The organism is Streptomonospora mangrovi, from assembly GCF_027604915.1.
GTDB classification, from domain to species: Bacteria; Actinomycetota; Actinomycetes; order Streptosporangiales; family Streptosporangiaceae; genus Streptomonospora; species Streptomonospora mangrovi.
On the sequence record NZ_JAJAQC010000001.1, the window covers coordinates 1 to 57,671 of the forward strand.

General features: G+C 75.2%; 42 protein-coding genes (1 of these 42 running past the window's edge). 23 read left to right on the forward strand and 19 right to left on the reverse strand.

Features of this window, described 5'->3' with window-relative positions:
* The first annotated feature begins 259 nt into the window (after window positions 1-259).
* From LG943_RS00005 to LG943_RS00030, 6 genes are all read left to right on the forward strand, one after another.
* Window positions 260-1,261 carry a DMT family transporter gene (locus LG943_RS00005; protein WP_408648512.1) on the forward strand — a complete coding sequence of 334 codons (1,002 nt, stop codon included), beginning with the start codon at window positions 260-262 and terminating at the stop codon, window positions 1,259-1,261.
* A gap of 113 nt (window positions 1,262-1,374) precedes the next feature.
* On the forward strand, window positions 1,375-2,616 hold the full coding sequence (locus LG943_RS00010) for a sensor histidine kinase (protein WP_270070030.1): 1,242 nt from the start codon (window positions 1,375-1,377) through the stop codon (window positions 2,614-2,616).
* Window positions 2,613-3,278, forward strand: a complete 666-nt coding sequence (locus LG943_RS00015; RefSeq protein WP_270070031.1) for a response regulator — start codon at window positions 2,613-2,615, stop codon at window positions 3,276-3,278. Before LG943_RS00010 ends, LG943_RS00015 begins: the two co-directional genes overlap by 4 nt.
* Window positions 3,279-3,505: 227 nt before the next feature.
* On the forward strand, window positions 3,506-4,753 hold the full coding sequence (locus LG943_RS00020) for a cytochrome ubiquinol oxidase subunit I (RefSeq protein ID WP_270070032.1): 1,248 nt from the start codon (window positions 3,506-3,508) through the stop codon (window positions 4,751-4,753).
* A 72-nt stretch (window positions 4,754-4,825) separates the two neighbouring features.
* Window positions 4,826-5,917 (forward strand): cytochrome d ubiquinol oxidase subunit II, encoded by a 1,092-nt coding sequence (locus LG943_RS00025; RefSeq protein ID WP_270070033.1) that lies wholly within the window; start codon window positions 4,826-4,828, stop codon window positions 5,915-5,917.
* Window positions 5,918-6,591: 674 nt separating this feature from the next.
* Window positions 6,592-7,599, forward strand: coding sequence for an FkbM family methyltransferase (locus LG943_RS00030; protein WP_270070034.1), 1,008 nt, complete (start codon window positions 6,592-6,594; stop codon window positions 7,597-7,599).
* Between the two features lie 341 nt (window positions 7,600-7,940).
* On the opposite strand, the gene LG943_RS00035 is transcribed toward LG943_RS00030, so the two are convergent.
* The 7 genes from LG943_RS00035 to LG943_RS00065 form a co-directional block, all read right to left on the reverse strand.
* On the reverse strand, window positions 7,941-8,246 hold the full coding sequence (locus LG943_RS00035) for a Dabb family protein (RefSeq protein WP_270070035.1): 306 nt from the start codon (window positions 8,244-8,246) through the stop codon (window positions 7,941-7,943).
* Between the two features lie 58 nt (window positions 8,247-8,304).
* Window positions 8,305-9,105 (reverse strand): class I SAM-dependent methyltransferase, encoded by an 801-nt coding sequence (locus LG943_RS00040; RefSeq protein ID WP_270070036.1) that lies wholly within the window; start codon window positions 9,103-9,105, stop codon window positions 8,305-8,307.
* Window positions 9,106-9,258: 153 nt separating this feature from the next.
* Window positions 9,259-9,528: a DUF6406 domain-containing protein gene (locus LG943_RS00045; RefSeq protein WP_270070175.1), complete on the reverse strand. Its 270-nt coding sequence runs from the start codon at window positions 9,526-9,528 to the stop codon at window positions 9,259-9,261.
* A gap of 269 nt (window positions 9,529-9,797) precedes the next feature.
* The gene (secA2, locus tag LG943_RS00050) at window positions 9,798-12,110 is read right to left on the reverse strand and encodes an accessory Sec system translocase SecA2 (protein WP_270070037.1); all 2,313 of its coding nucleotides are present in this window, start codon (window positions 12,108-12,110) and stop codon (window positions 9,798-9,800) included.
* Between the two features lie 90 nt (window positions 12,111-12,200).
* Window positions 12,201-12,800 carry a GTP-binding protein gene (locus LG943_RS00055; protein ID WP_270070038.1) on the reverse strand — a complete coding sequence of 200 codons (600 nt, stop codon included), beginning with the start codon at window positions 12,798-12,800 and terminating at the stop codon, window positions 12,201-12,203.
* A gap of 199 nt (window positions 12,801-12,999) precedes the next feature.
* Window positions 13,000-14,535, reverse strand: coding sequence for a uracil-xanthine permease family protein (locus tag LG943_RS00060; protein ID WP_270070039.1), 1,536 nt, complete (start codon window positions 14,533-14,535; stop codon window positions 13,000-13,002).
* A gap of 254 nt (window positions 14,536-14,789) precedes the next feature.
* A complete protein-coding gene (locus tag LG943_RS00065; protein ID WP_270070040.1) occupies window positions 14,790-16,583 on the reverse strand; it encodes a helix-turn-helix domain-containing protein in 1,794 nt (597 codons plus the stop codon).
* 629 nt (window positions 16,584-17,212) lie between these two features.
* Between LG943_RS00065 and hisS the strand changes: the two genes are divergently transcribed.
* The 4 genes from hisS (at window position 17,213) to LG943_RS00085 (ending at window position 25,221) form a co-directional block, all read left to right on the forward strand.
* Window positions 17,213-18,550, forward strand: coding sequence for a histidine--tRNA ligase (gene hisS / locus LG943_RS00070; RefSeq protein ID WP_270070041.1), 1,338 nt, complete (start codon window positions 17,213-17,215; stop codon window positions 18,548-18,550).
* Window positions 18,551-18,708: 158 nt separating this feature from the next.
* Window positions 18,709-21,156, forward strand: a complete 2,448-nt coding sequence (locus LG943_RS00075; protein WP_270070042.1) for a LuxR C-terminal-related transcriptional regulator — start codon at window positions 18,709-18,711, stop codon at window positions 21,154-21,156.
* Between the two features lie 182 nt (window positions 21,157-21,338).
* A complete protein-coding gene (locus tag LG943_RS00080) occupies window positions 21,339-23,783 on the forward strand; it encodes a LuxR C-terminal-related transcriptional regulator (RefSeq protein WP_270070043.1) in 2,445 nt (814 codons plus the stop codon).
* 595 nt (window positions 23,784-24,378) lie between these two features.
* Window positions 24,379-25,221 carry an AMP-binding protein gene (locus LG943_RS00085; RefSeq protein ID WP_270070044.1) on the forward strand — a complete coding sequence of 281 codons (843 nt, stop codon included), beginning with the start codon at window positions 24,379-24,381 and terminating at the stop codon, window positions 25,219-25,221.
* A gap of 56 nt (window positions 25,222-25,277) precedes the next feature.
* Here the strand turns inward: LG943_RS00085 and LG943_RS00090 are convergent, their stop codons facing one another.
* Window positions 25,278-26,210, reverse strand: coding sequence for an alpha/beta hydrolase (locus LG943_RS00090; protein ID WP_270070045.1), 933 nt, complete (start codon window positions 26,208-26,210; stop codon window positions 25,278-25,280).
* A gap of 72 nt (window positions 26,211-26,282) precedes the next feature.
* Complete coding sequence (locus LG943_RS00095) at window positions 26,283-26,837, reverse strand: ATP-binding protein (protein ID WP_270070046.1); 555 nt, start codon at window positions 26,835-26,837, stop codon at window positions 26,283-26,285.
* A gap of 417 nt (window positions 26,838-27,254) precedes the next feature.
* On the opposite strand from LG943_RS00095, the gene LG943_RS00100 reads away from it, so the two are divergent.
* From LG943_RS00100 to LG943_RS00120, 5 genes are all read left to right on the forward strand, one after another.
* On the forward strand, window positions 27,255-28,220 hold the full coding sequence (locus tag LG943_RS00100) for an ATP-binding protein (RefSeq protein ID WP_270070047.1): 966 nt from the start codon (window positions 27,255-27,257) through the stop codon (window positions 28,218-28,220).
* Between the two features lie 594 nt (window positions 28,221-28,814).
* Complete coding sequence (locus tag LG943_RS00105) at window positions 28,815-30,404, forward strand: ABC transporter substrate-binding protein (protein WP_408648513.1); 1,590 nt, start codon at window positions 28,815-28,817, stop codon at window positions 30,402-30,404.
* Between the two features lie 79 nt (window positions 30,405-30,483).
* Window positions 30,484-31,434 (forward strand): ABC transporter permease, encoded by a 951-nt coding sequence (locus LG943_RS00110; RefSeq protein WP_270070048.1) that lies wholly within the window; start codon window positions 30,484-30,486, stop codon window positions 31,432-31,434.
* The gene (locus LG943_RS00115; RefSeq protein ID WP_270070049.1) at window positions 31,431-32,330 is read left to right on the forward strand and encodes an ABC transporter permease; all 900 of its coding nucleotides are present in this window, start codon (window positions 31,431-31,433) and stop codon (window positions 32,328-32,330) included. Before LG943_RS00110 ends, LG943_RS00115 begins: the two co-directional genes overlap by 4 nt.
* Window positions 32,327-34,030, forward strand: a complete 1,704-nt coding sequence (locus LG943_RS00120; protein ID WP_270070050.1) for an ABC transporter ATP-binding protein — start codon at window positions 32,327-32,329, stop codon at window positions 34,028-34,030. Before LG943_RS00115 ends, LG943_RS00120 begins: the two co-directional genes overlap by 4 nt.
* A gap of 164 nt (window positions 34,031-34,194) precedes the next feature.
* Here the strand turns inward: LG943_RS00120 and LG943_RS00125 are convergent, their stop codons facing one another.
* The 7 genes from LG943_RS00125 to dxr all read right to left on the reverse strand — a co-directional run bounded on the left by LG943_RS00125 (window position 34,195) and on the right by dxr (window position 44,693).
* A complete protein-coding gene (locus LG943_RS00125; RefSeq protein ID WP_270070051.1) occupies window positions 34,195-35,394 on the reverse strand; it encodes an acetate/propionate family kinase in 1,200 nt (399 codons plus the stop codon).
* Window positions 35,391-37,481 (reverse strand): phosphate acetyltransferase, encoded by a 2,091-nt coding sequence (gene pta, locus LG943_RS00130; RefSeq protein ID WP_270070052.1) that lies wholly within the window; start codon window positions 37,479-37,481, stop codon window positions 35,391-35,393. Before pta ends, LG943_RS00125 begins: the two co-directional genes overlap by 4 nt.
* Before the next feature lie 147 nt (window positions 37,482-37,628).
* Window positions 37,629-38,471, reverse strand: a complete 843-nt coding sequence (locus LG943_RS00135; protein WP_270070053.1) for a GNAT family N-acetyltransferase — start codon at window positions 38,469-38,471, stop codon at window positions 37,629-37,631.
* Window positions 38,472-38,657: 186 nt separating this feature from the next.
* A complete protein-coding gene (locus LG943_RS00140) occupies window positions 38,658-40,232 on the reverse strand; it encodes an alpha/beta hydrolase (RefSeq protein ID WP_270070177.1) in 1,575 nt (524 codons plus the stop codon).
* Window positions 40,233-40,489: 257 nt separating this feature from the next.
* Window positions 40,490-41,647, reverse strand: a complete 1,158-nt coding sequence (gene ispG, locus LG943_RS00145) for a flavodoxin-dependent (E)-4-hydroxy-3-methylbut-2-enyl-diphosphate synthase (protein WP_270070054.1) — start codon at window positions 41,645-41,647, stop codon at window positions 40,490-40,492.
* Between the two features lie 454 nt (window positions 41,648-42,101).
* On the reverse strand, window positions 42,102-43,460 hold the full coding sequence (locus LG943_RS00150; protein ID WP_270070055.1) for a M50 family metallopeptidase: 1,359 nt from the start codon (window positions 43,458-43,460) through the stop codon (window positions 42,102-42,104).
* A gap of 30 nt (window positions 43,461-43,490) precedes the next feature.
* Complete coding sequence (gene dxr, locus LG943_RS00155) at window positions 43,491-44,693, reverse strand: 1-deoxy-D-xylulose-5-phosphate reductoisomerase (RefSeq protein WP_270070178.1); 1,203 nt, start codon at window positions 44,691-44,693, stop codon at window positions 43,491-43,493.
* A 236-nt stretch (window positions 44,694-44,929) separates the two neighbouring features.
* On the opposite strand from dxr, the gene LG943_RS00160 reads away from it, so the two are divergent.
* The 3 genes from LG943_RS00160 to LG943_RS00170 all read left to right on the forward strand — a co-directional run bounded on the left by LG943_RS00160 (window position 44,930) and on the right by LG943_RS00170 (window position 49,013).
* The gene (locus LG943_RS00160; RefSeq protein WP_270070056.1) at window positions 44,930-45,991 is read left to right on the forward strand and encodes a trypsin-like serine peptidase; all 1,062 of its coding nucleotides are present in this window, start codon (window positions 44,930-44,932) and stop codon (window positions 45,989-45,991) included.
* Between the two features lie 241 nt (window positions 45,992-46,232).
* Window positions 46,233-47,861: a D-alanyl-D-alanine carboxypeptidase/D-alanyl-D-alanine endopeptidase gene (gene dacB, locus LG943_RS00165; RefSeq protein ID WP_270070057.1), complete on the forward strand. Its 1,629-nt coding sequence runs from the start codon at window positions 46,233-46,235 to the stop codon at window positions 47,859-47,861.
* Window positions 47,862-48,041: 180 nt separating this feature from the next.
* A complete protein-coding gene (locus tag LG943_RS00170; RefSeq protein WP_270070058.1) occupies window positions 48,042-49,013 on the forward strand; it encodes a 3-methyladenine DNA glycosylase in 972 nt (323 codons plus the stop codon).
* Window positions 49,014-49,049: 36 nt separating this feature from the next.
* Here LG943_RS00170 and LG943_RS00175 read toward each other — a convergent pair whose 3' ends face one another.
* Window positions 49,050-50,660 carry a serine hydrolase domain-containing protein gene (locus tag LG943_RS00175; protein WP_270070059.1) on the reverse strand — a complete coding sequence of 537 codons (1,611 nt, stop codon included), beginning with the start codon at window positions 50,658-50,660 and terminating at the stop codon, window positions 49,050-49,052.
* Window positions 50,661-50,836: 176 nt separating this feature from the next.
* Between LG943_RS00175 and LG943_RS00180 the strand changes: the two genes are divergently transcribed.
* Complete coding sequence (locus tag LG943_RS00180) at window positions 50,837-51,694, forward strand: hypothetical protein (protein ID WP_270070060.1); 858 nt, start codon at window positions 50,837-50,839, stop codon at window positions 51,692-51,694.
* Between the two features lie 46 nt (window positions 51,695-51,740).
* Here LG943_RS00180 and LG943_RS00185 read toward each other — a convergent pair whose 3' ends face one another.
* A complete protein-coding gene (locus LG943_RS00185; protein ID WP_270070061.1) occupies window positions 51,741-53,156 on the reverse strand; it encodes a GH1 family beta-glucosidase in 1,416 nt (471 codons plus the stop codon).
* A gap of 420 nt (window positions 53,157-53,576) precedes the next feature.
* Here LG943_RS00185 and LG943_RS00190 point away from each other — a divergent pair, with 420 nt between their 5' ends.
* The 4 genes from LG943_RS00190 to LG943_RS00205 all read left to right on the forward strand — a co-directional run bounded on the left by LG943_RS00190 (window position 53,577) and on the right by LG943_RS00205 (window position 56,659).
* Window positions 53,577-54,326 (forward strand): hypothetical protein, encoded by a 750-nt coding sequence (locus LG943_RS00190; RefSeq protein ID WP_270070062.1) that lies wholly within the window; start codon window positions 53,577-53,579, stop codon window positions 54,324-54,326.
* A gap of 230 nt (window positions 54,327-54,556) precedes the next feature.
* Entirely contained in the window at window positions 54,557-55,186 is a 630-nt protein-coding gene (locus tag LG943_RS00195; RefSeq protein WP_270070063.1) for a phospholipase, read from the forward strand.
* 197 nt (window positions 55,187-55,383) lie between these two features.
* A complete protein-coding gene (locus tag LG943_RS00200; protein WP_270070064.1) occupies window positions 55,384-56,184 on the forward strand; it encodes a carbon-nitrogen hydrolase family protein in 801 nt (266 codons plus the stop codon).
* Between the two features lie 295 nt (window positions 56,185-56,479).
* Window positions 56,480-56,659 carry a hypothetical protein gene (locus tag LG943_RS00205; protein ID WP_408648514.1) on the forward strand — a complete coding sequence of 60 codons (180 nt, stop codon included), beginning with the start codon at window positions 56,480-56,482 and terminating at the stop codon, window positions 56,657-56,659.
* Between the two features lie 395 nt (window positions 56,660-57,054).
* Here the strand turns inward: LG943_RS00205 and LG943_RS00210 are convergent, their stop codons facing one another.
* Window positions 57,055-57,671 carry the 3' end of a CoA-acylating methylmalonate-semialdehyde dehydrogenase gene (locus tag LG943_RS00210; RefSeq protein ID WP_270070065.1) on the reverse strand. Its footprint extends 886 nt past the window's final position, so the window shows 617 of its 1,503 coding nt (coding positions 887-1,503); its start codon lies beyond the right edge, outside the window; it ends in the stop codon at window positions 57,055-57,057.

Genomic DNA, 57,671 nt, shown 5'->3' on the forward strand with positions numbered 1-57,671 from the left:
GCTCAAGCAGAACAGGGCGGTCGCGACCAGGTACGACAAGAGGGCCGCGGTCTATGACGGAACCGTCCAACTCGCCTCCATCCGCATCTGGCTGCGCGACCTCACCCGTTCAAAAAACACTGCCTAGCGGGGCGTCCGCGCCCGCCTCGCGGCGGGTGCGCGCGGACCGCGCCGCCCCCGGCGGTGCGGTTGCCGATCCGTGACGTCCCACGCCGACACCCCTGCCTTGTGCCTTCTGTCGACGTTGGAGTACGCCGTCGTGTCCGAATCCGAATCCGCCGCGCGCCCGTCCGCCGCGGCGTCCCCCTCCTCCGCTGCCGCCTCTTCACCGCTTTCCTCGCCCTCCTCCGCCCGGCGCGGGTTCGCGCTGCTGACCGCCGCCGGGGTGCTGTGGGGCACCGGCGGCCTGGCCGGGCACCTGCTCCAGGCCGACGGTGTGCCGGCGCTGGCCGTGGCCGCCTACCGGCTGCTGGTGGCCGGCGCCGTGATCACCGCGTTCCTGGCGGTGTCGGGTCGGCTGCGCCGGTTGCCGCGCTCGCGCCCCCTGGCGGTGCGGCTGGCGGCCAACGCGCTGCTGCACGCGGTGTTCCAGAGCCTGTACTTCCTCTCGCTCGCGCTCATCCCGGTGGGGCTGGCCACCCTGGTCAAGATCGGCAGCGTGCCGGTGTTCGTCGCGGCGGGGATCTGCCTGGCGGCGCGCCGAGCGCCGTCGCGGCGGCTGGCCGTGGCGGTGCTGCTGGCGGTGGCCGGGCTGGCGCTGCTGGCGGGGTTCCCGGCCACCGACGCCCCGCCGCCGCACCTGGCCCTGGGCCTGGCGTGCGCGCTGGGCGCCGGCCTCACGTTCTCGGTGATGACGCTGGTCAACCGCTCCCCCGTGGCGGGGCTGGACCCGCTGGCCAACGTGGGCGTGGGCCTGCTGGCGGGCGGGCTGCTGCTGCTCCCGGCGGGGCTGGCGGCGGGCATGGCCGTGCCGGCGCGACCCCTGCCGCTGCTCCTGCTGCTGTTCCTGGGCCTGGTGCCCACCGCCCTGGCCTACGTGGCCTACTTCGGCGGGCTGCGCACCGCCTCCGACGCGGGCGCGGCCGTTGGCACCATCGCCGAGCCGCTGACGGCGGCGCTGCTGTCCATGGCGCTGCTGGGCGAGGAGATGACGGCGGCCGGCGCGGTGGGCGCGGTGCTGCTGCTGGCCGCCATGGGCGTGGACCAGGCCGCCGAGGCGCTGCGGCGGCGCCGGAGGCACCGGAGGCACCGGAGGCACTGAGCCGAGCCCACCGGCCTGCTCCCCGGTCCTACTCCCCGGGGAGTAGGACCGGCCACCGGGGAGTATCCCCCCGGACGAGGGCCGGGCGCGGAGCGGGCGCGTACCTTCTAAGCGTGAGGTCCGCCCTGCTTCCCACCCGCCGCGACACCGCCGTCACCCTGGTGACGGCGGCCGTGTCCCTGAGCACCGCGCTGGTGGTGGCGTACTGGCTGCCGGAGGAGGATCCCGCGCGCCCGCTGCTCCCCTGGGGGCTGGTGTGGACGGCGGCGGCGGTGGTGCCGCTGCTGTGGCGCAGCCGCTACCCCGCCACGGTGGCCGCCGTCAGCGCGCCGCTGTCGGTGCTGTACTACCCGCTGGGGTTCCCCGACGGCTGCGTCGGGCTGGCCGGGGCCATCGCGCTGTTCGGCGCGGCGGCCGACGGCCGGCGCTGGCAGGCGTGGAGTCTGGCATCGGCGCAGTTCCTGGTCATCCACCTGTGGGAGGCGGTGGCCTACGGCGCCCCGCGCCTGGGGCCGGCCCTGGGCATGCTCGCCTGGTGCCTGGTGCTGGTGGGCGGCGGCGAGATGAAGCGCAAGCACACCGAGTTCCGCGCCCTGGCGCGCGAGCGCGCCGACGAGGCCGCGCGCACCCGCGAGGAGGCCGTGCGGCGGCGGATCTCCGAGGAGCGGGTGCAGTTGGCGCGCGACGTCCACGACACGGTGGCGCACAACATCTCGCTGATCAACGTGCAGGCGGGCACCGCGCTCTACCTCATCGAGTCCGAGCCCGAGCGGGCCGCCGAGGCGCTGGCCACGATCAAGCGCACGAGCAAGGAGACCCTGCGGGAGCTGCGCGCCACGCTGAACCTGCTGCGCTCGGTGGAGGAGCCGGCGCCGCGCTCGCCCGCGCCGGGGCTGGACCGCATCGCGGAGCTGGCCGAGAACACCCGGGGCGCCGGGCTGGACGTGCGGGTGGTGCGCACCGGCGCCGACCGCCCCCTGTCGGCCAACACCCAGACGGCGGCCTACCGTATCGTCCAGGAGGCGCTGACCAACGCCGTGCGCCACGCCCGCGCAACGACCGTGGTGGTCGAGGTGGACGTGGCCGGCGACGGCGTGCGCCTGGCGGTGACCGACGACGGCACCGCCTCGGGGGAGTTCACGGCGGGCAACGGCATCGCGGGTATGCGTGAGCGGGCCGCCGCCCTGGGCGGCGAGCTGGCCGCCGGGGCGCGTCCCGGGGGCGGGTTCGCCGTGCGGGCGCGGCTGCCCGACCGGGCCGACCCCGGGTCCATGACCAGCGGAGACGACGACGGCGGCGCGCGGCCCCGGCACCCGGCCGGAGCGGCGCCCGCGCGGGAGGAGCGGCAGGCGTGATCAGGGTTCTCCTCGCCGACGACCAGGCCCTGGTGCGCGCTGGGTTCCGCGCGCTGCTGGACAGCGCCCCCGACATCACCGTGGTGGCCGAGGCGCCCGACGGCGCCGAGGCGGTGCGCCAAGCGCGGGCCGAGCGCCCCGACGTGGTGCTCATGGACGTCCGCATGCCCGGCCTGGACGGGCTGGCCGCCACCGCCCAGATCCTGGCCGACCCCGCCCTGAAGGCGGTGCGGATCGTCATCCTCACCACGTTCGACCTGGACGAGTACATCTTCGAGGCGCTGCGCGCGGGCGCCAGCGGGTTCCTGGTGAAGGACACCGAGCCCGAGGACCTGCTCCAGGCCGTGCGGGTGGTGGCGCGCGGCGACGCCCTGCTGTCGCCCGGGGTCACCCGGCGGCTGATCGCCGACTACGCCCGCCGCCCGCGCCGGCCCGCGCCCTCCACCCGGCTCAACGACCTGACCGACCGCGAGCGGGAGGTGCTGGCGCTGGTGGCCGAGGGGCTGTCCAACGACGAGATCGCGCGGCGGCTGGTGGTGAGCCCGGCGACGGCCAAGACCCACGTCAGCCGGATCATGGTGAAGCTGGGCGTGCGCGACCGTGCGCAACTGGTGGTGCTGGCGTACGAGACCTCGCTGGTGGTGCCCGGCTGGGCCGACTGAACCGGGGGCGGGTGCGGTCGGCGCCGCCGGAAGCGGCCCCGGACCGGGGCCACCACCCCCGGCCGCCCTCAGGGTCTCCCCTACACCGGGGGCGGTAGCGCGCCCCCGCCCCTGACACCGGCGGGCGTAGCGCCGGAGCCTCCCGCAGGCCGATGAAGCGGACCGAACCTCGCCGCCATGCTCAAGGCGTCCTGGTCCACCCACCGATCCGCGAGGCGCCGCCCGTCATGTTCGACGATCCGCTGACCCTCGCCCGCCTCCAGTTCGCGCTGACGGCGGGCACCCACTACATGTTCGTGGCCCTCACCCTGGGACTTGCGCCGTTCATCCTGTTCGGCCAGCTCAGCGCCACCCTGCGCGGCGACGCCGACCGGATGCGCGGCGTGCGGTTCTGGGGCGGGCTCTACGTCGTCAACTACGCCATGGGCGTGCTCTCGGGCCTGATGATGGAGCTGCAACTGGCGCTGAACTGGAGCGGGCTGAGCGACATGTTCGGCCACGTCTTCGGCGCGCCGCTGGCCGTGGAGACCATGGGCGCCTTCTTCGTGGAGTCCACGTTCCTGGGGCTGTGGATCTTCGGCTGGGACCGCATGGGCCGCTGGGCGCACCTGGCGTGCTTCGGCGTGGTCACCGCCACCGCCTACCTGTCGGCCTACTGGGTGCTGGTCTCCAACGGGGTCCTGCGCTACCCGGTGGGCTTCCGGGTGGAGGACGGGACCGCCGTGCTGACCGACCTCTCCGCCGTACTCGCCAACCCCTCCACGCTGATGGCGCTGGGCCACATCGCGCTGAGCGCGCTGATGCTGGGCGGGTCCGTGGTGATAGCGGTCAGCGCCTACCACCTGGCGCGGCGCCACGACCCCTACGGCGTCTTCGCCCGGGGCATCCGCCGCGGGGTGGCGGTGTTCGCGGCCGCGCTGCTGCCCACGGCGGCGGTGGGCGGCGCCCAGTTCGCCCTCTACGACGTCACGCCCCCGGCCTCGGGGGCCACCTACTCCGCCCAGGAGATCGCGGCCATCGAGGCCGAGCACGACGCGACCAGCGCGATGCTCGTGGTCGGCGGGCTGGGCGACGCCTTCATGATGGGCTTCTGGACGCTGATGTTCTTCCTGGCGCCCGTGCTGCTGCTGGCCTGGCCGCTGCGCGGCCTGGACCGCTGGAGCTGGCTCCAGTGGCCGCTGACGCTCCTGCCGTTCCTGCCCTACCTCGCCAGCATCGCCGGGTGGGTGGTGCGCGAGACCGGGCGCCAGCCCTGGGCGGTGGAGGACGTGCTGACCACGGCCGACGCGATGACCGACATGTCGCCGGGCATGGCGGTGGCCTCGTTCTCGCTGTTCACCCTGATGTTCGCCCTGCTGGCCGCCGTCACCTACGCGCTGCTGGTGCGCTACGCGGTGCGCGGCCCCGACCGGGGGCCGCTCTCCCCCGCCGAGCACGAGCCGAAGCCCCCCGCCGCGCCGGCACCGACGTTCTAGCGGTGGGTGCCGCGCCCCGTCCCCGCCTTCTCTTCCCTTTCCCTCCCCTCCCTTCCTTTCCAGGAGCCAGCAGTGGACATCGTCGCCGTCACCCTCCTCGCCGGCACGGTCGTGGGCTACTTCGTGCTCGCGGGCAACGACGTCGGCCTGGGCATGCTGATGCCCTTCGTCGCCCGGGGCGAGGCCGAGCGCCGACGGGTCGTGCGCGCCGCCGCGCCCTACTTCCTGGGCACCGAGGTGTGGCTGGTCGGCGCCGTCGGCGTGGTGGCCGGCCTGTTCCCCGCGCTCAAGTCGGCGGTCATCACCGGGATGTGGCCGGTCTTCACGGTGCTGCTGGCCGGGTGGCTGATCCGCGACGCGGGGCTGTGGTTCCGCGGCCGGTTCGCCTCCGCGGCGGGCCGGGGCGTGTGCGACGCGGCGATCGTCACCGGGAGCTGGACCCTGGCGCTGACGTGGGGCCTGGTGTTCGCCGGGCTGCTCGGCGGCGGCGCCCTGCCGACCCCGTTCGCGATCACGTGCGCGGCCACCGTGGCGACGCTGTTCGCCCTGCGCGGCGCCGCGTTCGGCGCGGAGCGGCTGGTGCCCCGGGACACGCCGGCGCCGGTGCCGGGGTCCGCGCCCGCCGCCGTGGGCGGTGGCGGGCACGCGGTTGCGGGCGGCACCATGAGCGGTGCCGTGGGTGCCGGCGGGCACGCCGCCGCGGGCGGCGCCATGAGCGGTGCCGTGGGCGCACCCGCTCCCGCCCCTCGGCCCTCCGACGCGGCCGAGAGCGCCGACGCCGCCGCGCGCGCCACCCGGCCGCTGGCGCGGGTGGCGCTGGCGGGGGTCGTGCTCACCGCCGGAGCCGCCCTGCTGCCCGGCGGCGCCGTCGCGGACCGGCCGCTGATGGCCGTCATGCTCGCCGTGCCGCTGGCGGTGGCCCTGGCGGCGACCTCCGGGCTGTCGGGGCCGGGGCTGGCCCGGCACACCTCGGCGGCGGCGATGGCACTGCTGCCGCTGCTGGTGGCGGCCGCGGTCGCGCTGCCTGTCGCGGCCGTCCCCCCGGGCACGTCCGCGATGTTCTGGCTGGGTGTGGGACCGGCGCTGCCGTTCATCGCGCTGGGCCAGGTCGCGCTGTACCGGATGCTGCGCCGCCCGGCGCCGGCGGGCGGCTTCTTCGGCTGAGGGCGCGGCGGCGGCCCAGGGGCTCGCCGACTCCCGGCCCTGGGGACTCCGGGACTCCGGGAAGTGACACCTTCCTCACCGCTCGGTTGGCGATCACGGGCAGCGGGCAGGTGAGCCTGTGGAGAGCGAGCACACGGCGCACCCGCACGTCCGCGTCACCCCGGCACGCCGACGCGCCTGGAATGAGGAGGCCCCCATGCGTGAGTCCGCACCCACCCCGCCCGTCCCCGGCGGCTGCAACTGCGGTTCCGGCTGCGGCTGCGGCTGCCAGAGCGGCGGATCGTGCAGTTGCGGAGGCAACTGCGGCTGATCCGCGCCACCGCCGATCCCGGCCCGTCGCGCGATCCCGTACCCCCCGCTCCCCGCAGCGGCGCGGCCCGCCGAAGGCCCGCCGACCCCATCCGGTCGGCGGGCCTTCGGCGTGGAGGAGCCGCCCGCGCCGCGCCGCCCGGTTAGGCTGACCGCGTTCCGCGGTGGATGCGACACGGAGGGTGGCCATGGCGGCGGAGTCGACCACGGGCGGACGGCACCGCTCCCCCGCCGCACCCGCCCGGACCGGGGCGCGTACGGCGCCGGACACCGGTGCGCAGAGCACCGGGGCGGCGGGGACGAGGGGGCGGAGCATGAGCGGCGCGGACACGCGGGCGGCGGACGCGGACACGGGGACGCAGGCGGTGGAAGCCGGGCCACAGGCCGCGAAGGCGGCGGTGGACTTCCGCGCCACGCCCCGCGCGCGGCGGCGCGGCTGGTACGGCGCCAAGAAGCCCGTCAAGCGGCTGCTGGGCTGGGGTCCGGCCAACCTCGCCATGCGGGCGGCGGTGGCGGTGGCGGCGCCGCACCTGCGCCGGACCGGACGCCTTCCCGTGCCCGCCGGACTCACCGAGGTCACCGGCCTGGTCCCCGCCCCTGATTCCGGTTCCGCGCCCGCCCCCGAGCCCGCCGCGTTCACCATGCTGCGCCCGTCGGCGTGCGTGGTGGCGGCCGAACTGCACTGGGGCGGCGGGCGGCGGCCGGGCGCCGCCGACGACCTCGCGCTGCGGGTGTTCGCCGCGGCGGCGCGGCGCAGCGCGGTGCTGCTGGACATCGGCGCCTACACCGGCCTGTTCACCCTGGCGGGCACCGCCGTCAACCCGCGCCTGCGCGCGCACGCGTTCGAGATCGTGCCCGAGGTCGTGCACACCCTGTTCGACAACTGCGTGCGCAACCGGGTGCTGCACCGCACCACGCTGCACCACGTGGGGGTGGGCGACCCCGCGACCACGGTGGCCATGCCCGCGCGGTCGGGCGACTCCGCGCTGCCCTGCTACTACTCCGCCGAGATGGTGTTCGCCGACGGCGTCCCGGTCGAGGTGGTGGCGCTGGACTCCTTCACCGGTGTCGTGCCGCCCGGCTCGTCCTCGGTGCTCAAGGTGGACGTGGAGGGCACCGAGGCGGCCGTGTTCGAGCACGGCCAGGAGTTCCTGGCCGCGCACCGGCCCGACATCCTGTGCGAGGTGCTGCCCGGCGCCGACGCCGACCTGCTGAGCGGCCTGCTCGCGCCGCACGGCTACCGGTTTCACCTGGTCGGCGACCGCGCCCTTGCCCCGGCCGGGGCGCTGGCGCCCCACGACCGGTTCCGCGACTGGTTCGTCACGACCCGGGACGGTGCCGAACTGGCGGCGATGGGGATCCCGGTGGCGTAGGACGACCGCGCGGCGGCCGGGCGGCGGCGAGACGGCGGCCGCGCGCGGGCGCCACCCGCCGGCGGCGGGGCGCGATCCGCCTCCGGCAGGTGGCGCGGTACTGCGCGCACCCGTGCGGCGCCCTCCGAGCGGCGCGGGGTCTGCCCGCCGCACCGTCGGGGCGTGATGGCCGCGACGGCCGCACCCCGAACGTAGTTGTAGAACATGTTCTAGCGCAACCCCCGGGGCGGCGACCGGCCCGCGCGGTCCACCCCCACCAGGCTGGAGCCGCGTCTTCGGATACTTCCGCGCCTTCGCCCCGCCCGCCGGAAGGAACGGATACCACCGGCTGCCCGACCGGGTCAGGCTCCCGCGTCCACGCGGAACTGCACGGCCGCGCGGTCGGCCAGCAGCGGCCGGATCACCGCGAGCGCGGCCTGGTGCTCGGGATGGTCCCGGTAGGCGATGAAGCCTTCTTCGTCGTCGACGTCGGCCACCACGGCGAAGTCGTAGGCGCCCTCGCTGATCCCGGCGTCGGGCCCGAAGGCGTAGGCGCGCAACTGGGTGATGGCGTCGGGCAGCGGCGCGAGCAGACGCCCGACCTCGGCGACCTGGTCGGGCGTGACGCCCTCGGCCCACTTGAACAGCGCGATATGGCGGAGTGTCATGCCCCGACCGTACTAGCCCCCGGGGTACCGGAGGGCGGATCCCCGCGTCGGGGCCGGCTCAGGAGCCGGGTCCGCGCTTTCGCGCCTTCCAGACCTCCTCGCCGGGCCAGCGGCGGGCCCACTCCATCGGCAGGTAGTCGTAGTCGCGCTCGGGCCGCTCCGGCGCCCGGACCTCCACCATGTCCTCCACCTCCAGGCCGCAGGAACGCAGTAGCCGCAGCATCGCGCCGTGGGGCAGCGAGAACTCCACGGAGTCGCCCCAGTCGCGCCGGTGCGGGCCGAACTGGGGGCGCGCCAGCGCGGACCCGGCCGGGCCGTCGTCGGGGACGCACATGGCGAACAGCGGGGACATGGTGAGGAAGGACAGCCGGCCACCGGGCGCCAGCACGCGCGCGGCCTCGGGGATCCACCGGTAGGGGTCGCACCACAGCGCCGCACCCAGCTCACTGACGGCGAAGTCGAAAACGGCGTCGGGGAAGGGCAGCCGCTCGGCGTCGGCCAGCACCAGCGGGAACTCCACGCCGAAGCGCGCCTGCATCGCGCGGGCGGTTTCGAGCTGGGCGGCGGAGACGTCCACCCCCACGGGACGGGCGCCCGCGCGCGCCAGCCACGAGGACACGTAGCCGGTGCCGCAGCCGAGTTCGACGGCGGTCCGGCCGCTGAGGTCGCCGGGCAGCAGGCCGAGTTCGGACTCCGGAACGGCCCAGTGGCCCCAGGCGGGCCCGGTCCGGGACCACTGGCCGGGGGCGAGTCGGCCGAACACCGGTGCCAGGGCGGTGTCCCAGTGGTCGCGGTTGCGCGCGACATGAGAGGCGTCGTCGCGGTCGGGACGGACGTGGTGGGGGGTCTCGGCGCTCATCGGGCCATTGCATCCGAGCCGGCCGCGGGCGGCAATCCGTTTTCCGCGGCGCGGCGGCGCGCCGGGAGGGAGGAAGACCGCGGTCCCGGCACCGGGGCGGCGCCGCGGGGGCGCGCCCGGGGCCCGGCCCGGGGATCGGATCGGGGGGACCGCTCAGCTCACCCGGACCGCCGTGAGGTAGGCGTCCTCCGAGTCCGCGTCCACGATTTCGGTGATCTTCCAGGTCTGACCGCCCACCGTGAAGGTGTCGCCGGTGTGCACGTCGATCATGCCGTGGCTGCGCCACTCCTCCGGGCCGCCGAGCTTGGCGGCGGGGCGGCCGTCGTCTTCGAGCCAGAAGCGGCCACCGCCCACGGGACCTCCGTAAAAGCGATCGTTCCGGCCGTAGGTGATCGTCTCTTCGGCGCCGATCTCATGAACCACGTCCACGTTTGACCGTCTCCCATCGTTCAGCGGAGTTCCGGTGCCTGCGCTGCGCGCGCAACAGGGCGGAAGCCCGCGCCGAAGCACGGGCGTCCGCCTGATTGCCTGGCACACTACCCCTTCTCTCGTGCAATTGCATGAGAGTCAGTGAATCGACGGGATGGCGCACGTGAGCGTCCAGGCCGAGTCCCCGCAGAACCGCCCGCACGGGCACTCGCCGCCCCGGGGCGACCCGACCGGGTGACCTCCGGGACGGCGCGCGGACACGCCTAGGCGGTGGACTCCCCCGAGCCGACCGTGCCCTTGATGCGGCCGACCACGGTCTCCAGCGCCGAGGAGAACGGGTGGTCGTGGACCATGTAGGTCCAGGTCATCGAGGGGCGCTTGACGCCCACGGCGGAGACGTCGATCGTGCCGTCCTCGCCGGCCTCCGCCTCCAGGAAGGTCTCGGCGGCGCGGGCGCGGGCCTCGTCCAGGAAGCCCTTGAAAGCCGGGACCGCGTCGCGGTTGAACTCGTCCAGGGGGTCGCGGCGGCCCAGGAAGCGCAGGTGGATGCCCTCGCGCAGCTCGGCCAGGAAGGCGTTGTGGTCGGTCCAGCCGCGGTCGAGGTGGTACAGCGTGATCAGCCGGGCCGCGCGGGCGACCTCCTCCTCGCCGACCTCCTCGACCAGCTCGGCGTGGCGCTCGGGGCAGTCGTGCTTGAGCTGGCGGTCGCCGAGGCCGTCGGTGAGCACGGCCTCGCGGTGCTCCAGCACCACGCCGCGCTGCACGTCGATGAGCTGGTTGTAGCGCCAGGTGTTGCGGTGGACCTCCAGCAGGTTGCCCTCCGACACCCGCTGGGCGTGGTCGACCATCTCCAGCCAACTGGGGTCGGTGATGGCGCCGTCGCCCTCGGCCTCGTAGCCGCGGGTCTGGGGGGCGTTGTTGGCGACCAGGTCGTCCTCGACGGAGACGAAGAAGACCGAGGCGCCGGGGTCGCCCTGGCGGCCGGCGCGGCCGCGCAACTGGTCGTCCAGCCGGCTGCTGGGGTAGCGGCCGAAGCCCATGACGTAGAGGCCGCCCTTGTCAACCACGCGGTCGCGGTCGGCCATGTCGCTGCCGCCCAGGCGGATGTCGGTGCCCCGGCCGGCCATCTGGGTGGAGACCGTGATGGCGCCGTGGGTGCCGGCCTCGGCGATGATGCCGGCCTCCTCGGCGTCGTTCTTGGCGTTGAGCACCACGCATTCGAGGCCATCGTCGGCCAGGCGCTTGGCCAGCAGCTCGGACTCGGCGACGTCCTGGGTGCCGATGAGGATCGGCCGGCCGGTCGCGTGGACCTCGGCGACCTCCTCGACCAGGGCGTCCTCCTTCTCCTCGCGGGTGGCGTAGAGGCGGGTGCCCTCGTCCTCGCGGACGTTGGGCTTGTTGGGCGGGATGACCGCGACTTCCAGCTCGTAGAACTCGCGAAGCTGCTCGGCCACGGCCATGGCCGTACCGGTCATGCCGCAGCGCGTGGGGTAGCGCAGCACCAGCGACTGCACGGTGATGGAGTCGAGCACCTCGCCGGTCTCGGAGACGGCGACCTTCTCCTTGGCCTCCACGGCGGCCTGGAGGCCGTCGGGCCAGCGCTGGAGGAGGGCGATGCGCCCGCGCGACTCGTTGATGAGGCGGACCTCGCCGTCGCGCACGACGTAGTGGACGTCGCGCTGGAGCAGCACGTGGGCGTGCAGGGCGAGGTTGACCCGCGGCAGCACCGAGGTGTCGTGCTCGTCGTAGAGGTCGATGCCGCCCAGCTCCTTCTCGACGGCGTCGATGCCGGCGTCGGTGAGCTGGACGTTGCGGCCGTCGACGTCGACCTCGTAGTGCACGCGCGGGGTGAGGCGGCGCACGAGGTCGGCCATCTCCAGGTCGGCCTCGGTGGTCTCGGCGGCGCCGGCCAGCACCAGCGGCACGCGGGCCTCGTCGACCAGGACGGAGTCGGCCTCGTCGATGAGCGCGATGTTGGGCTCGGGCACCACGCGGTCGGCGATGTCGGTGACCATGCGGTCGCGCAGGACGTCGAAGCCCAGCTCGCTGACCGAGGCGTAGGTGACGTCGGCGGCGTAGGCCGCGCGGCGCTGCTCGGGCGTGGACTCCTCGCTGATCCAGGCGACGGCCACCCCCAGGCGCTCGTACAGCGGCGCCATCCACTCGGCGTCGCGGCGCGCGAGGTAGTCGTTGACGCTGAGGACGTGCACGCGCTGGCCCCGCAGGGCGAACCCGGCCGCCGCCAGCGCGCCGGCCAGGGTCTTGCCCTCGCCGGTGGCCATCTCGGCGATGTGGCCGTCGAGCAGCGCCATGACGCCCAGCAACTGGACGTCGTAGGGCCGCTCGTCGAGGGCGCGGCGCGCGGCCTCGCGGCCGACGGCGCACAGTTCGACCAGGTCGCCGCGGTCGTAGGGCAACTCCGCGTTGCCGAGCTCGGCCGCCTTCTCGGTCAGCTCGGAGTCACTCAGCTCGCGAAGTTCCGGCTCGCGCGCCTCGATGGCTTCCAGAAGCTTGCTGTAGGGCCGCAGGTCCACCGCGCCGGGCCTGCCCAGGAGCCGGCGGACGCTTTCTGCCATTCGTCCGAACACCACGCAAGGGTAACTCCGTTCGGCGCCCGGTGGGTTCCCGCGCGGCAACGATCGCGGACGATCGAGCGCGGGCGCGGCTCAGCCGCGCGCGACGAGTTGGCCGCCGCGCCCGGCGGCGTTCCCGGCCTCCACCGCCATGGCGTGGCGGACCAGGGCCGCCAGCACGCCGATGACCGACTGGCGGTCGCGGGCGTCGCAGCGCACGATCGGCACCTCGGGCCGCAGGTCCATCGCGTCGCGCAGTTCCTCGTAGGTGTACTCGGGCTCGCCCTCGAAGGAGTTGAGCGCGATGAGGAACGGGATGCGGTACTGCTTCTCGAAGTAGTCCAGCGCCTGGAAAGACTCCTCCAGGCGGCGGGTGTCGGCGAGGATGACCGCGCCCAGGGCGCCGCGCACGATGTCGTCCCACATGAACCAGAACCGCTGCTGGCCGGGGGTGCCGAACAGGTAGAGGGTCAGGTCGGTCTCCAGCGAGATCCGGCCGAAGTCCATGGCGACCGTGGTGCTGGTCTTGTCGGGGGTGTGGGAGAGGTCGTCGATTCCGGCGCTGGCGGCGGTCACGGCCGCCTCGGTGCGAACGGGGGGAATCTCCGAGACCGCTCCGACGAAGGTCGTCTTGCCCACGCCGAAGCCGCCGGCGACGATGATCTTCGTTGAGAGTTTCGGGGTATCGCTCACGTGGATCTCTGGCTCCCTCACGACGCTGGAAGCCGCAGGGCGTGCTGCGGAGAAACGCCCTTGCGGACAGAAGGGGAAGAAAGGCGCGGGTCCCGTTGGTGGCGGCGCATCGGGCACCACGCACTGAAACTAGCACCGCCCGGCACACTCCAGCGCCACGCGGTGACGATCCGGATTGGGCACCGCGGTGACGGCCGTCTCAGCCCTCGGCGGCGCCCCCGCCGGGCCGCCCGCCGGTCCCCCGCGCGCCGCCCGCGCGGGGGTCGGCGGGCTCCTCCGGCGCGCCGGAGGCGGCGGGCCGCCCCTGTCCGTCGGCGGGGTCCTCGGGCGCCATGGCGTCGACCCCGCTGCCCAGCAGCAGGCCGGCCCCGGAGTCGGCGTCGGTGTGCTCGTGGTCCAGCGGTCCGGCGGGCGCCGGGGCGGGGCGCATCGCGGCGGGCGCCAGGCGCGCCAGCGCGTGGTAGCCGACCAGGGTGATGAGCGTGCCCAGCGCGATGCCCTCGATCGCGAAGGTGCCGGTGATCTCCAGCCGGACCCCGCCGATGCCGGCGATCAGGCCGGCGGCCACCGGCACCAGGACGATCGGGTTGCCGAAGTCCACGCGGTTCTCGACCCAGATCTTGGCGCCGAGCAGGCCGATCATGCCGTAGAGGACCACGGTGATACCGCCCAGCACACCCGCCGGGGTGGCGGCGACCAGGGCGCCGAACTTGGGGCACAGCCCGACCAGCACGGCGGCCAGGGCCGCCACGTAGTAGGCGGCGGTGGAGTAGACGCGGGTGGCGGCCATGACACCGATGTTCTCGGCGTAGGTGGTGGTGGGCGGGCCGCCGACCGCGCTGGACAGCGAGGTCGCCACGCCGTCGGCGATGATGGCGCGGCCCATGTAGCGGTCGAGGTCCTCGCCGGTCATCTCCTGGACGGCCTTGACGTGCCCGGCGTTCTCGGCGATCAGCGCGATCACGGCGGGCAGCACCACCAGCACGGCCGAGGTCTCGAACTGGGGCGCGTGGAACTCGGGCAGGCCGATCCAGGGGGCGGCGGCGACGTCGGCGAGGTCCACGCGCGGCGCGGTGCCGCCTTCGGGCAGCGCGGCCGGGCCCAGCAGCAGGTCGGCCGCCCAGGAGAGCGCGAACCCGAACACCAGCCCCAGCAGGATGGTGACGCGGCCCAGGAACCCGCGCAGCAGCACGGTGGCGAGGATGACGAAGGCCATGGTCAGCAGGCCGGTCCACTGGTCGAAGGGCCAGTAGCTGTCGGCCACCACGGGGGCGAGGTTGAACCCGATGAGCATGACCACCGCGCCGGTGACGGCGGGCGGGAAGGCGGCGAGCACGGCGCGCGGGCCCAGCAGGTGGATCACGAAGCCCGACAGCGCCAGCACGACGCCGGCGACGCACACGGCGCCGGTGAGCACGGCCGGGTTGGCGCCCCCGGGCGAGACGACGGCGGCGGCGGCCACGAACGACGCGCTGCTGCCCAGGTAGCTGGGAATGCGGCCCTGGACCACGAGCAGGAACAGGATCGTGGCCACGCCCGACATCATGATGGCGAGGTTGGGGTCCAGCCCCATGAGGACGGGGAACACGAAGGTTGCGCCGAACATGGCGACCACGTGCTGGGCGCCCAGGCCGGCCGTGCGGCCCCACGACAGCCGCTCCTGGGGGCGGACGACCTCGCCGGGCGGCGGCGCCGTGCCGTCGCCGTAGAGCTTCCACCGCAAGCCGAGATCCACCGGGCCTCCACCAGGACGAGTCGGGTGCGCCCGCGCCGCCGGGTGCCGGCGGCGGGGCGCGCGTGCGCGGGGCGGGCGGGGCGTGCACCGCGCCGGCCCACGGGGCGCATCCCCCCCATTAGGTCACAACAGTCGCAATATGTCGCACACCAGGATGGACCACCATGATCGCCGGGAGGTTGCGCCCCGGTAACCGGTGCCGCTCGGCGGCGGCCGGCGCGCGCCCGCCCGGTGCGCCCCTCCCGCGCCGCCCGCTACCCCGGGTCGCGCATGCGCAGCACCCGCAGGGCCACCAGCAGGTCCAGCCGCAACTGCGGATCGGTGCTGAAGGGCCCCAGCATGCGCTCCAGCTTGCCGATCCGGTAGCGCAGGGTGTTGTAGTGGAAGTGCAGCGCCCGCGCGGTCTCGGCCACGTTGAGGTTGTTGTCCAGCAGCGCCTCCAGGGTGGCGCGCAGGTCGTCGGCCTCGGGCGACCCCGTCTCGGCCAGCTCCCCCAGCGTCTCGGCGGCGAAGGCCCGCAGCTCGGTGCCGTCGCTGATCAGGCTGAGCAGCCGGTCCACCCCCAGCGCGTCGAACTCCGCCACCGCGCCGGGGCCGCGCGTGCGCCGGGCCACCCGCGCCGCGCGGCGCGCCTGCTCGTAGGCGCGCGGCAGATCGCGCGGGCCCCGCGCCACCCGGCTGATCCCGGCGGTGAAGTCCGGCGCGGCGCCCGCCCCGCCGGACTCCCGGGCCATGTGCGCCACCAGGTCGCGGGCGGCCCGCGCCGGGGCACCGTCCCGCCCCTCGGGGGGCTCCCCGGCGGTCCGCCGGGCGCGTCCCGGGGCGCCGCCGCCGGCGCCCATCAGCACCACGACCTCGCGGCGGTAGCCGGCCACGGCCGCACCGGGGTCGCGCTCGCGCGCGGCGGCGGCCCAGGCGGCGGCCGGCTCCGGGCCGGGGCGCGGCCCGGCACCGGCGGGCGCCCCCGCCGGCTCGTCGGCGCCGGCCGGCTCGGGGAACTCCGCCACCACCGCGACCAGCGGCCGGTCGACGTCCCAGCCCAGGTCCGCGCAGCGCCGCACCGTGTCGTCGGGGTCATCGGGGTCGCCGGCGTGCCCGGCCAGCAGGTCGCGCAGCAGGTCGCCCCGGTACTTGGCGCCGGCCGCGGCCTCGGCCAGGCCGCGCGTGAACACCAGGGCGGCGGAGGCCGCGGCGCGCTCCAGCAGCGCGAGGTCCTCGGGCGCCGCCGCGCGGCCGTGCGGTACCAGCACGAGGCGGCCGTGGTCGACTCCCCCGGCCAGGACCGGCACCTGCACCGCCCGGGGCGCCGGCGCCGGCGCGCCCTCCTCGGGCGCCGGCAGGCCCAGGGGGAGGTCGGCGGTGCGGAAGCGCGCGCCGCCCTCGGCGAAGAGCGCGGGGTCGGCGGCCTCGCCGTCGGCCAGGCCGGCCCGCGCCAGCACCCGCCCACGCGGCGCCGTCACCAGGACCCCGCCCTCCAGCGGCCCGGCCAGCGCGGCGGCGAGCGCGGCCAGGCCGCCGCCGGCGCGGTCGGCCTCGGCCAGCGCGCGGTGCACCCGCTCGGCCCGCTCCAGCGCGGCGGCGCGGCCCGCCAGGACGTCGGCCAGCACCCGGCCGGGCACCTCGGCCGGCGGCACCGCCGCGCCCAGGCGCAGCAGGGGCAGCGCGATGCTGTCGGCGGTGCGCAGCGCCTCGCGCGGCACCGCGCCGGCGTCGGCGGCCACGGCCACCCCCGCCAGGCCCCGGTCGTCCAGGTCGCGCAGCAGCCGCACCGCGCCCACGCCCCGGCCCGCGCGCAGCGGCACGGCGGCCAGCAGCAGCTCACCGGCGCGGGCGCCGGCCAGGTCCTCGGGCGCGGCGGCCACGGCCAGCCGGCGGACCACCCGGTCCAGCCCGGCGCCTCCGGCGAGGACCTCGGTGCCGCGCAGGGCGGGCAGGGCCAGCGCCTGGGCGACGGTGAGTCCGCGCGCGGTCGCGCCCGCCGGTGGGGTCCGGCCGGGGCCGGAGGCGTCCGCCGCGGGCGGGGCGTGCCCGCCGGCCTGGTGGTCCATGGCAACGACGATAACGGCCGCCCCGCGACCGCCCCGGGGCCCGCTCGGCCCCTCCGCGGCCGCCCCGGGCGGCCCGGATCGCCGCCGTGGCGGGGATGCCGGGCGCCGGGGCGGGCGCGTCGGGGCCGCTGAGAGCGCACGTGTGCTTTATGACATTGTGAGCGGCCCATTTCGGCCGCCTCCGGCTCTGGGCGTGGTGGGCTCGGCGGTCTACCGTGAACCCAAGGACCCGCGCCGTGCGGTGCTCCGGCGCCGTTCTCCTGGCACGAGACTCCGCCGGACCCCGCGGCCGCCGGATCCGCGTCGACACACGCTGAGCGTGGGGCCGTTCGCTGACGTCGCTGGGGCAACGTCGGCTCGCATCGGTCGATGCTCCGCGGTGCTCGACGGCCCCACCGGCCCGTGAAACCGTCCACGCGGGCCGGTGGCGGCGTCCCCCGGCCGCCCCCGGCCGCCCCGCGCCCCCCGGCGGCGCGTCCGGCCGGATCCGGCCCCCGGCGCAGCTCCGCGCCCGCGCCCGGAGGCGGCGCCCGCACCCCCGCCGTACCGGCCGCCCGCCGGGCGCCGAGGCCCTACCATTGAGCTGTTTGGGCTGTTCCGCACACCGGCGCAAGGAGCCACACGAACCAATGTCCGACCAGCGCGTCCTCCGCCCCGCACCCGTCAGCGGCTTCCCCGAGTGGTCGCCGGAGATCCGGTCCGTGGAGCAGCGCTGGCTGGACCATATCCGCGCCGGGTTCGAGCGCTACGGGTTCGCCTCGGTCGAGACCCCCTCGGTCGAGAACCTCGACGTCCTGCTGGCCAAGGGCGAGACCTCCCAGGAGGTCTACACCCTGCACCGGCTCCAGGCCGACCCCGACGACCGCTCCGACGCCCGCCTGGGCCTGCACTTCGACCTCACCGTGCCGTTCGCCCGCTACGTGGCCCAGCACTTCAACGACCTCACCTTCCCGTTCAAGCGCTACCAGATGCAGCGCGTGTGGCGGGGCGAGCGCCCCCAGGAGGGGCGGTTCCGCGAGTTCACCCAGTGCGACATCGACGTCATCAACGTCGACCAGGTGCCGCTGCACTTCGACGCCGAACTCCCGCGCATCGCGCACGAGGTGCTGAGCGGGCTGGACCTCCCCGCCTGGACGCTCTACGTCAACAACCGCAAGGTGCTCCAGGGCTTCTACGAGGGGCTGGGGATCGCCGACCCCGTCGCGGTCATCCGCGCCGTCGACAAGCTGCACAAGATCGGCGCCGACGCCGTCCGCGAGATCCTGGTCGAGCGGGCCGGGCTCACCCCCGAGCAGGCCGGCCGCTGCCTGGACCTGGCGGCCGTCAAGGGCGCCGACTCCGCCTCGGTGGTCGCCGAGGTCACCAAGCTGGGGGTGTCCTCCGCGCTGCTGGACCAGGGTCTGGAGGAGCTGGCGTTCGTGCTGGACTCCCTGGCCGACCTCCCGGCCGGCGCGGTGGTGGCCGACCTCTCCGTCGCGCGCGGGCTGGACTACTACACCGGCACGGTCTACGAGGCCGCCTTCGACGACGACCCCGGCTACGGCAGCATCTGCGCGGGCGGCCGCTACGAGGACCTCGCCGGCCAGTTCATCCGGCGCAGCCTGCCCGGGGTGGGCATCTCCATCGGCCTCACCCGGATCTTCGCCAAGCTGGTGGCCGAGGGCAGGATCGCCCCGGGCCGCTCCTGCCCCACCGACGTGCTGGTGGTGCTGCCCTCGGCCGAGCGCCGCGACGACGCCCTGCGCACCGCCGCCCTGCTGCGCGGGCGCGGCGTCAACACCGAGGTCTACCACCAGCCCGCCAAGCTCGGGAAGCAGATCCAGTACGCCTCGCGCAAGGGCATCCCCTTCGTGTGGTTCCCCCCGTTCGAGGACGGCAAGGGCCACGAGGTCAAGGACATGGCCGGCGGCGACCAGACCGCCGCCGACCCCGCGTCCTGGCTGCCGCCCGCGCCCGCGCGGGACTGATCCGCCGCGGCGGCGGGCGCGGGCCCGCCGCCGCCGAGCCGGAACCGGCCATTCCCGGGACAGGGCCGGTCCCGCGTGGAAAACTGGCCGACACCGGCGCCGCAGCCCTGGCGGCACCGGCGCGGCCACGACCACGCGGCTGCCGAGTGAACGAGGCCATGACACACCCGCGCCCCACCCCGAGCCCGGCGACCGGGCCGTTCCCCGGCGACATGGTCGGCCGCGAACGCGACGTCGCGGAGCTGTGCCGGATCGTCGGGCAGAGCCGCCTGGTGTCCCTCACCGGCAGCGGGGGCATGGGCAAGACCCGGCTGGCGGTGCGCGTCAGCGACCTGGTGCGCGCCCGCTTCACCCACGGCAGCGGCTTCGTCGACCTCAGCGAGGCCGCCACCCCCGACCAGGTGGTGCGGGCGGTGGGCCGCTCCCTGCGGGTCCTGGAGAACAGCCAGAAGCCGCCGCTGGAGGCGATCGTCACCGCGCTGCGCCACCGGCGCACGCTGCTGCTGCTGGACACCTGCGAGCGGGCCGTCGCCGCGCTGGCCGAGCTGTGCCGGGTGCTGCTGGACACCTGCCCGGGGGTGCACATCCTGGCCACCAGCCGCCAGCCGCTGCGGGTCTGCGGCGAGACCGTGTGGCGGGTGCCCCCGCTGTCGCTGCCCCCGCCCCCGCGCCCCTCCGACGAGGGCCGCCCGCCCGCCGCCGTGGGGCCCGACCACGTCCTGCGCTACGAGGCGGTGCGCCTGTTCGCCGCCCGCGCCGCCCGCGCCCGCCCCGGGTTCCGGGTGACCGCCGACAACGCCGGCGCCATCGCCAGCATCTGCCGGATGCTGGACGGCGTGCCGCTGGCCATCGAACTGGCGGCGGCGCGCGTGCGGGTGCTGTCGGTCCACCAGATCCTCAGCCGGCTCGACGACCGGTTCCGGCTGCTGGTGACGGCCGGCAGCGAACTCCCCGCCCGCCAGCGCACCCTGCGCGCGGTGCTGGAGTGGAGCCACGACCTGCTCGTCCACCCCGAGCAGATCCTGCTGCGCCGCCTCACCGTGTTCGGCATCTGGAACCGCATCCAGGCCGAGCGGGTGTGCGGCCACAGCGGGGTGGACGCGGCCGAGGTCGCCCGGCTGCTGGGGTCGCTGTGCGACAAGTCGCTGATCGTGCCCGACGGCGAGGTCGACGGCGTGGCCTACTACCGCCTGCCCGACACCGTGCGCGCCTACGCCGCCGAGCGCCTGGCCGCCGCCGGCGAGGAGGCCGACACCTGGCGGCGCTGCCTGGACGCCGCCGTCGCCGACACCGAGGCCATGGCCGAGGCGGTGTCCGGCCCCCTGTCCTGGCCCGAGCGCCTGGCCTTCCTGCGGGTGCTCGACCACCACCGCGAGAACACCGCCCGGCTGCTGGAGTGGGCCCAGCGCCACGGCCGCGCCGAGGAGGGCCTGCGGCTGTGCGTGGCGCTGCGGCCCTACTGGTTCGCGCGCGGGCTGCTGGCCGAGGGCAGCCGGTCGCTGCGCCGGCTGCTGGCGGAGTCCCCCGAGGACCTGCCGCCGCATGTGCGCGCCCGTGCGCTGGCCGTGCGCGCGGAGCTGAGCCTGGACCTGGAGGGCGCCCGCACGGCCGCCTCCATCGCCGACACCGCCCTGGAGGCCGCGCGCGCCTGCGGCGACGCGCCGGCGGCGGTGATCGCCTGGGGTGTGCGGGCGGCGGCGGCGCTGCGCGCCGGCGAGGACGCGGCGTGCGTGGCGGCCGCCGAACGCGCGCTGGCCGACGCCGCCGGGGTCAGCGACCACTTCACCGAGGTGTCGGTGCTGGGCACCCTGGGCCGCCTGGCCCGGCGCTCCGGCGACCTGGACACCGCCGAGAAGTACCTCAACCGCAGCGTCGAGGCGGCCGAGAAGCTGGGCGACCTGTGGTGCGTGGCCCGCTGCCTGAACGGGCTGGGGGTGCTGGCCACCCAGCGCGGCGACCTCGACGTCGCCGCCGAGCAGCTCGACCGCGCCATGCGGATCTTCGGCGACATGGGGATCGCCCCGGAGACCGCGCGCTCCTCGGCCGCGATGGGCCACCTCGACCTCGCCCGCGGCGACGTCTCCGGCGCGCGCCGCCGGTTCGCCGGCTGCCTGCGCATCAGCGCCGCCTCGGGCCGGCGCGCCGCCGTGGCGCGGGCGCTGGAGGCGCTGGCCGAGCTGGCGGTCGCCGAGGAGCAGCCCGAGCGGGCGGCCGCTCTGGCGGGGGTGGCGGCGCGGCTGCACGCCGGGCTGCGCCAGCCCTATCCGCGCGCCGAGCGCGTCTTCGGCGCCGTCTGCCAGACCCTGCCCGCCGAGGCCGCCCAGCGGGCCTGGAAGTCCTGGCGCACCCTGCCGCTGGAGGAGGTGGTGGAGCGCGCCGCGACCTTCCCGGTGCCGCGCCGCCCGCTGCCGACGCTGCTGACCCCGCGCGAGCGCGAGATCGCGGTTTTGGTCGGCGAGGAGATGTCCAACCGGCAGATCGCCCAGCACCTCACCATCAGCCAGCCCACGGTCGCCCGCCACATCGCCAACATCTTCCGCAAGCTGCTCATCACCTCCCGCGCCCAGCTCGCGGACTGGGCGGCCGAGCACGGACTGAACCGCTGAGGCCCCGGGCGGCCGGCGGCCGCGCCGGGGCGGGGCGTGATCCGATTCCGCGGTACCGCTTGCGCACCGAGTGTGCACCTACTAAGACAGAGCTTTAGGCACGAGCACGCACCACTCCCGATCCCGCCCTTACCCCCAGGCAAGGTGAGCGCGGTCCCCGACTGCCTACTCGTGTGAAGGCCATGGCACTTCAGACCGCGCCCGCGCGGCAGAACCTCCCCGTTGAGACCGACAGCTTCATCGGACGCGACCGGGATCTGAGCGACCTGTTGCGGCTGCTCGACGCCGACCGCGTCGTCACCCTCAGTGGCGCCGACGGCATCGGCAAGACCCGGCTGGCGCTGCGGCTGGCGGCGCACGCCACCGCCTCCTTCCCCGACGGCGTGTGGCTGGCCGACCTCTCCGGCCTGGACACCCGCGCCGAGGTCGCCGCCCGGATCGCCGCGGCGGTGGGCGTGACCGAGGAGGCGCTGGCCGACCCGGTCGAGAACCTGTGCGAGACCCTGCGCCGCCGGGCGCTGCTGCTGGTACTGGACGACTGCGACGCAGCCGCCGGCCACGTCGCCGAGGTCGCCGCCGCGCTGGTCGCCGGCTGCCCCGCGCTGTCGCTGCTGCTGACCGCGAGCGAGCCGCTGCGGGTGCCCGGCGAGCGGGTCTGGCGGGTGCCACCGCTGACCCTGCCGCGCGAGGGCGCCGACCCCGCCGAGAGCGGCGCGGTGCGGCTGTTCCTGGACCGCGCCGCGGCCGCCGCGCCCGGTTTCACCGTCGACCCCGCCGGGCTGCGGGCCGTCGCGCGGGTGTGCGAACGGCTCGGCGGCGTGCCGCTGGCCGTGGAGCTGGTGGCCGCGTGGGCGGGACGGGTGCCGCTGGACCGCCTGGCCGAGGGGCTGGCGGCCTACCTGCCCGCGGCGCCGGGGCGCCGCCACGGCCGCGCCGCGCGGCTGCGCCTGGTGGAGGGCGTGCTGGCCTGGAGCCACGCCCTGCTCAGCGGGCCCGAGCGGGTGCTGCTGCGGCGGCTGTCGGTGTTTCCCGACTGGGACCTCGAAGGCGCCGAGCGGGTGTGCGGCGGCGCCCCGCTGGAGGAGCCGGCGGTGCTGGACCTGCTGTCGGGGCTGGTGGACCGCGCGCTGGTCGCGCTCACCGGCGAGCACCACAACCGGGTGCGCTACCGGCTGCCCGGCGCGGTCCGCCGGTTCGCCGCCGCCCGCCTGGCGGAGTCCGGCGAGGCCGACGAGGTCGGCGCCGCGCACACCGCGCGGATGGCCGCCGTCGCCGAGGAGCTGGGCCGCATCGCGATGGAGGGCCGGCCCATGCCCTGGGCCGAGCGGTTCGGCCACCTGCAACGGGTGGTCTCGGAGTACGGCAACATGCGCGCCGCGCTGCTGCGGGCCGAGCGGCGCGGCGACGCCGCCTCGGGGCTGCGGCTGTGCGCGGGGCTGCGGACCTACTGGGTCCTGGGCCACCACTTCGGCGAGGCCGGGGCCTGGTGCGACTCCTTCCTGCCCATGGCGGGCGGCGACGACGCGCTGCGCGCCCCGGTGCTGGTGCTGCGCGCCCAGGTGTACCGCGCCCAGCGCCGCTACGCCGAGGCCGCGCGCGCGGCGGCCCGGGCCGAGGAGCTGGGCCGGGCGGCCGGCGACGCCGAGACGGTGGGCCAGGCGCTGAACGTGCTGGCCGACCTCGACGTCCGCGACGGCGCCTACGCGCGGGCGCGCGAGCGGGCCGTCGAGGTGCTGGAGTCGGCCCGCTCCACCGGCGACCTGTGGAACGAGGCGGTGGCGCTGGCCCTGGTGGGCGCGGTCGCCGTGCACACCCGCGAGCTGGGCGAAGCCGACACCCGGTTCAACACCGCGCTGATGATCATGCGGGGCATGGACCACCGCTGGGGGGTGGGCCTGGTGCTGATGGCCCAGGGCGCGGCCGCCGAGGTGCAGGGCGACGCCCAGAGCGCCGACCGCTGCTACCGCGAGGCGCTGGACATCCAGCGCGGCATCGGCTCGGCGCCGGAGATCGCGGCGGCGCTGGCGGGGGTGGGCCGCATCGCCCCGGCCCTGGGGTCGGTGGCCCAGTCCTACGACTACCTCAGCGAGAGCTTGCTGGTGGCCCACGCGGCCGGGCACCGCCCCGGTGTCGCCCACGCCCTGACCGCCATCGCCAAGGTCGCGCTGGAGCAGGGCGCGGCCGCCGACGCGTTGCGGTGCGCGGGCGCGGCGGCGGCCCTGCGCGGCGGGCTGGACTCCGAACTGCCCGACCCGCTCCGCCTGGCGGCCCCCGCCGGGGTGGGGGCCGATCCCGAGCAGGTGCGGGCCTGGTGGGAGGAGGGCGGTCGGCTCGGGCTGGACGCCGCCGTGGACCTCGCGCTGCGCATCACCGAGTCGGGCCGCCCGATGCGGCCGCGCCCCGCGCCCACCCGCTTGTCCCAGCCGCCGCGCACGGCGCTCACCCCGCGCGAGCACGAGATCGCGCAGCTCATCGGGCAGGGGCAGAGCAACCGGGTGATCTCGGAGAACCTGTTCATCACCCAGGCGACCGTGGCGCGCCACGTCGCCAACATCAACCGCAAGATGGGCTTCAACTCCCGCCGGCAGATCGCCGCGTGGGTGAACCGCCATGCGGTGTCGCCGTGAGACGCCGGTGAACTGCGGCGTTCCCGGCTGAACCATATCCGGCCCGGATCTACATATGCAGATGCACTCGTTTCTGCATGTGCAAAAGCGCGCGAAAACGCTAGAGTCGTCCTCATGAGACCGGCCCCGGTGCCGGCGCCCCGGCGCCGGATTCCCGGAACCGGCTCAGACCTCCCGGAGGCCGCACCTCCGGGACGCCGTGACCGCCGCGGACCCGCGTCCGCGTGCCGGCCCCGCCTGACGTCAACGGGGGCCGGCGCGCACGGGAGTCCCGGCGCCGCGGCATCGCTGGAGCCGTGCCGCCGCGGGCGCGCTGAGGGGATGCGCCCGCGGATCCCATCGGCACGGCACCGCCGGGCTCGCCACGTGGAGGGGGCGTGACGAGCCCGGCGCGCGATGACGGCCGGGGTGTCCGGCGGTGCGCGGCCGATCTGCCCCCGGGCAGCGGCCCGCGCCGGTGCGCCGCGGGCGCCGCCGCCGCGGCGCGAGGGGTCCGAGGTGGGCCCGCGCGCCGAGTGGGAGGCGGCCGGCGGCGCCCGCGCACCGCGCCGCACACCGACACCGCCGCACACCCCGCGCCGGAGGGGAGGGACCCATGGACGTCGACCGGTGCGACTGGGCAGCGCGCCCTCTGGGCGCGCCCGTCCGCGCCCGCCCGGCCGGCTCGCTCACCGGCGGGCTGGCCGACCGGCTGCGCCGCGGCCCCGGCCGCCCCCGGGTGCGCGACACCTCGGGCACCGACCTGGACGCGCTGGCCTTCGCCGAGACCGTGGAGCGCGCCGCCGCCGGGCTGAGCCGGCGCGGCACCTGCCCCGACGACGTGGTGGGCGTGCTGGCGCCGGTGTGCCCCGAGCGGCTGACCGCGGTCTACACGGTGATGGCCGTGGGCGGGATCGCGCTGCCCCTGGACCTGGACTCCGACCTGGAGACCATCATCGAGGTCCTCACCGCCGTGGACGCCCGGATGATCCTGGTGACCGCGCCGCTGGCGGGGATCGCCCGCGAACTCGCCGACCGCTCCCGGGTGCGCCAGGTGGTGTCCTTCGGCGAGGCGCCCGAGACCACCCCGTTCGACGAACTGCTCATGCCCAGCCCTGACGGCAGCCGCTACGGCCCCGCGCGCGGCCTGTTCGACAGCGGCATCCTGGCCTACACCGCCGACGCCCGGGGCGTGCGCACCGCGCTGCACGGCCACGGGCGGCTGCTGCGCCGCCTGGCCGAGGTCACCGAGGCGCTGGCGCTGGGCCCCGCCGACACCGTGGCGGTGGACTCCGCGATGGCCGAGCCCGAGCGCGCGGTGCTGGCCGCCGCCGCGCTGTGGAGCGGGGCCTCGGTGGTCACCACCGCCGCGCGGGGCGCCGAGGCCGTGGCCCGCGACCTGGCCGGGTTCGGCGTGACCGTCCACGGCTCCCCCGCGCCCGCCCGGGTGGCGGGCTGAGGGCGCGGCGCCATCCGCGCCGCGCGATCCGTGCCACCCGTGCCAGCCGTGCGGTGCTACCCGTGCAGGGCCGCCCGCAGGGCGTCGAACGCGGGCTGGGCGGCGGCGCGGGCCGCCGGGACCGCGTGCAGGAACCGCAGGAACCCGTGCACCATGCCGGGGCTGTCGTGCCAGTGCGCCGCGACGCCCGCCTCGGCCAGGCGGCGCGCGTAGAGCGCGCCGTCGTCGCGCAGCGGGTCGGCCTCGGCGGTCAGCACGTAGGCGGGCGGCAGGCCGGAGAGGTCGGGCGCCCGCGCCGGGCTGAGGTAGGCGGGCAGGGACTCCGGCGGCGCGGCGCCGAGGAAGGCGCGTTGGTACCACGCCAGCTCGTCGGGCCGCAGCCCCGAGGCGTCGGCGAACGCGCGGGCGGACTCGGTCGGCCCGGCACCGGTGGAGGGGTAGACCAGCAACTGGAACATCGGCGGGCGCAGGCCGCGCTCGGGCGCGGCGAAGCACAGCACGGCCGCGAGCAGGCCGCCCGCGCTGTCGCCGGCCACCGCCACCCGGTCGGGGTCGCCGCCCAGGTCGGCGGCGTGCGCCAGGGTCCAGCGGTAGGCGGCCAGGGCGTCCTCGACGGCGGCCGGGTAGGGGTGTTCGGGGGCCAGCCGGTAGTCGACCGCCACCACCACGGTCCGGGCCTGTTCGGCCAGCAGCCGCACCGCGTTGTCGTGGGTGTCCAGGCTGCCCACGACGAACCCGCCGCCGTGCAGGTAGAGGGTGACGGGCAGGCCGGGGTTCGGCGAGGGGCGGTAGATCCGGACGGCGACCTCGGGCGCGCCGGGCGGGCCGGGCACGAGGGTGTCGCGGACCTCGTGGAGGTCGGCCAGGCGGGGCGCCGCCCGGCTCTCGGCGTTCTCGGCGGCGCGCACGGCCGCGAGGTCCAGGGCGTCGTTCCACACCAGGTCGGGCTGGTCGGCCAGGTAGGCGGCCAGGACGGGGTCGAGCCGCACGGTGCCCGTGCTCCTCTCGTGGCGGGCTCGGGGCCGCCGCGGCTCAGAGCGCCCCGGCCGCGCCGAGGGGGACTACTCCGCGGCGGCGCCGCGGTCGGGGTCGGTGAGGTCGATCTCGAACCACGCCACGTGGGTGGTCTCGGTCCAGTACTCGCCGCTGCGGGTGGTGCAGCTCTCGATGATGAGCTTGCCCCGGCCGTAGTCGTCGTTGTCGGGCCGGGCGGGGTCGGTGGTGGCGGCGGTGGTGTGCTTCTCGCCCTGGTCGGCGACCGCCACCCGCACGCGGTCGCGGCCGGAGCGGATGAAGAGGGTCATGACGCCGCCGGTCTGGCCGGAGCGGGAGTGCAGCAGCGCGTTGGTGGCGAGTTCGCTGGAGGCGAGTTCGGCGTCGTCCAGGACCCCGGGGGGCGGGGCGGAGCGCTCCAGGAACTCCCGCACGCGCGCCCGGATGGAGCGGACGGCGGTCAGGTTGCCCACGCAGCTCCACACGGTGTGGTCGGTGGCGGCCTCGGCGTGCTCGCTGGCCTCCAGCGCGGCGGTCTCGACGGGGTCGGCCGCGGCGGGGGCAGAATCGGGGTCGACAGGATCGGCGGCGCCGTACTCGCGGAGTCGCTGCGAATCGCTCATACCCGTCTCACTCCCATCGCGACCGGGGGACAGCCGACGGCCTCACCTTAGACAACCCCTCGACACGCCCTCGACAAGGCACACCACCACCAGGACAGCACACCAGGTGCCGGCTGTTCTCGTATACCCCGCAAAACGCGGCCGTGTGTTGGATCCGACAGGGGGCGGGCGCGGCCGCGCCGGATCAGGGTCATACGCACTGACCTGCGCCTTCACCCTACGCGCCCGCGCAAGCGGCGCGCCGGGCGCGGGGGTGGGCGGCTTTTCCGCGCAGGTCAGCGGGGCTCGGGGCGGCCAGGACACGATCCGGTGAATTACCTGACAGCACCCTCGGACAACAACGATAATCGTTTCCAGAAACCGCGGAGCGTGCCCGGTCGGGGACGCTCCGCCCGGACGCTGTGGAAAGAGGACCCTGTGAAGATCGCGTTCGCCGGCAAGGGCGGCAGCGGCAAGACCACCCTGTCCGCGCTGTTCACGCGCTACCTGGCCGCCACCGGTGCGCCCGTGGTCGCCATCGACGCCGACATCAACCAGAACCTCGGCGCGGCGCTGGGCCTGAGCGCCGACGACCTCGCGCGGATCCCGCCGATGGGCGGGCACCTGAGCGAGATCAAGGAGGTCCTGCGCGGCGACAACCCGCGCATCGACTCCGCCGAGGCCATGACCAAGACCACCCCGCCCGGGCGGGGCTCGCAACTGCTGGAGGTCGCGCCGGACAACCCGCTGCACCGCCGGTTCGGGGTGCCGGCGGCGGGCGCCACCCTGCTGGTCACCGGGCCCTACGGCGAGGACGACCTCGGCGTCTCCTGCTACCACTCCAAGGTCGGCGCGGCCGAGATGTACCTCAACCACCTGGTGGACGGCCCCGGCGAGTACGTCGTGATGGACATGACCGCCGGCGCCGACTCCTTCGCCTCGGGCCTGTTCACCCGCTTCGACCTCACCTTCCTGGTGGCCGAGCCCACTCTGCGCGGCGTGGGCGTCTACCGCCAGTACGCCGAGTACGCCGGCGACCACGGGGTCGAGATCCAGGTGATCGGCAACAAGGTGCAGGGCGAGGACGACGTGGCGTTCCTGCGCGAGCACGTCGGCGACGCGCTCGCCGCCTGCTTCGGGTTCTCGCCGTTCGTGCGGGCCATGGAGAAGGGCCGCCACCCCGAACTGGACGAACTGGAGGAGGAGAACGTCAAGACCCTGGCCTGGATGCGCGACGCCGTCGACTCCGCGGCCAAGGACTGGGCGAAGTTCACCCGGCAGAGCGCGGAGTTCCACCTGCGCAACGCCCGGCGCTGGGGCGGCGACAACGGCGCCGCGCTGGCCGCCCAGATCGACCCCGACTTCCTGATGGGCCCCGAGGCGCTCGCCGCCCAGCGCGGCTGAGCGAGCGGCCGGGCGCCCGCCGCCCAGCGCGGCTGAGCGAGCGGCCGGGCGCCCGCCACTCCAGGCGCCCGGCCGCCCCTCCGGCGGAGGGGCGGGCAGGACCCCGGAGGAGCGCGGGGAGGGAGGGGAAGGAGGGGAGGGCGGGGACGGCCGGCGGGGTGTTACCCCCAGGCAAAATCCGACAAACTACGCAAATCTCACCATAAACAACAAGATTTCACCACCCCGCGGCATCGATCGGATTACGACCTGCGTGCCCGAACTGACACGCCCCACACGGGGGAAGACGCTTTCAGTGCACCCGCGCTCCACTGCGGCGCCGCTCTTGCGATAATCGCAAACCCCCTGCTGGCAGCCGGAATCGCTACGCACCGTGCGCACCTCCCCACGCGCCATTCGCACGCCCCCGCCGCCCCATTGCCACGCGCGGTGAGCATCCCGACACGGTTTGACGTGCGTGTTCGGTGTGACAACTATCGAACGGTCGGCGTTGTGCGCTCGTGCACACGCCGGCGGGACGCGCCCGCGCACCGCCGGGACCCCGGCCTCGCGGCGCCGCCTCCTGACCGAACACCCGACCGAACCGAGGTTGCCGTGCCGCCCACACCCGCCGACAGCGAACATCCGGTTCCGCGCGCCGCGTCCGCCCCCAGCCGCCGCAGCGTCCTGATGGCCGGAGCCGCCGGTGCCGTCGTCGTCCCCGCGCTCTCCGCGTGCGGCGGTGGCGGTTCCAGCGGGGCCGGGAGCGGACGGCTGCGGGTGGGGGTGGCCGGCGGGTCGGCCGAGGACACCCTCGACGCCCACAAGCCCACCGACAACACCGACATCGCCCGCGCGCACAACCTGTACGCGGGCCTGTGCTACTTCGAGACCGACTACAGCATCCAGATGGCGCTGGCGGAGTCGATCGAGCCCAACGACGACGCCACGGTCTGGACCATCCGCCTCAAGCCCGGCCTCACCTTCCACGACGGCTCGCCGGTCACCGCCGACTCCGTGGTCTTCACCCTGCGCCGGGTCACCGACCCCGACATCCTGGGCATCGGCGCGCCGCAGTTGGCCACCATGGACCGCGACAACATCGAGCGGGTGGACGACCGCACGGTGCGGGTGCCGTTCTCCGAGCCCTACGTCACCCTGCTGGACCTGCTCGCCGAGTACTCGATGGGCATCGTGCCCGAGGACTACGACCCCGACAACCCCGTCGGCGCCGGCCCCTTCAAGCTCATGGAGTTCACCCCCGGCCAGCGCAGCCTCTTCGCGAAGTTCCCCGGCTTCTGGCAGGAGGGCCACCCCCGCATCGAGGAACTGGAGATCATCAACTTCCCCGACGAGACCGCCCGGGTCAACGCGCTGCTGGGCGGCCAGGTCGACGCCATCAGCCAGCTTCCGCCCAGCCAGATCGAGGTCGTGCGGGCCAACCCCAACATCGAGACCCTGGAGTCGGAGTCGGGGATGTGGACCCCGTTCACCATGCGGGTGGACAAGGCCCCCTTCGACGACGTGCGGGTGCGCCAGGCGTTCCGGCTCATCGTGGACCGCCGGCAGATGGTCGACCAGGCGCTGGCCGGCTACGGCAGCGTCGGCAACGACATCTACGGCCGCTTCGACCCCGCCTACGTCGAGGACAAGCTCCCCGACCAGCGCGAACGCGACATCGCCGAGGCCAAGCGGCTGCTGGCCGAGGCCGGCCACGGCGACGGCCTGGAGGTCCAGTTGGTCACCGGCCCCATCACCCCCGGGGCCGTGGCCGCCGCCCAGGTCTTCAAGGAGCAGGCGCGCGCCGCCGGCGTGACCGTCAACCTCAAGCAGACCAACTCCACCGAGTACTACGGCGAGAACTACCTCCAGTGGACGTTCGCCCAGGACTTCTGGGCCACCCGCAACTACCTGTCGCAGGCGGCGCAGGGCTCCCTGCCCGACGCGCCGTTCAACGAGACCCACTGGGCCGACGAGGAGTGGGTGGACATCGTCAACGAGGCCCGCCGCACGGTCGACGAGGAGGAGCGCAACCGGCTCATCCAGCAGGCCATGGCCATCGAGCACGAACGGGGCGGCTACATCATCTGGGGCTTCGTCAACACCCTCGACGCCTTCCACCGGAAGGTCAAGGGGCTGGAGCCCTCGGTCACCGGGCACCCGCTGACCTCCTACGGCTTCCACCGCGTCCGCATCGAGGAGTGAGCGCGCCGCGGCGCCCCCGGACGCCGCGCGACCCCGCCCCCGATCCCCGCTGACCGATGTCTCGCAAAGGTCGTCACACATGTCACGTCTGATCCTCTACCGCCTCGGCTACGGGCTGCTGACCCTCTTCGTGGTCTCGCTCGTGGTGTTCCTGGCGACCCAGGCCCTGCCCGGCGACGCCGCGCGCGCCATCCTGGGCCGCGACGCCACCGCCGAGCGCGTCGCGCTGCTGCGCGACCAGCTCAACCTCAACGACCCGCTGGCCGTGCAGTACGGCAAGTGGCTGGCCGGCCTGTTCACCCTGGACCTGGGCGACTCCTTCGCCAACGCCCGCCCGGTCAGCGAGTACCTGGGCCCGCGGGTGACCGCCAGCTTCGTGCTGATGGGGCTGGCGGCGCTCATCGCCACCCCCGTCTCGCTGCTGATCGGCGCCTACAGCGCCCTGCGCCGCGACCGCGCCGCCGACCACGCCACCTCGGCGGTGTCGCTGGTGCTGGCGGCCCTGCCGGAGTTCGCGGTGGGCATCCTGCTCATCCTGCTGCTGTCCACCGGCTGGCTGCACCTGCTGCCGCCGGTGTTCGCGGGCAGCGCGAGCGCGGTGCTGGCCGACCCCGCGCAGCTCATCCTGCCGGTGCTGACGCTGGTGCTGGCGGTGAGCCCGCCCATCATCCGGATGATGCGCGCCTCGATGATCGAGGTGCTGGAGAGCGAGTACGTGCAGCAGGCGCGGCTCAAGGGGCTGCCCGAGCGGGTGGTGGTGTGGCGCCACGCCGCGCCCAACGCCATCGGCCCGGTGGCCCAGGTGATCGCGGTGCAGTTGGGCTGGCTGGCCGGGGGCGTGGTGGCGATCGAGTTCCTCTTCGCCTTCCCGGGGATCGGGCTGGCGCTGATGGACGCGATCACCACCCGCGACATCCCGGTCATCCAGGCCGTGACCCTGCTGATCGCGCTCGTCTACATCGTGGTCAACCTGCTGGCCGACGTCGTGGGCCTGGCCGCCAACCCGAAGGTGAGGGTGTCCGCCCGATGAGTCTCGCCACCGCAACCGCACCCGAGTCCGCCGCCGCGGCCGCCGCGCCCGCCGGCCGGCGCCAGGGCCTGTTCCGCGCGGCCTGGCGGCACGGCCGCACCAAGGTGGGCGTGGTCCTGGTCGGCCTGGTCGTGCTGACGGCCGCGCTCGGGCCGTTCCTCAGCCCCTACTCCCCCACCGAGCTGGTGGGGATCCCCAACCGCACCGACGTCGAGGGCACCCTGTTCGGCACCGACGGCATCGGCCGCGACGTGCTCAGCCGGTTCCTGCACGGCGGCTACACGCTGATCACCATCGCGGTGTCGGCGGCGCTGGTGGGCGTGGTAGTGGGCGCCGCGATCGGCGTCGTCGCCGGCTACCGGCGCGGCTGGCCGGACGAGGCGATCATGCGCACCAACGACATGGTGCTCGCCTTCCCCCAGCTCGTGCTCGCCCTGCTGGTGATGTCCATCATCGGCCCCCAGGTGTGGCTCATCATCCTGCTGATCGGGGTGTCCCACGCCGCCCGCGTGGCCCGGGTCGCCCGCGAGGCCACCCTCAAGGTGGTCGAGCAGGACTTCGTGAAGTCGGCCGAGGCCATCGGCGTACCGGGGTGGCGGATCATGGCCGGGGAGATCCTGCCCAACATCACCAGCCCGCTGCTGGTCGAACTGGGCCTGCGCATCACCTACTCGGTGGGCCTGATCGCCACGCTGAGCTTCCTGGGCATGGGCCTGCAACCGCCCACCGCCGACTGGGGCCTGATGATCAACGAGAACCGCATCGCCATCACCGTGCAGCCGTGGTCGGTGGTGCTGCCCGTGGCGGCGGTGGCGCTGCTGACCATCGGCGCCAACCTCATCACCGACGGCCTGTCGCGGGCCTCGATCGGCATCGACCGGGGGGTGGAGAAGTGACGACGAGCACGGACACGACCCAGCAGGACGAGCGCGCCGCCCTGGACGTGGCGGGCCTGACCGTCGTGGGGCGGCCCTCCGACGTGGAGATCATCCACGACGTCACGCTGCGGGTGGCCCGCGGCGACATCCTCGGCCTCGTCGGGGAGTCCGGTTCGGGCAAGACCACGCTCGGGCTGGCCCTGCTGGCGCACTGCAAGCGCGCCACCGAGATCACCGCCGGCAGCATCGCGCTGTCGGGCGCGGCGCTGGACCCCGGCGACGCCGCCGCCGTGCGGCGCATGCGCGGCCGCCGGGTGGCCTACATCCCGCAGTCGCCGGCCTCCGCGCTGAACCCGGCGCTGCGGCTGGGCACCCAGTTGCGCGAGGCGCTGCACGACTCCGGCGCCGACGGCGGCGAGGCCACCGACGCGGAGGCGGCCGCGCGCCGGCGGGCCGTGGCCGGCGACCCCCAGGAGCGGGTCCGCGAGGTGCTGCGCGAGGTCGCGCTGCCCGACGACGACGCGTTCCTGCGCCGCTACCCCCACCAGCTCTCCGGCGGCCAGCAGCAGCGCGTGGCCATCGCCATGGCGTTCATCGGCTGCCCCGACCTCATCGTGCTGGACGAGCCCACCACCGGTCTGGACGTCACCACCCAGGCGCACGTCCTCCAGACCATCCGGCACATGACCCGCGAGTACGGCACCGCCGGGGTCTACATCAGCCACGACATGGCGGTGGTGGCCGACCTCGCCGACGAGATCGCGGTGATGTACCGCGGCGAGGTCGTGGAACGCGGCCCCGCCGACCGGCTCCTGGGCGACCCCCAGCACCCCTACACCGTCCAACTGCTGCGCGCCGTGCCGATCCTCAAGACCGCCGGGCACACCGCGCCCGAGCCCGCCGGCGAGGACGGCCCGCTGCTGCGGGTGCGCGGCCTGCGCGCCGGCTACGGCCGCGCCACCGTGCTCAGCGGCATCGACCTGGACCTCGCGCGCGGGCAGTGCGTGGCGCTGCTGGGCGAGTCGGGGTCGGGCAAGACCACGCTGTCGCGCTCGCTGGTGGGCCTGCACCACCAGTTCACCGGCGAGGTGGTGTTCGACGGCGACCCGCTGGCGCCCAGCAGCTACCGGCGCACCGCCGAGCAGCGCCGCCGGGTGCAGTACATCTTCCAGAACCCCTACGAGGCGCTGAACCCGCGCAAGCGGGTGCGCGACCTCATCCTGCGCCCCTACACCCACCTGGCGGGCCAGCCCCAGGACCCCGACGCGGTGGTGGCCACGGCCCTGGAGCGCGCGGCGCTGCCCGCCTCCTACGGCGAGCGGTTCCCCGACCAGCTCAGCGGCGGCGAGCGCCAGCGGGTGTCCATCGCCCGCGCGATCGCCACCCGCCCCGACCTGCTGATCTGCGACGAGATCACCTCGGCGCTGGACGTGTCGGTGCAGGCCGAGATCGTGGAGCTGCTGCGCAACCTCCAGTCCGACGGCATGGCGCTGCTGTTCGTCACCCACAACATCGCGCTGGTCTCCAACATCGCCCAGCACGTGGCGGTGCTCAACAAGGGCGAGATCGTGGAGTACGGCGACGTCGGCACGGTGATGTCGGCGCCCACCCACCCCTACACCCAGGCGCTGATCGCCGACACCCCCGACTTCGAGTTGTCGTTCGGGGAGTCGCCGCTGCACCGGCCCGCCACGAAGTCGGCCCCCGGGGGCGACTAGCCGTCCGCTCCGCGCGCCGTGTCCCGCGCCCGTCCGCCGCACGCGCGGCGGGCGGGCGCGGGCCGGCGCAGCCGCGCCCGTCCGCCGCCCGCGCGGCGGGGGGGCGCGGGCCGGCGCCGCCGCGCCCCCCCCCCCCCCCGCGGGGGGGGGGGGCGCGGGCCGTCTCAGCCGCGCCCGCCCACCAGGGCCACGGCCTCCACCGCGATCTCCCACTCCTCGTCGGTGGGCACCACCAGGACCGGCACCCGGGCGCCCGCCGGGGAGACCGCGCGCTCCTCGCCGCTGTCGGCGGCGTTGCGCTCGGGATCCACCGCCAGCCCCAGCGCCTCCAGTCCGCTCAGCGCCTCGGCGCGCAGCCGCGCGTCGTGCTCGCCCACCCCGGCGGTGAACACCACCGCGTCCACCCGGCCCAGCACCGCGTAGTAGGCGCCGACGTACTTGCGCACCCGGCGGGCGTAGACCTCCAGGGCGAGCGCGGCGCCGGGCTCGCCGGCCTCGGCACGCCGGCGCACCTCGCGCATGTCGTTGGCCCCGGCCAGCGCCAGCAGCCCGCTCTCGCGGTTGAGCGCGGCGTCGACGTCGCCGGCGGTCAGCCCGGCCTCGCGCGCCAGGTAGCCCGGCAGCGAGGGGTCGATGTCGCCGCTGCGGGTGCCCATCACCAGGCCCTCCAGCGGGGTCATGCCCATGGAGGTGTCGACGCTGCGGCCCCCGGCCACGGCCGTGGCGCTGGCGCCGTTGCCCAGGTGCAGCACGACGAGATTGACCTCCTCGACCTGTCGGCCCAGCCACGCGGCGGCGCGGCGGGTGACGTAGGCGCACGAGGTGCCGTGGAAGCCGTAGCGGCGCACCCCGTAGCCGGTGCGCCAGCGCTCGGGCACCGCGTAGGTGTGGGCGGCGGGCGGCAGGGTGCTGTGGAAGGCGGTGTCGAACACGGCCACGTGGGGGACGTCGGGGAAGGACTTGCGGGCCACCCGGATGCCCTCCAGGTTGGCGGGGTTGTGCAGCGGGGCGAGCGGCGCCAGCTCCTCGACCGCGCGCATCACCGCGTCGTCCACCAGGGCGGGCCGCACGAACCGGTCGCCGCCGTGCACCACGCGGTGGCCCACGGCGGCCAAAGCCACCCCGGAGAGGTCGGGGCCGGCCGCGCCGAACGCGTCGAGGACCGCGGCCAGCCCCGCCTCGTGGTCGGCGAAGGGGCCGGGGCGGACGTGGGGGTCGGCGCCGGGGCGGCGGTGGGTCAGCTCCCCGCCGTCCTCGCCGATGCGGTCGGCGATGCCCCAGGCCACGGGGCGCTCGGCCGCCATGTCCAGCAGGCGGTACTTGATGGAGGACGATCCGCTGTTGACGACCAGCACGTGGCTCATGCGCCGGTTCCCTCCTGTTCGGGCCGCGGGGGCGGCGGTTGCGCCTCGCGCGCCGCGTGCGCCTGCACGGCGGTGATGGCGACCGTGTTGACGATGTCCTGCACGGTCGCCCCGCGCGAGAGGTCGTTGACCGGCTTGCGCAGCCCCTGGAGCACCGGCCCCACGGCCACGGCGCCCGCGCTGCGCTGCACCCCCTTGTAGAGGATGTTGCCGGTGTTGAGGTCGGGCGCGATGAACACGGTGGCGTGCCCGGCCACCGCGCTGCCGGGCAGCTTGGCGCGGGCGACGTCGGGGTCGATCGCGGCGTCGTACTGGATGGGCCCCTCCACCGGCAGGTCGGGGCGGGCCGCCCGGACGGCCTCGGTGGCGCGGCGCACCTTGTCGACGTCGGCGCCGGCGCCCGAGGCGCCGGTGGAGTAGGACAGCATCGCCACGCGCGGCTCCACCCCGAACCGGGCGGCGGTGTCGGCGGAGTCGGCGGCGATGCGGGCCAAATCCTCGGCGGAGGGGTCGGGGTTGACCGCGCAGTCGCCGTAGACGAGCACGCGGTCGGGCAGCGACATGAAGAAGACGCTGGAGACCAGCGAGGTGCGCAGGATCTCGAAGGAGGGCCGGATGGTCTGGGCGGTGGTGTGGGCGGCGCCCGACACCATGCCGTCGGCCAGCCCGCAGTGCACCATGAGCGTGCCGAAGTAGGAGACCTCGCCGACGGTGTCGCGCGCCAACTGCTCGGTGACGCCCTTGTGGGCGCGCAGCCGGGCGTACTCGGCGGCGAAGCGCTCGCGGAGTCCGGGGTCATCGGGCGACACCACCTCGGCGGCGCGCACGTCCAGCCCGAACTCCGCGGCGCGGGCGGCGACCTCGCGCGGGCGGCCCAGCAGCACCAGCTCGGCGGCCTCGCGCCGCAGCAGCAGGTCGGCGGCGCGCAGCACCCGCTCCTCGGTGCCCTCGGCCAGCACGATCCGCGCCGGGCGGGCGCGCGCCCGGGTGAGCAGGGTGTGCTCGAACATCAGCGGGGTCACGACCTCGGCGCGGTCCACCTGGAGGCGCGCCAGCAGCGCGGGGCCGTCCACGGCCTGGCTGAAGGCGGCCAGCGCGGACTCGGTCTTGCGGTCGGCCTCGGGAGTGATGGCGCCGCGCACGGCCGCCAGCCGGGTGGCGGTGGTGAAGGTGTCCTGGGCCGAGGCGATGACGGGCAGCCGCAGGTCCATGCCCGACAGCAGCCGCCACACCGGCTCGGAGACTCCCAGGTCGCCGGTGAGGACCACGCCGGCCAGGGTGGGGAAGTCGGCCGAGCGGTGCGCGGCCGCCAGGGCGGGCAGCAGCGCACCGGCGCGGTCGGCGGCCACCAGCACCACGTGGTCCTCCTCCAGCCGGTCCAGCACGTTGGGCAGCGACATCGCCGCCACCAGCAGGCCGGAGGTCTCGCGGTCCAGCCGCTGCTCCTCGCCGAACAGCAGCCGGCCGCCGCAGGCGCGCACCAGGTCGCGCACGGTGGGCGCGGCCAGCCCGGGGACCTCGGGCAGCACCCAGGCGTCGCCCGCCAACTCGGCGCGCAGGCCGGCGACCCGCTCGGGCTCCACCCGGTCGACCACGGTCCCGGCCCGGGCGGCGTGCTCGCGGTCGACCTCCTTGGCCGCCAGCGCGATGGCGTCGCGGACGGCGCGGGGCTCGCGCCCGGTGCCCGAGACCGCCAGCAGCACCGGCAGCCCGAGGTTGGCGGCCACGCGGGCGTTGAAGGTGAACTCGGTGGGCGCGCCGACGTCGGTGTAGTCGGTGCCCACCGCGACCACGGCCGCGCAGTCGCGCGCCAGCCGCTGGAAAGAGTCGATGATCTGGGCGGTGGCGGCCTCGGGGTCGGCGTGCACGGCGTCGTAGTCGACGCCCACGCACCGCTCGTAGGGCGCGGCGATCTTGAAGCGGCGGCGCAGGGTCTGCACCACGGGGTCGGGCGCACCGCCGGCCACCACCGGGCGGAACACCCCGATCGGGTCGACCGCGCCCGAGAGCACCTCGGCCGCGCCCAGGGCGACGGCGGCCACGCCGCTCTCGGGTCCGCTGGCGGCGACGTAGACTCCGCGCGTCATGGCCACACACTCCCCGCTGCGCTGCTGGGCTGCCTGCGTCTGTGGCCTACCCCGCCGCGGGGCGCGGGACGCGCGGGCGGGGCGGACTGCTCGGTCACACCGCTGGGCGTTCGTGCGACGCGGCGGGCGCGGCGGGCCGCGCGGGGCTCAGAACAGGACCGAGCGCACGGCCCCGACCTCGCGGAACCCCACCCGGCGGTAGGCGGCGCGCGCCGGGGTGTTGTAGTCGTTGACGTAGAGGGTGACGCGCGGCGCGATCTCGGCCAGCGCCCGGCGCACCACGGCGGCCATGCCGGGCACCGAGTGGCCGCGCCCGCGCAGGTCGGGGTGGACCCACACGCCCTGCACCTGGCAGGCGTGGGGGGTGACCGCGCCGATCTCGGCCTTGAACACCACGCGGCCGTCCTCGATCCGGGCGAAGGCCCGGCCGGTGCGCACCAGCTCCTCGACGCGCGCGCGGTAGAGCGAGCCGCCGTCGCCGGAGTCGGGCGGCACCCCGACCTCCTCGGTGAACATGGCCACGCAGGCCGGCACCAGGATGTTGATCTCCTCAGGGCGCACCCGGCGCACCAGGGGGTCGGGCTCGACCTCGGGCGGCCCGGAGATCTCCAGCACCGGCTGGCACTCGCGGATCGCGCGGGCCGGGCCCCAGGCCGGGCGCAGCCGCGCCCACAGGTCGGCGACCGCGTCGACAGGGCCGACGATGGAGGAGCAGCGGCGGCCCTGCCAGCGCGCCTGCTCGGCGAACTGGCGGATGGCGGCGGGGCCGGCGTTGACCGGGACCAGGTTGGCCCCCGAGTAGCACAGCGCGGTGACGCGGCCGCGCTCCACATAGCCCCACAGCTCGGCGCCGAGCCGGCCGGAGTCGATGCCGGCGGCGCGCAGCCGCGCGCTGACGAACACGTTGCCCACGGGGTCGGAGTCGAGGATGGCGTGGACGGTGTCGCGGTCGCGTTCGTCGAGCACCCGCACGGACGAGGTCCGCAGCATGCGCATCACCCCATCCACTGGTGGGGCGGCCTCAAGCGCCCCGCCTGCCGCGCCGGCCCGCCCGGCGGGCGGCGCCTGAACAGTCACGATCCTGGTGACTCCAGCCTAATCGACCCCCGCCGCCGCGAGAGTGGCGCGGCGGCCTTCGGCGTGGCGCCGGCGCCACAGCCGGGCCGCCGCCGGGGATCAGACCCGGGGGGCGTGCGGCGCGGCCTCGGCCGCCCCGGCCTCGGCGGCGGGCGCGGGCTCGGCGGGCGCGTCCGCGCCTTCGGCGGCGGCCTCGGCGGCGCCGGCCTCGGGCTCGGGCTCGGGTTCGGGCGATGCCGGGCAGGTGAGGTCGGGCGCGTGCGGGTCGCCGCCGGCCGGCGGCAGCGCGCCCGACAGCAGGTACTCGGCGAACGCGTCGTCCACGCAGGTGTTGCCGCCCAGGGCCACACCGTGGGAGACCCCCTCCTCCTCCAGCACCAGGCGCCCGCCGGGGAAGCGCTCGCGCATGGCGTAGGCGCCCTCCAGCGGGGTGGGGCCGTCGTGCTCGGCCTGGATGAGCAGGGCGTCGGCCGCACGGGTGCCGTCGACGTGGAACCACGGCTCGTGGCCGGCCGGCCAGGTCGCGCAGGGCATGTTGTACCAGATGTTGTTCCAGCCCTGGAAGGGCGCCTCGGCGTGGACCTCGCGGCCGTCGGTCAGCCAGGTGTCGGTGTTGCGCGGCCAGCGGGAGTCGGTGCACTGGGTGGCGAGGTAGGCGCCGTAGCCGGGGTCGCTCTCGGCGTCCTCGCCGTAGCGCTCGTGCACCGCCACCAGCCCGGCGGTGTCGCCGCCCACCGCGTAGTCGGCCAGCGCCCGCGCCAGCCGGGGCCAGCTCGCCGAGGAGTAGGCGGCGGTGAGGTAGGAGTTCTCCAGTTCGGTGGGGCCCACCGTGTCCTCGGCCGGCTTCTCGGCGAGGGCGGCGCGCGCGGCGTAGTAGCGCTCGGCGACCGCCTCGCCCGTTGAGCCCAGCCCGTAGGCGGCGTCGTGGCGGGCGGTCCAGGCGAAGAAGTTGTGCGCGGCGTCGTCCAGGGCGCGGCTCTGCCGGAGGTTGCTGGCGTACCAGGGGCGGCCGGGGTGCACGACGCTGTCCAGCACCAGGCGGCGCACCCGGTCGGGGTGCAGCGTGGCGTAGACGCCGCCGAGCAGGGTGCCGTAGGAGTAGCCGAGGTAGTCGATGCGTTCCACGCCGAGCGCGGCGCGGATCGCCTCGAGGTCGGCGGCGCTGTCGCGGGTGGTCATGTTCTCCAGCAGCGCGGCGCCGGTGTTGTCGGCGCAGGCGGCGGCGTAGTCGGCGGCGCGCCGCACCAGGGCGTCGGTCTCCTCGGCGGAGCCGGGCCAGGTGTCGGGGCGGACCGGCGCGAAGTGGCCGGGGTCGCAGGCCACGGCGGGGGTGCTCGCGCCGGTGCCGCGGGGGTCGAACCCGATCACGTCGAAGTGGTCGCGCACGCGGTCGGGCAGCCCGGCGGCGGTGCGCGAGGCCCAGACGCGCCCCGGGCTGCCGGGGCCGCCGGGGTTGACCACCAGGGTGCCGGTGGGCTCCTTACGGGCCGGCACGCGGGAGAGCGCCAGCTCGGCGGTTCCGGCGCCGGTGGCGCGGTCCAGCGGGACGGCCAGGGTGGCGCACTCCAGCGGGCCGCCGTCCTCGACCGCCTCGATGTCCTCGCAGGGGACCCACTCCAGGGCCGGCTCGGCGGCGGCCGGACGGGCCGGCACCGCCGACACCGGCACCGCCATCAGCACGGCGGCGCCCACGGCCGCCACCTTCCATGCGCTCCGCGCCACTCCGGCCGCCCTTCACTCACCGCCACTGGCCGCATTCTCTCCGAGACCGTACACGGCGCGGCGCTGCGACACGGGGTGTTCGCGGGTTCCCACCGGCCCGCGTCGGCGGGGCGGGCGGGCGCGGGCGGCCCACGCCTCGGAACGCGCCGCGCCCCGGCGGGTCAGCCCACCGGGGCGCGGCGCGAAGCGGGAACGCGGAGGCGGTGCGGTCAGCCGGCCACCGAGACCGAGGGGGCGCCCGACTCCGCGCCCGCCTCCTGCATCTGCTCGGCCAGGCGCATGGCCTCCTCGATCAGGGTCTCGACGATCTTGGACTCGGGCACGGTCTTGATGACCTCGCCCTTGACGAAGATCTGGCCCTTGCCGTTGCCCGAGGCCACGCCGAGGTCGGCCTCGCGGGCCTCGCCGGGGCCGTTGACGACGCAGCCCATGACCGCCACGCGCAGCGGGACCTCCATGCCCTCCAGGCCGGCGGTGACCTCCTCGGCCAGGGTGTAGACGTCGACCTGGGCCCGGCCGCAACTGGGGCAGGACACGATCTCCAGGCCGCGCTCGCGCAGCCCCAGGGACTCCAGGATCTGGTTGCCGACCTTGACCTCCTCGGCCGGAGGCGCCGACAGCGACACGCGGATGGTGTCGCCGATGCCCTCGGCCAGCAGCGCGCCGAAGGCCACGGCCGACTTGATGGTGCCCTGGAAGGCGGGGCCGGCCTCGGTGACGCCCAGGTGCAGCGGGTAGTCGCACTGCTCGGCGAGCTGGCGGTAGGCGTTGATCATCACGACGGGGTCGTTGTGCTTGACCGAGATCTTGATGTCGCGGAACCCGTGCTCCTCGAACAGCGAGCACTCCCACAGCGCCGACTCCACCAGCGCCTCGGGCGTGGCCTTGCCGTACTTCTGGAGCAGCCGCTTGTCCAGCGAGCCGGCGTTGACGCCGATGCGGATGGGCACGCCCGCCTCGGAGGCGGCCTTGGCGATCTCGCCGACCTTGTCGTCGAACTTCTTGATGTTGCCCGGGTTCACCCGCACGGCCGCGCACCCGGCGTCGATGGCGGCGAAGACGTACTTGGGCTGGAAGTGGATGTCGGCGATGACCGGGATCTGGGATTTCTTGGCGATGATCGGCAGCGCCTCGGCGTCGTCGGCGCTGGGCACCGCCACCCGCACGATCTGGCAGCCCGCGGCGGTCAGCTCGGCGATCTGCTGGAGGGTGGCGTTGATGTCGGAGGTCACGGTGGTGGTCATCGACTGCACGGAGACCGGGGCGTCGCCGCCGACCGGCACGTTGCCCACCATGATCTGGCGCGACTTGCGCCGCACGGCGAGCGGCCGGGGACGCACGGCGGGGATTCCAAGATCGACGGTCACGCGTATTTCACCTCGTCGGCCACCGGGGCTCGGCCGGCGGCGTCGTTTGAAATCGGCTGAGGAAAGGGCAGCGGGCATGCGACGAGCCGCCGCCGAAGGGCGCCGGATGAGGGTCCGGGCGCTCCGACACGCTGCCAAGGCTACCCGTATCGGGCGAGACGTTACGCCCTGGCCGAGCGAACAGAGGGTGACCGTTCCCTGGTGGGTTGCGGGTTTTGCCCCGCCTTGGGAGGTGGTGGTGATGTGGCTCTACCCGGCGAACCGGGACAAGAGGGGGCACAGTAGCGCCGCGAACGCCCCCCGCACACCCCGCCCGCGTCCCGTGAGTCACACCCGGCGCACCCGCACCACGGCCCGGCCGCCGGCCGCCCGGGGCGGCGCGGCCCCGTGATCGGCGGCGATGACAGGACGTGGCGGCCGGCCCGCGCCGCGCGCGGGCCGGGGCGCGCCGGGGTCACTGCGTGAGCCGCACCGGGTTCACCACGTCGGCCACCAGCAGCATCAGGCTGAACACCACGAAGCAGGCCACCACGATGTAGGCGAACGGCATGAGCTGGGCGACGTCGAACGGCCCGGGGTCGGGCTTGCGGAACAGCCGGGCGATCCCCCGCCGCGCCCACTCCCACAGCGCGCCGAAGATGTGCCCGCCGTCCAGCGGCAGGATCGGCACCATGTTGAAGGCGAACAGGAACAGGTTCACCCCGGCCAGCATGTTCACCAGGAAGACCACGCGATCGATCGCCGGGATCGGCTGGGCCAGCACCTCGCCGCCGATGCGCGAGGCGCCCACGATGCCCACCGGGGAGTCCACCGTGCGCTCCTCGCCCAGGAAGGCGGCGCGGAACACGTCGTCGACCCGCGAGGGCAGCTCGATCAGCGCCTGGCCCACGCCCACGACCGACTGCCACATGGTGGCCGCGGACTCCCCCACGGTCAGCGGGGCGCGCTCCTGGGCGAAGGTGATGCCCAGGAACCCGGCCGGCTCGGTGCGCGGCACCCGGTAGCCGTCATCGTCGGTGACGGGCTCGCCGTCGGCGTCGGTCTCGTAGCGGATGTCGCCGTTGGCGTCGCGGGCCACCACCTGGTTCTCGATGATCTCGGCGGTGACCGTGCGGGTGTCGCCGCCGCGCTCCAGGGTGATCTCGGTGGGGCCCATGGACTCCCGGATGGCGACGTTGGCGGTCTCCCAGTCGGGGGTGGACTCCCCGTCGACGGCCACGATGCGGTCGCCCGGCCGGATCCCGGCCTCCATGGCGGGGGTGGGCGGGGCGTCGGCCGGGCAGTCGGTGGCCGTGGAGTCGGCGGGCAGCACGCAGCGGGCGACGGTGTCGACCGTGGTGGTGCTCTGCGGCAGGCCGATCCCCATCATGATGATCGAGAACAGGATGACCGCCAGCACCAGGTTCATGAACGGCCCGGCCGCCATGACGATGATCCGCTTCCACGGCGCGCGCTGGTAGAACTGGCGGTCCTCGTCGCCGGGCTCCAGGTCGACGGTGTTGGCCTCGCGGGCGTCCTCGATCATGGCCCGCCAGCGCGACATCGGCTTGCCCGAGGTGTCGCGCGGCTTGGTGGCCGGCGGGATCATGCCCACGATGCGGACGTAGCCGCCCAGCGGCACCAGCTTCAGGCCGAACTCGGTCTCGCCCCGCTTGCGCGACCACAGGGTCTTGCCGAAGCCCACCATGAACTGCGTGCAGCGGATGCCGAACATCCGCGCCGTGGCGAAGTGGCCCAGCTCGTGCCAGGCGATCGAGAAGAGCAGCCCGAGGAAGAACAGCACGATCCCGAGCGTGGTCAAAAGAGCGACCATGAAACTCTGTACCTCTCCCCGCAGGTCGGCTCACCGCGACCGGGAGATCAGCTCCCGTGCCCGGTGGCGTGCCCATTCGTCGGCCGCGTAGACGTCGGCCAGCGACAGATCGGACGCGGCCGGCGCGTCCGCTCCGCGTTCTGAGACTACCTGGGCGACCGTGTCCACAATCGCGGGAAATGCCAGACCTTCCGCCAGGAAGGCCGCGACCGCCTCCTCGTTGGCCGCGTTGTAGACCGCCGGGGCGGTGCCGCCGGCCGCTCCGACCTCGCAGGCCAGGGCGACCGCGGGGAACGCGTCGTGGTCCAGCGGGGCGAAGGTCCAGGTGTGGGCCTGGGTCCAGTCGACGGCCGGCGCCGCGCCGCTGACCCGATCCGGCCACCCGATCCCGTAGGCGATGGGGATGCGCATGCTGGGCGGGCTGGCCTGGGCCAGGGTGGAGCCGTCGACGAACTCGACCATGGAGTGCACCACCGACTGCGGGTGCACCACGACCTCGATGCGGTCGAAGGGGATGTCGAACAGCAGGTGCGCCTCGATGACCTCCAGCCCCTTGTTGACCAGGGTGGCGGAGTTCACCGTGATGACCGGCCCCATGGCCCAGGTGGGGTGGTTCAGCGCCTCGGCGGGGGTGACCCCGGCGAGCTGGTCGCGGGTGCGGTCGCGGAACGGCCCGCCGCTGGCGGTGATCACCAGCCGGCGGACCTCGCCCAGATTAGCCGCCACCTGGCCCTGGGCCAGGCTGGTCAGCTCGGCGAAGGGCACCCGGGGGAAGCACTGGGCCAGCGCGAAGTGCTCGGAGTCGACCGGCACCACCTGGCCGGGCTGGGCGGCGGCGCGCACCAACGGGCCGCCGATGATCAGCGACTCCTTGTTGGCCAGCGCCAGCAGCCGCCCGGCGCGCAGCGCGGCCAGGGTGGACTCCAGGCCCAGCGCGCCGGTGATCCCGTTGAGCACGACGTCGCACGGCCACCCGGCGAGTTCGGCCACGCCCTCGGCGCCGGCCAGCACCTTGGCGCCGCTGCCGCGCTCGCGCAGCCGCGCCGCCAACTCGGGTGCCGCGCCGGTGTCGGCCACGGCCACGGCCTCGGCGCCCAGCGCGCACGCCTGGTCCACGAGGAGGTCGAGGCGGCCGCCGCCGGCGGCCAGGCCGACCACGCGGAAGCGGTCGGGGTTGGCGGTGACGACCTCGACGGCCTGGGTGCCGATGGACCCGGTGGAGCCGAGGAGCACCAGCTCGCGCGGGCGGTCGGGAGAGGGTGCCTCAAGAAGCTGCTGGGCGATTCGCACGCGCCCATTGTCGCGCATGGCGGCGGGTGCGCCGGGCGGGCGGACGGCGGGTGCGCGGGCCGCGCGCGGGCGCGGGCGGCGGCGCCCGGGGCGGGGAGGCCGCCCGCGCGGGGGCCGGCGACCCGCCCTAACCCCAAAGTAGCCGAATGGCTACGCAAAGTGTGGCATGATCCTTTGCCATGACTTCATCCGTCGTCTCCAGGCTGGTCGGCGCGCTGGCCGGCGCCGGCGCCGCGCTCGCGGTGGCCGGGGTGCTCGCCGTCCCCGGCGCCGCGGCCGACACCCCCGCCACCGGGGTCCCCGGCTCGGGCACCGCCGGCTCCGCGCCGCACGACCCCGGCGGCGTGGTGCGCCAGGCCGCGGCCGTCGACCCCGACTCCCAGCGCCGCGTCCTGGACTACTGGACCCCCGAGCGCATGGCCGCCGCCGTCCCGCTGGTCCGCACGCTCGACGGCGTCGCGGGCGGCCTGCTCGGCGGGGACCAGGCCCGACCCGGCGGCCAGGCCGCCGCCGAAGCCGAACCCGGTGGCCAGGTCGCGGTGCCGCAGGCCGCCGCGGCCTCCAGCACGGGCGAGCCCTGGACCGGCGGCGGGCGGGTGGCCAAGACGACCGGAAAGGTCTTCCTCACCCTCGACGGCCGCGACTTCACCTGCTCGGCGGCCGTCGTCTCGGCGGACAACCGCGACACCGTCATCACCGCCGGCCACTGCCTCAAGGACGGCACCGGCGCCTGGGTCGACAACTGGACCTTCGCGCCCGGCTACGCCGACGGCGACAGCCCCTACGGCCGCTACACCGCGCGGCAGATGTTCGTGGCGCCGCAGTGGGCCGACAGCGGCGACGACAGCTACGACTTCGGCATGGCGGTGCTCAACCGCTCCGGCGACCGCCACGTCCAGGACCGCACCGGCGCGCACCCCGTGGCCTTCAACACCGCGCCCGGCGACCCCACCTACGCGTTCGGCTACCCCGCCACCGGCCGGTTCGACGGCAACCGCCTGCACTACTGCGCCGGAGGCACCAAACCCGACACCGGCGGCACCACCGCCAGCGGCATGGCCTGCACCATGACCGAGGGCTCCAGCGGCGGCCCGTGGCTGGCCGGCTTCGACCCCGCCTCCGGCAAGGGCACCGTGGTCTCGGTCATCAGCTTCAAGTACGCCGACGACACCCGCACCCAGTACGGCCCCTACCTGGGCGACGCCGCCCAGCGGGTCTACGACCGCGCCCAGTCCTTCTGACCGGGCGCCGGCGGGGCCCCCCCCCCCCCGGGGGGGGGGGGGGGCGGGGCCCCCCCCCCCCCCGCGCACCCCGATCGGGGGGCCGGCGGCCCGCGCCCCGCGGCGGGGAAGGCGGGGCGCGGGCCGCCACCACACGCCGAGCACCGTCTTCCTTGAGGAACCTGAGGAAGTCGTGTGGGATACGTGTGCTTCGGCGCGGACGGGCTGTTTTTCGGTTTCGGCTCCGGTAGGTTACGGCGCCATGTCCATCCGCAACCCCCCCACTCCCGTTCCGGCCGCCGCGCCGCGCCGGGGGCGCGCCGTCGCGCGCCTGGGCTCGGCCGCCGTGGCGGCCACCGCCGCCGCCGCGCTCGTGGCCGCCGGATCGGCCCCCGCAGCCGCGGACACCGCGACCGGTGTCGCCGACCTGCGCGCCGACATCGAGGCGCTGCTCGCCGACCCGGCGCTGGAGGGCGCCACCTCAGGGGTCGTCGTCACCAGCCTCACCCGCGGCGACGTCCTGTACCGCAACGAACCCCGGACCCAGGTGGTCCCGGCCTCCAACGCCAAGCTTTTGACCTCGGCCGCCGCCCTGGAGGTCCTGGGCGCCGACTACCGGTTCACCACCTCGGTGGCCGCCGGCGAGGACCCGGGCGACGGCGTGGTCGACGGCGACCTCTACCTCGTGGGCACCGGCGACCCCACCCTCACCCCCGAGGCGGTCGACAAGCTGGCGGCCGAGGTCGCCGCGGCCGGGGTCACCGAGGTCACCGGCGACCTGCTGGCCGACGACACCTGGTTCGACTCCGAGCGCTACCTGCCCGAGTGGGACCCCACCGACGCGCCCTACTACTACGCGGCGCAGATCTCGGCGCTGACGGTCGCCGCCAACACCGACTACGACACCGGTGTGGTGGACGTCGACGCCCAGGCGGGCGGTGCCGCGGGCGACCCCGTGGACGTCGCCCTGGAGCCCATGACCGACAACCTCAGCCTGGACAACCGGGCCGAGACCGGCGCCTCCGGCAGCACCTCCACGTTCGGGGTGAACCGGGCCACCGGCACCAACGAGTTCACCGCCGAGGGCGCCCTGCCGGTCGAGCAGACCTACTCCACGCTGCGCACGGTGCACGAGCCCACCGACCACGCCGCCCACCTGTTCGCCGCCGCGCTCGCCGAGCACGGCGTCGCGGTGGCGGGCGAGGTCGGCCGGGGCGCCGCGCCGGAGGCGGCCGACCAGGTCGCCGCGCGCTCGTCCATGCCGCTGCGCGAGCTGTTGACCCCGTTCATGAAGCTGTCCAACAACCCGCACGCCGAGATCCTCATGAAGGCCATGGGGCAGGAGGAGTCGGGCGAGGGCACCTGGGCCGCCGGCATCGACGCGGCGACCGAGGCCCTGGGCGACATGGGCGTCAACACCCGCAAGGTGGACCTGGTCGACGGCTCCGGGCTCTCCCACTCCGACCGGGTGACCGCCCAGGCGGTCATGGACGTGCTGGAGGAGGCCCGCGCCGAGCCCTGGTTCGGCGTCTGGCGGGACTCCCTGCCGCTGGCCGGGCACCCCGACCGGCTGGTCGGCGGGACCCTGACCAGCCGCATGCGCGACACCCCGGCCGAGGGCAACGTCCAGGCGAAGACGGGTTCGCTCACCGGCGCCAGCGCCCTGTCGGGCTACGTCACCGCGGCCGGCGGCGAGGAGCTGGCGTTCACCGTCATCAACAACGGGTACTCCGGCGCCGCGCCGCGCGGCGTCCAGGACGCCATCGCGGTGCGCCTGGCGGAGTTCACCCGCGGCGGAACCGTGGACGTCGTCCGCCCGATGGCGGCCGAGCGCACCTCGCCCACCGCCCCCGACGCCGACCTGGAGTGCACCTGGGCCGGCACCTGCTGATCCGGGCGCCGCGCGGCTGATCGGCCGCGCGGCGACTTGCCGCACTCCGGTGCGCAGCCACGGCCGCATCCGCCCCGCCCCCGGCGCGGGCGGGTGCGGCCGCTGTCCTGCGCTGTGCTGCGCTGCCCTGCGCTGTCCTGCGCGCACCGCACCCTCCGCCCCCGCCTACCCTGGAGGGCGATGGACCGCAGCACCCCCACGCCCGACACCGCGCCCGAGCCCGCCGCGCCCCAGCGGCCCGGCGCCGCCCCGGCGCGGCCGGCCGTCCTCTCCCCCGACCTCTGGCGCCCGCGCGAGCGGCGCCACCACGAGCGGGTCGACGCGCTGCTGGCCGACCACCTGGAGCGCCGCCGGCGCGGGGTGGCCCACCCCGTCGAGGACTTCCTCTTCACCTACTACAGCCACCGCCCCGCGCAACTGCGGCGCTGGCACCCCGGCGCGGGCACGGTGCTGCTCGGCGACGACTCCCCCGACCGCGCCGGCGACTCCTACCGTGCCGTGCGCGCCGCCGGCCCCGACGGCCGCCCCGCGCCCGGCCGCACGCTCGACACCGCCGCGTTCACCGCGCGGCGCGGCGCCACCGCGGAGTTCGTGGCGGCGCTGCTGGGCGCCGTGCGCGGGCGCGCCCCGCACCTGGGCTGCTTCGGGCTGCACGAGTGGGCCATGGTCTACCGGCTGCCGCCCGAGCGGGTGCGGCACTCCGCGGTTCCGCTGCGACTGGGGCCCGAGGGCACCGACCGGGTGGTGGAGTCCCACCGCGTGCGCTGCTCGCACTTTGACGCGTTCCGGTTCTTCACCGACGCCGCGCGCCCGCTCAACCGGCTCCAACCCACCCGCGCCGACCAGGTCGCCCTGGACCAGCCCGGGTGCCTGCACGCCAACATGGACCTCTACAAGTGGGCCTACAAGCTGTCGCCGGGCGTGCCCTCCGAACTCGTGGTCGACTGCTTCGAACTGGCCCGCGACATCCGGGTGCTGGACATGCGGGCCTCGCCCTACGACCTGCGCGCCCACGGCTACGCGCCGGTGGAGATCGAGACGCCGGAGGGCAAGGCGGAGTACGTGGCGGCCCAGCGCGCGTTCGCCGACCGGGCGGCCGTCCTGCGCGACCGGCTCCTGGCCGCCTGCGCGCCGCTCACCGCCGGCGGCTGAGGGCGCGGCGGCTCGGGGGTCAGGGGCAGGCGGGCGTCAGCCGTTGGCGGCGGCCAGCGCGGCGGCCACGGTCGCGATGAGCGCGCCGGAGACCGCCACCGACACCGCGAAGAACACCACGTGCAGCCAGCGCCAGCGGCCGTTCTCGACCGGCACCCGCGGCCAGTACCACCCGCCGGCCACCGCCGCCGCGGCGACCGCGCCCACCGCCGCCGACCACACCGCCGGCGGGGTGTGCACCCACTCCCCCATCGGCACCGCCGCCAGCAGCGCCGCGAACGCGCCCAGCGGCATCGACACGATCCGCAGCCGGTCCAGCGGGCGCTGGCCAACCAGGGTGCGGCGCCGCACCACCAGCGACACCGCCAGCAGCGGCGGGAGCAGCAGCATCGGCAGGGTGGCGCCCAGGCTGTAGGCCACGCCGGGCATCATGGGCGACTCCGCCAGCGGGGGCACCTCGGGCGCGCCCATCAGGCGGGGGCCGATGATCGCGGCGTCGGCGGCGAAGCTGTTGGACAGCACGACCACGCCCTGGTCGCCCTGGTAGCCGACGAACGCGGTGGAGCCGTAGGTGCCGCCGCTGTGCTGTACCAGTTCCACGCCCTCGCCGAAGTCGGTGGTGAGCCAGCCCAGCCCGATGCGGGTGTCGCCGTTGGGGCCCTCGTGCGCGGGCTCGACGGCGGCCATGCCCGGGGCGGTGCCCTCCATCAGGGCGCGCAGCAGCCGCTCCAGGTCGCCGGCGGTGGTCCAGGTGCCGATTCCCACCGGCAGGTACTCCGCCGAGCGCCACGGCTCGCTGCGCTTGCCGGGGGCGATGTGCGGCACGGCCGCGCCCTCGGGCAGCCCGTCGAGGTCGGCGCCGCGCAGCACGGTGTCGTCCATGCCCAGCGGGTCCAGCACGCGCTCGCGCACCAGCTCCGGGTAGGGGGTGCCGGTCTCCTCCTCCAGCGCGTCGCCCAGCACGGCGAACCCGAAGTTGGAGTAGCTCCACTCGGGCTGGTTCTCGGCCAGCGGGGTGGACTCCAGGGACGTCTCCACGGGCGGCAGGCCGGCGTAGGGGTCGGTCCCCAGGAACAGGCTGTAGCTGCCGACGGCCGTGCCCTCCACGGGCATGCGGGGCAGGCCGGAGCGGTGGGTGGCCAACTGCTGCAAGGTGATGTCGGCGGCCTCGGGCGAGGCGAACTCCACGTCGGGGTAGACCTCGCCGAGCGTGCGGTCCAGGGAGGTCGCGCCGTCGGCGGCGAGGTCGGCCAGCGCCATGGCGGTGATCACCTTGAAGACCGAGCCGGTCTCGAAGGGGGTGTCGACGGTGACCGGCGCGTCGCCGTCCCGGGTGCCGCCGACCAGGGTCGTGGTCTCGCCGCCGTCCACGCGCAGCACCGACAGCCCCTGCACCTGCCCCTCCACGCCCGCGACGGTGCCGGCCACCGAGTCTTCGAGGGCGGGGTCGCCCTCGAAGGCGACCGGCTCGGCCGGCGGTTTGGCCGGCATCGCCAGGTGGGCGGCGACCGCCGCGACCGCGCCGACGGCGAGGGCGACGGCCCAGACGCGAAGCGGCGCGCGCTCGGGGCGGGGCGCCCGGGGGCGCCGCGAGGGCGGGGGCGAAGAGGGTGCCGCGGCGGGTGCGGCGACGTCGGTGTGCTCCATACCCGCAAGCGTCGCGGAACCGCGCCGTGGCCTGTAGAGGGCGATGTCAGCGATGCGTGATGACAGGTGTCATACGGGTGGGCGGGCGCGGCGGTGCGCGCAACCGGCCCGAGGTGCCGGCGACCACATCCCCCACCAGCGGGAACCCGGGCGCCGCCGGACGCGTCGGAACGCCCATGACACCCCCGCACTCCTTCCCTCCCCCCGGTCCGCCGCCGGCGTCCTACCGCCAGGGCCAGGGCCGGGGCGTCGCGGCCGCGGTGCTGTCGGTCGCGGCCGTCCTGGTGGTCGGCATCGTCGTGCTCACGGTGGTCATGCTGCGCGGCGCGCTGCCGTCTGGGCTGGCCGACCTGCCGGGGGCCGGCGGGGCGCCCGCGCCGTCGGCCTCGGCGAGCCCGTCGCCCACCCCGGTCGAGCTGAGCACCCCCACCGCCGACGCGCCCGAGGCGCTGACCGACGCCACGGTGGCCAACTGGAAGGGCGTGGCCGTCCCCGACTACGGGATCGCCTACGACGTCCCCCAGGCGTGGTTCGCGGCCGACCCCGGCGTGATCACCGGGTTCGAGGAGCCCGACCCCGACGCGCCCTTCGGCTACAGCCCGACGGTGGCCATGAGCGGCGTCGCCGAGTTCGGCGCGCGGCAGGGCCCCTGCCACACCTACCCGCCGGGACCGGGGACCTCCGGGATCTCAGGGGAGGGCGAGCCGGCCGACACCGCCCAGACCGCGCCGCGCGTGGCCGAGGCGTGGGCGGTGGCCGCCTACGGCAACGACAACGGCGACCCGGAGGTGTCGCTGGGCGAGGCGGTGCCCTTCGCCGCCAACGGACTGACCGGCCACCAGGTCACGGCGACCGTCAAGGTGCCGGAGTTCGAGTGCTACCCGGGTGAGGCCCAGGTGCGCGCGGTGTCGTTCGCCGCTCCCCAGGGCGGCGACGTCTACCACTTCGTCGTCTACGCCGACGCCTCGGGCGACGAGGGCCCCAACCTCGCCGACGTCGACACCATGGTCTCGACCCTGCGCCCGCTGGCCTGAGCGCGGCCCGCGCCGCCCCGGGGGCGGCGCGGGCGCGGCGGCCGGCTCAGGCGGTGCGGCCGTGCGCGGCGGCGTGGTCGCGGATGGTCTGGCGGTACCAGTGGTAGCTGTCCTTGGGCGTGCGCGCGAGGGTGTCGTAGTCGACCCGGACGATCCCGAAGCGCCGCTCGTAGCCGAAGGCCCACTCGAAGTTGTCCAGCAGCGACCACACGAAGTAGCCCCGCACGTCCACCCCCGCCTTGACGGCCTCGGCGACCGCCGTGAGGTGGTCGCGGATGTAGGCGATGCGGTCGGTGTCGTGGACCCGCTCGCCGGTGCGGTCGGTGTCCTCCTCCGCCGAGCCGTTCTCGGTGATGAGCACGGGCGGCAGGCCGGGGTAGCGCCGGTGCAGGTCGACCAGCAGGTCGGTGAAGGCCGAGGGCACCACCGGCCAGTCCATGGTGGTGTGCCGCACGCCCTCGAACCGGGGCGCGGAGGTGGCGATGTCGATGGCGGTGCGGCGGGCGGGGTCGGGTTCGGTGTGGGGGGCGTCGGCGATCCGGGTGGGGCGGTAGAAGTTGACGCCGAGGAAGTCCAGCGGCTGGCCGATGACGGCCAGGTCGCCGTCGCGGCGGTAGGACCCGTCGGCCAGTTCGCCCCAGGTCTCGGCCTCGTTGTCGGGGTAGCGGCCGAGCAGCAGCGGGTCCAGCCACACCCGGTTGTGCAGGGTCTCGGCGCGGTCCACGGCGGCGCGGTCGGCGGCGGAGTCGGTGGCCGGCACCAGCCGCTCCAGGTTCAGGGTGATGCCGACCTCGGCGGTGCGGCCGTGCTCGGCCGCCGAGGCGCGCAGTTCGCGGGCGGCCAGCCCGTGGCTGAGCAGCAGGTGGTGGGCCACGGCCAGGGCGGGGGTGCCCTCGCGGGTGCCGGGGGCGTGCCTGCCCAGGGCGTGGCCGAGGAAGGCGGCGCACCAGGGCTCGTTGTGGGTGATCCAGCGGGTGACGCGGTCGCCGAGGCGGTCGGCGACGATCCGGGCGTAGTCGGCGAAGCGCTCGGCGGTGGCGCGCACCCGCCAGCCGCCGGTGTCCTCCAGCGCCTGGGGCAGATCCCAGTGGTAGAGGGTGGCCACGGGCTCGATGCCGGCGGCGGTCAGCTCGTCGACGAGGCGGTCGTAGAAGTCCAGGCCGGCGGGGTTGGCCGGGCCGGTGCCGGTGGGCTGGATCCGGGGCCAGGCCACGGAGAAGCGGTAGGCGCCCACGCCCAGTTCCTTGAGCAGCGCGACGTCCTCGGCGTAGCGGTGGTAGTGGTCGCAGGCGACGTCGCCGTTCTCGCCGCGCAGCACGGCGCCGGGGGTGTGGCTGTAGGTGTCCCAGATGGAGGGGCCGCGTCCGCCTTCGCGCACGGCCCCCTCGATCTGGTAGGAGGCGGTGGCGGCGCCGAACAGGAAGTCGGCGGGCAGCAGCGGCGCGGGGCCGGTCTCGGGCATGGTGCGGTGACCTCCGGTGGGTCGTGGTGGCGCGCGGGTCGGGGCGGGTACAGGCGGGTCAGGGCGGGCGGCGGCGCGTGGGCCGGGAGCGCTCCCAACGCGCGGTCGCGGGCACCCGGGACGGCCCGCACGCCAGGGGGCGCGGGGCCGCTGAACCGATTCGTCTTCCTCTGGGATGGTAGGAACGCCCCACCGCCGGGGTCAATGGGTGATCATGGCGCGGACCGGCCGCGACACCGCCGCCGGGCCCGGCCGGGCGGCGCCCGGGGGGATTCGGACGGCCCCGTTTTGCCAAGGAACCCGCCGAGGAATATCGTTCCGGACCGCGGAGAACCGCAGAGCGGCCCGGATCCCCGGCGCGGCGGGCCCTGTGGCCCCCGCTTGGCCGCACACGCGCGACAGCGGAAAGACGGCGCTTCCATGGACCCCGACGCGACCCAGATCCTCAACAGGACCGTGGAGATCACCCGCAAGGGCGACACCGCACCGGCGTGGGAGGTGGCGGCGCGCGCCCGGCTGAACGCGGCGATCGAGCGCTTCACCGGCCCGCTGGCCGACCTGCTGGCCCGCGACGCCAACGAGGGCGACACCCGGCTACTGGTCACCGACTTCCTCAGCGACGGCCTGAACTTCAGCAAGTACGGCGACCTCACCACCGAGTACCGCACCAAGGGCGAGTCGGTGGACTACGGGATCACCCTGAACGGCGACCTCTTCGCGTTCATCGAGGTCAAGCCGTGCGGCGCGAAACTGGACCCGCGCGGCCTGCGCCAGGCGCGGCTGCACGCGGCCGAGCGCAAGGTGGCGTGGGTGGTGCAGACCAACGGGCGGGTGTGGCAGGCCCACCACCTGGGCGACGGCGGCGAGGACGCCGGCACCGGCCTGGTGGTCGACGTGGACCTGCTCTCCGAGGCGCCGCTGCACGAGCGGGTGGACGCGCTGCTGCCGCTGACGCGCGAGGCCGTGGAGCGGGGCCGACTGGAGACCCTGCGGGCGTGGCGGGCCGCCCTGGAGCCCGCCCCGCTGGCGGCCGCGGCGGCGGCCGACTCGGTGATGGCGGCGCTGCGCGCCGAACTGCTGCGCCGCACCGGGCACGAGGGCCACATCGGCGACACCCAGGAGGCGGCGCGGGCGCTCACCGAGGGCGTCTTCAAGCGCGGCCTCCTCTAGCCCGCTCCTTTCTCCCGGACCCCTTCCCTCAGCCCGGCCCCGCTTGAGGGCCGGGTTGTGTGGTGGTGGCGGCCCCGGTTTCGGTCCGGCCGATTCCGGGGCCGCGCGCTGCGTGGCCAAGGGGTTACACAAACATCACCCGGCATTTTCCGCGTCAGCCTTTCGCACGGTGCGTGATCTCCCCTATCTATCTGTAGTCACCTCGTTCGCACCGGAAGGGGAATCCCCCCATGCGCTCTCCCGTCCGACGCCTCGTCCAGGCCGCCACCGCCCTCGCCGGCGCCGCCGCCCTCGCGCTCACCGGCGCCGGCGCGGCCCATGCCGCCGCCCTGCCGCCCGAGGAACTGCGGCGCGTCACCGACACCTACCTCTACGACATCTCGCTCACCGAGTTCATCGACGTCCGCGACCAGGCCCCCTACGCCGACCAGCTCGACTGGAGCAGCGACTCCTGTAGCTGGTCGCCCGACCAGCCCATCGGCTACGACTTCGACCCCGGCTGCAAGCGCCACGACTTCGGCTACCGCAACTACGAACTCCAGAGCCGGTTCACCGAGGACAACCGGCTGCGCATCGACGACAACTTCCGCGACGACCTCTACGGCATCTGCGACGGCGACTGGCTGTGCCGGGGCGTCGCCGACATCTACTACGCCGCCGTGCGCCAGTTCGGCGGCTCGGGCGTCCAGACCGCCGAGGCGCTGCGCGCGGCCGGCGCCCACCAGCAGGCCGAGGAACTGGTGGCCGTCCACGACGAACTGCGCGCCGCCGACACCCAGGCCGAGGCCAACGCCCTGATCGCGGCGTTCGAGGCCGAGAACGACGTCGACCTCACCCAGCGCTACCCCGTGGCCGGCTGATCGGCTCCGCCCCGCCGGGACCGGCCCGCCGGCCGGCCCCGGCCCCGCGCGGCCCCGATCCCGGGGTCGCGGCGGGGGCGGGCGGCGGGGTGGGTCGAACGGGCTGATCTCGGGCACAATCGGTGCCACCCCCGCTTGGGCGGGGCGCGCCGGGGCGGCTGCGGCCGGGGCCGGCGCCGAACCGGTGAGGGAGTCCGATGGTCAACATCGCAGTCGCGCAGTTCGCGCCCGGCCAGGACAAGCTGGCCAACCTGGCCCAGGCGGGGCGGCTGGTGGCCGAGGCCGCCGACCGGGGCGCGCGGGTGGTACTGCTGCCCGAGTACGCGATGTTCACCGCGCCCCGCACCGACGAGCGGTTCGTGGCGGCGGCCGAACCCCTCGACGGCGCGTTCGCGGCGGGACTGGCCCGGCTCGCGGCGGCCTCGCGGGCGGTGGTGGTGGCCGGCGTGGTGGAGTCGGTGCCCGGCGGCGAGCGGTTCCGCAACACGCTGGTGGCGGTCGCGCCCGACGGGGAGGTCGTGGCGCTGTACCGCAAGCTGCACCTCTACGACGCGTTCGGGGTCACCGAGTCCGACGTGGTGGAGCCCGGCGAGATCGAGGAGCCGCGCACCTTCACCGTGGACGGCCTGACGTTCGGCCTCCAAACCTGCTTTGACCTGCGCTTCCCCGAGGTCACCCGGCGCATCGCCGACGCCGGCGCCCAGGTGCTGCTGCTGGCCGCCCAGTGGGTGCCGGGTCCGCTGAAGGAGGACCACTGGACCACCCTGGTGCGCGCCCGGGCGATCGAGAACACGATGTATGTGGCGGCCGCCGGGCAGAACGCCCCGACCGGGTCCGGAAACAGCGTGATCGTCGACCCGATGGGGGTGCGGCTGGCCGCGCTGGGTGAGCAGACGGGGATTGCGGTCGCGCACATATCGGACGAACGGCTCACCGAGGTCCGGGCGAAAAACCCCGCCCTGGCCCTGCGGCGGTTCACCGTGACCGCCAAGCCGTAAGGAGAATTCCGACATTCAGCGTCTTCAGTCACACTTCCCCCGCCCCATTCCGCCGACAACTACGGATAGTTACTCTACCTAGGCTCTCTGTAGTAAAAATCGGCCAGTGCCATTCCGGTTGCAGACCGTTTCTGATTCAATAAGAGCCGATAGCCACAAGCCCGCCACACTGTCCTAAACCACGGGGGGAGCAAGGACGTTGAGCGGTCTGAGCATTATGTGCGGATCAGACATCAAAAATACGGACACAACCGACATTCACCTCTTTGACCCAGGATCGCTGAGCACCGCGCAGATGATGGGGGACGCCTGCGCCGTGTGCCACGTCCGCTGGCCGCGTCCGCGCCACCCGCTGGGCGATTCGCCCGAGGGCGGCGAACTCTACGGGTGCGACGAATGCGCGGGTTTCCTGGCCGGCCACGAGGACAGCCACGAGAACGGCCACCTGCTGGAACACGCCCTGGTCGCCCACTGACCGCGCACGGGGGCGCGGGAGCGGCCGGGGGCGCGCCGCGGCGCAAAGGGGTGCGGATGGCCCCGCCGAACAGGGCGGGGCGCTCCGGGTCCAGGGGGGCCTGGGACCCGGAGCGCACCCGCTGACGCGCCCGCTCCAAGGGGGGAGGAGGGGAATGAGCGCGCCGTCCGGAAACGCCGGCGGCCGCCGCCGCGCGCGGTCGCGCACGTCGGCGGATCGGCCTCCACCCTACCCCTGACTCCCGGTGCCCGTGGGGAAACCCTGTGTATACGGCACCTTCCGCGTGCGGCGGACCGGCCGGGCCGGTCCGCCGCACGCGTGTTTCGGGCAGTTCAGCCTTTTCGGTCCGTTCTGCGCTTTCAGCCTGTTCGGCCCGCCCAGCCCGGTTGGTCCGTTCAGCCCCCGGAGGGGAAGCCCAGGTCCACCCGGCCCGCCGCACCGGGCCGCCAGCGCGCCGTCACGGCCTTGGTGCGGGTGTAGAAGCGCACCCCCTCCACGCCGTGCATGTGGGAGTCGCCGAACAGGGAGTCCTTCCACCCGCCGAAGGAGTAGTAGGCCATCGGCACGGGGATCGGCACGTTGATCCCGACCATGCCGACCTCCACCTCGTTCTGGAACCGGCGGGCGGCGGCGCCGTCGGCGGTGAACACCGCCGTGCCGTTGCCGTAGGGGTTGGCGTTGATCAGCCGCAGCCCGGCGTCGAGGTCGGGCACCCGCAGCATGCTCAGCACCGGGCCGAAGATCTCGTCGGTGTAGCAGCTCATGTCCGGCGTCACCCGGTCCAGCAGCGAGGGCCCCAGCCAGAACCCGTCGCCGCCCCCGCCCAGCACCGGGTGCACGCGGCCGTCGATCGCCAGCGTGGCGCCCTCGCGCACGCCCGCCTCCAGGTAGGCGGCGACCCGGTCGCGGTGCTCGCGGGTCACCAGCGGCCCCATCTCGCTGCGGTCGTCGTCGCCGGGACCCACCCGCAGCCGCCGCACCCGCTCGGTGATGCGCTCCAGCAGGTCGTCGG

Excerpts from the sequence above, each read along its gene's own strand:
- LG943_RS00190 (WP_270070062.1), top strand. The coding sequence starts at position 53,577 with ATGGACCCCGACGCGACCCAGATCCTCAACAGGACCGTGGAGATCACC.
- LG943_RS00170 (WP_270070058.1), top strand. The coding sequence starts at position 48,042 with ATGGACCGCAGCACCCCCACGCCCGACACCGCGCCCGAGCCCGCCGCG.
- LG943_RS00135 (WP_270070053.1), bottom strand. The coding sequence starts at position 38,471 with ATGCTGCGGACCTCGTCCGTGCGGGTGCTCGACGAACGCGACCGCGAC.
- LG943_RS00075 (WP_270070042.1), top strand. The coding sequence starts at position 18,709 with ATGACACACCCGCGCCCCACCCCGAGCCCGGCGACCGGGCCGTTCCCC.
- LG943_RS00110 (WP_270070048.1), top strand. The coding sequence starts at position 30,484 with ATGTCACGTCTGATCCTCTACCGCCTCGGCTACGGGCTGCTGACCCTC.
- LG943_RS00160 (WP_270070056.1), top strand. The coding sequence starts at position 44,930 with ATGACTTCATCCGTCGTCTCCAGGCTGGTCGGCGCGCTGGCCGGCGCC.
- LG943_RS00195 (WP_270070063.1), top strand. The coding sequence starts at position 54,557 with ATGCGCTCTCCCGTCCGACGCCTCGTCCAGGCCGCCACCGCCCTCGCC.
- LG943_RS00125 (WP_270070051.1), bottom strand. The coding sequence starts at position 35,394 with ATGAGCCACGTGCTGGTCGTCAACAGCGGATCGTCCTCCATCAAGTAC.
- LG943_RS00085 (WP_270070044.1), top strand. The coding sequence starts at position 24,379 with ATGGACGTCGACCGGTGCGACTGGGCAGCGCGCCCTCTGGGCGCGCCC.
- hisS (WP_270070041.1), top strand. The coding sequence starts at position 17,213 with ATGTCCGACCAGCGCGTCCTCCGCCCCGCACCCGTCAGCGGCTTCCCC.
- LG943_RS00020 (WP_270070032.1), top strand. The coding sequence starts at position 3,506 with ATGTTCGACGATCCGCTGACCCTCGCCCGCCTCCAGTTCGCGCTGACG.
- LG943_RS00175 (WP_270070059.1), bottom strand. The coding sequence starts at position 50,660 with ATGGAGCACACCGACGTCGCCGCACCCGCCGCGGCACCCTCTTCGCCC.
- LG943_RS00065 (WP_270070040.1), bottom strand. The coding sequence starts at position 16,583 with ATGGACCACCAGGCCGGCGGGCACGCCCCGCCCGCGGCGGACGCCTCC.
- LG943_RS00185 (WP_270070061.1), bottom strand. The coding sequence starts at position 53,156 with ATGCCCGAGACCGGCCCCGCGCCGCTGCTGCCCGCCGACTTCCTGTTC.
- secA2 (WP_270070037.1), bottom strand. The coding sequence starts at position 12,110 with ATGGCAGAAAGCGTCCGCCGGCTCCTGGGCAGGCCCGGCGCGGTGGAC.
- LG943_RS00180 (WP_270070060.1), top strand. The coding sequence starts at position 50,837 with ATGACACCCCCGCACTCCTTCCCTCCCCCCGGTCCGCCGCCGGCGTCC.
- pta (WP_270070052.1), bottom strand. The coding sequence starts at position 37,481 with ATGACGCGCGGAGTCTACGTCGCCGCCAGCGGACCCGAGAGCGGCGTG.
- LG943_RS00080 (WP_270070043.1), top strand. The coding sequence starts at position 21,339 with ATGGCACTTCAGACCGCGCCCGCGCGGCAGAACCTCCCCGTTGAGACC.
- LG943_RS00035 (WP_270070035.1), bottom strand. The coding sequence starts at position 8,246 with ATGACACTCCGCCATATCGCGCTGTTCAAGTGGGCCGAGGGCGTCACG.
- LG943_RS00140 (WP_270070177.1), bottom strand. The coding sequence starts at position 40,232 with ATGGCGGTGCCGGTGTCGGCGGTGCCGGCCCGTCCGGCCGCCGCCGAG.
- LG943_RS00115 (WP_270070049.1), top strand. The coding sequence starts at position 31,431 with ATGAGTCTCGCCACCGCAACCGCACCCGAGTCCGCCGCCGCGGCCGCC.
- LG943_RS00095 (WP_270070046.1), bottom strand. The coding sequence starts at position 26,837 with ATGAGCGATTCGCAGCGACTCCGCGAGTACGGCGCCGCCGATCCTGTC.
- LG943_RS00040 (WP_270070036.1), bottom strand. The coding sequence starts at position 9,105 with ATGAGCGCCGAGACCCCCCACCACGTCCGTCCCGACCGCGACGACGCC.
- LG943_RS00205 (WP_408648514.1), top strand. The coding sequence starts at position 56,480 with ATGATGGGGGACGCCTGCGCCGTGTGCCACGTCCGCTGGCCGCGTCCG.
- dacB (WP_270070057.1), top strand. The coding sequence starts at position 46,233 with ATGTCCATCCGCAACCCCCCCACTCCCGTTCCGGCCGCCGCGCCGCGC.
- LG943_RS00150 (WP_270070055.1), bottom strand. The coding sequence starts at position 43,460 with ATGGTCGCTCTTTTGACCACGCTCGGGATCGTGCTGTTCTTCCTCGGG.
- LG943_RS00200 (WP_270070064.1), top strand. The coding sequence starts at position 55,384 with ATGGTCAACATCGCAGTCGCGCAGTTCGCGCCCGGCCAGGACAAGCTG.